The following is a 57,671-nucleotide window of genomic DNA, read 5'->3' as shown; positions in this document are numbered from 1 at the left end:
TTGGAGAAAAAGCAGGTATTATAGGAGCCTGTCTTTTAGTTAGAGACAGGCTCCTAAATCTGGATTAAAAACCGTTTCCGCTGATGCTGATGTTCTCGGCACCAATTGCGAGTTCTTTATCGCTTGCTATTAGTTGGAAATTTGATTTTGCAGGACATGCCATGGAGGTATACCTGCCACTATGGAAGGGAACTTCCCGTATTTCGCCGCCGAGATCCCGATACAGGTTGGTGGCTTTCCATTGTGAATTCAGAATCCGTGTTCCGCTTGCCTGAGCAGGTTTTCCTTCATTAGCGACCTGGTCGATTGCATTTACACGCTTAAATTCCGCATGTCCTTTCAAGCTATAGCCATCACAGTCGAAGTCCTGTTCAAAGCGCTTGCCAGCACCCTCAATCACAAACCTGAGTTTTCCCTCGGCGATGATCTTCACCGACATATAAACCTCTTCGCCCGGATACCAGTAATATTGACTGATCGCAGGCGCGTTCACGAATACAGCTTCCTGACCTGAGGCATGACCTGTTCTGCGGAGAAAAGGCCTGAATGCCTTTCTTTGGGGAGAGACTACTCCCTTTTCATCTTTAATAATTTCCCAGGAAAGACCGATGTCTGTTTCTTGTCCACCCATACTACCGCCCAGGTACACCGAAGGGTTATCCAGATACTGCTCCGGCTTTTTCGGATTGATCCTGTTCTTGTCGAATTGAAGTTCAGGTAAGACCACACGACCGCTAATCCCTCTCCAAACGTCTTCACTCGAAACGACTTTCCGGTAGTATGCACCCTCGAAACAAGGCTTACTACTTAGGGGTTTTATCTCATTCTGATAGAAGCTTGTTTGAGCATCTTTGTCTCCCGATTGAGAAGAAGATCTCAAAGATGAACATGAGGTCGAGGATATCAGAATCCCCAACACTGCGCTTACTACATAAAACCTATTAATACTATCCATCATCATATACCAGTTAAGCCTTATTTCACGTCAACAGGTACAAATATGAACGGAGTTGGCAAACAAGATGCACCCGGAGGAGAATAGCGGAGCTTAATTGTTTGTTTGCTACCGTCCTTCGCCGGCTTGAAAACTTGCACCACGACAGCTTCAGGTGCACCTGTAGTCGTCAGCTTATTGCTTGGCAGTTGTACAATCCCGTCTTTAAATATACCCTCACTTACAATCATGCTGGCAGCCATACCACTGCACCATTGATTATCCGTTCTTGAATTCCAGGTTAGAAGCGCAAGCCCTTTACCATCAGAGCTCTTCCAGTCGACCTCAATGTCGTAAATCACACCATAATTACCCGCCAGTTCAGAAATTTGTCCGCTAACGCCTTCTACTCCAGCAACCCAGGGGTCGATTTTACCGTCCGCTACGATTAACTGCGATACGCCGTCTTTTGTATCGAGAACTTCCTTATTAAGCACTCTGTAGTTGCTCACGCCGAACAGTCCGCGGCCTGCATTTTTATGGCCGGTAGGCAGTACTGTCTTGATCGTGTTATAAGCATCCGGTCCTGGTGTACCGGGAGCTGTTTGAATAACCGCGATTTCAGCTGGCTGATCAATCACAAATTCATAAATGCCATGCACAAGCTCATCAAACTTGACAATGTAATTTTCGAGGTTCTTGTCCACCGGAACAACCTGGCCGGGTGCAATGGTGATCACTTCGTTCAGTGGCGTAGCAGCAAAATATTCGGCAAGCCCCTGCTTTCCTAACTGAAAATAGTTGGTAGTAGGCTTCTGGGACACGAACTTGAGCATTCTCAGATGCAAAGGAGCAGTTCCCGTGTTCTTGATCACAGCGGTGATCTTCCTGTCGATCTTTGCGGGTTCTTTAACACCATTTACGTTATACAAATACAGTCTAACCGCACCCGGTGCTACTGATTCCTTCAATGCGATCGCTTCAGGTACACGGATATACTCAGGGTCGTCTGAAATGATGTATTGAGGACCAGGCATGACTATTTTCTTATAGTCGATCAACTTAAAATCAGTCTTCAGAAAACCAGGCAGCGCAACGGCTTCGCCCCTTCCGGCTTTTTTTAATGCTTTCAGATTTGCAGGACTCAGATCCTGAGCGACAACTCCCATACTGAAGCCGCAAAACAACATTCCCGTAAGGATATGATTTTTTAACATAATGCAATTGTATTTTAAACGATGTGAAACTTTTCAGTTTAATCGCGATTGCCCGTAAGCGCCACTTAGGCCGGGCTCTCGGTTTGTACCTCTCAGCATTCTGCAATAGAATAACTGGCAGGCCACTTATCAAATCTATAATTAATTATATAACTATTTTAACCTTTTTAAATTTTGTTAATATCATATAATGTCTGCTTATTATAGACAGGTTACAAGCGGGATTTTCGCCTCGTATGATACAGTTGCCGGGGCCGGATTTTAGTGAGGGCCTTCTTGTACTTTTCAGATTGCACGGGAGTACTGGAGCTAAGATCAACTGCTTTCAGTTACTTGGTTTCCGACTCGCAATAGAAACCCAGGGCATATAGAAGATGTGCCCGGCGCCCTGGTGACTGGAATTTTCATGAGAGCTAATACACTCCCTGCTGGCGAAGCGGTTACAGAAAACCAGAAGCCCTCCCAAGGGACAGTAATTTCCGTTGGGAGGGTGCAGATAGACTACTACTTAGCTAGTGAACCCGCTTCAGCGCCAATTCTGACCTTTTTTATTCCTTCCCTGCCATAGAAAACTGGGAAATACATCATCTCAGCCTTTGCCGGGTTCATGGTATAGCTACCATCGTACCTCGGCATCAGTTTAACCGCAAAACTATATTTGCCTTTTTTTAGCTTCCGACAGAAAACGTTCACTTTGTTCTTGCCATATTCCCGATGCTCCTCGTTACCCCACCAATTCTGTTCTTTCTCATCATAGGAACAGCCCGCGGGAATGGGAATCTCGATCATTACATAATCTGCATCTGCAGACACATCAACATCAGCAATAAGGACTACAGGCTCTCCTCCTTTTAGCTGCTTCAGCCGCTCACCGGATGCAGATTCAAAACGGGTATCTACACGGAAATGCTTACTGACCTTTGCCGGTTCATGATTCCAGTCCTGCTGGTAAGCCGTCATATAAAGAGGAAGGTCTCCAGATTTTTGAAGCTGGAGCTTTTCATCCGGCTGAAAAATTCTTGTAAACGGAAATTTGGTAATCTTTTCACCCGAAGAGCCCAGGATCAAGGCGCTCGGTCTGACTGCAGCCGATTGACCCAACAGGTCTGGGAGGATGGTTTCCAGAATCAGCGACGACTCGTAAGTGTTCCTCCAGAAACCGTCTCTCCTTTGCTCCAGAAAATAATTCCTTATACTAGAGAGCCATTCAGGATGTTTTCCCTCTTTTTTTATAATCTGATAAGCGAGCAGCGTATTCTGAATGCTGTTGTCGAACATCCTGTTATTCCTTTCTCCAAAATACATATTGCCGAACATCGTCTGGTGCTTGTTGGCCGTCAAGGAGTCGAGAGGTACAGGGAGCCCGGCCTTCTGCTTCAGATACAGCAACTTCAATTTTTCGTGAAGGTTAGCACTCGTTCTGGATTCCCTTATTTCTTTTTCATAGAAGGTGATGTTGGACATGTAATCGACTTTAGCGTCCAAATAAGCGAGCAAGAGCATCGCCTCGAGCTTTTCTATGCCGCGTAGGACGAATAACTGATGTACAAGATAATCGACTATCTCCTGGCGCTTTAAAGAAACTGAATAACCAGACTTCTCTGCCTCGATTAAGGCTTCAATCACGTGCCTGCTGATCCACAGCCCAGTAGCGCTATTCTTCCACCATCCCCATGCACCGTCAGCTCTCCTGCTATCATCAAGCTTTTTGATAAGTTGCCTGATAGTTCTATCATACTTAAACGGCTCGTTGAGATAGCCGCGAATTTTCTTCTGCACCAACAAGCCTTTCAATTTGGAGGCAAGCTGCTCGTTGCACAGGTATTCGTAATTACGAAGATGCTCCGTCTCGTCGATCAGCGCCGGAATCACAGAAGCCTCAGCCCTGAAAGTTACAGGGCCAACTCGGGGGTCAAAGGTCAGGCTGATCACCGTGTCCCCTTGCAGCACATCAAAGCGCCCTGCAGTTTCCAGTACACCTGATTTAAACACCGGGATGCTCCGCTCTTCACCATCTGAATATCCATTCGCCTTTTGAATCGTATACCGGAACTTCAGGCTATCCGTTTCGTCGGTGACGACATCAATGGTATCCAGATGGGCATTACTTACAGACAGGCTGCCGCTAAACATGCGTTTCCCATTATAGCTAAATTCACGGGTAAGCGTAGCAGTGTCACTGGTGTAGTTCATCACTTTACCGATAGCCTTGAGGCTATCACCCTGAACGGCAAAGCGCGGACTAACAAAGGTGGCACTTAGTGGCTTGAACACTTTGATATTACTTTCAAGATACCCACTCTGTGCTTTGTTGGTCATTGCAACAAAGAATGTCCGCCAGTTGGTTATATCATCCGGAAGCTTAACACTAAACCTGGCCTCCCCGTCTTTATCCGTCCTGAGTTCAGGTTGCCAGAAGGCATAATCAGAGAAATTTCTTCTGATCGAAACACTGTCGGTACTGCCTTCTGCAAGCATGGTCTTCTGTGCGTTGTTACGTCCCTTTTTGGTTGTGATGATGATCACCCCGTTTGCTCCCCGGGATCCGTAGATCGCCGTAGCAGCTTCGGCTTTCAACACGGATATCTCGGCTATTTCCTCTGGAGGAAAATCTTTCAGCGGCTTGGCTACAATGATGCCATCTACCACATATAAAGGTACCGATAAAGTGGCCGAGCTTGTTAAACCCCTAATACTAACGCCAGGAAGAGCTCCTGAAAGGTAGGAGTGCACCGTCTCTACTGCGGGATCCAAAAGAGTACGTTGTTTTGCTCCATAACCCACAACAACTTCCTCTAGAGCCATCTTATCTTCCGGCAGATAAACATTGTGATTACCACTACCTCTGATGTCGATCTGCTGCGAAGAATAGCCTATGAATCTAAACTCCAGCTTCCCTTTTGTTGGGACGTGAATACTATAGCGTCCGTTCATGTCGGTACTTACACTGAACCTGGTCCCCTTTACTGTCACGACAACACCCGCGAGTGGTTCTTTACTGTCGGCTGCATATACCGTCCCACTGATAACATCTGTATAATCACCGGGAATAGAATACCTGTTATTGAATGACTCTTTGATGGATGTTAAGATTGGTGCATCTTCATCATCCCTGGCCACAGAGCGCTTCCTGATATAATTCGCAATCTCAGTGCTGAAGGAATCCTTAGCAAGAGGTCTGCTCAGATCCATTTGCCTGAAGGTTCTGCCCCCTGCCTGAACTTCCACATTTTCGATCAAAACATAGCGATCTCCTTTTAATAAAAACAGTAGGCGATAGACGCCGGGTTCCAGATATCCTAAATCAGTTTCCCGCCCCGGATAGATATTCAGGAAGTCCGGATCGTCATTACTATACAAGATAATGTTCTTCACGAAGGGCACAGCGCTAGTGTCATCTGGCTTCCTGACTTTTATCCTGAGACTTCCGTTACCACTCTGGGACAAATAAGGATTATCGAAAATTCGCGTGGTATGACTTCTCAGGTCCAGATAGTGGGCCCACAGACTGTCCAACTCTTTGTTCGTAAGTACAATATCGGTGTAGGGCTGGGATCTGGAATCATTCAAAGTCGTTTCAAAAGCATAAGCTTGGGAGTTTGAAGTTTGTTTGATCAGCCCCGGCTTAATGGTGTATGTATAGTTGGGCTCGGCCAGGAAGCTTATGGGGGCGCTCTCTTTCGCTTGATCCTGATATTTCACTATATTATAGGAAAGCGGACCGACTAGCTTTGGCTCCGCCCTATTCCAGGCATTTGTAGGGGATGGCTCCAGAATAAACACATTATCGGGCTGACTGATTGTAGCAAGACGTGGTGAATAGCTATCCGCCACGCGGATCATATATCTATTAAGAATCGATGCTTCATAGTCGGAGAGCTTTTCAGGAGCTTTCGATATTTGAAAAGATTTATTAATAAGCGTATCGGGGTTAAAGCTAATGACAAGACGTTCCCCTCTTGTCACAACCACATCATTCACCGTCACCAGCCTATTTTTCAACCTGAACTGAATTCTAACAGGTCCGGGCTGTACAAGAAAAGCATAACGCTGCATCTGCTGAGCTTTGCTAAAATACACGGGCTTTTCGTTCAGATATAAGATCGACACAGGAACTAGTCTTCCTTTTTCCGCGATAAAGGGAGATATTTGGGTTAAGCCTTCCGGCGAAGGCTGACTTTGCCTGAATTCCCCAACGGGGTGAGTAAATCTGAAATAAGCGATACTGTCCAGGCCAAGCTCAGCCCTCCATCTCTCCCAATTAAGTGGAAGCGTTGCATTCCCCAGACCTTCTTCGACTTCCAGTGCGGGCTTCATCCTGGAGCTGGGATAAACTTTTCCTAAGTACGGAACCTGCGGACCAGCATAGCTAAACTTACTTGTAATTGCATATGCGGTCAGGTCAGCATCGGATACGACCTCCCCCTTTGCGTCTGTGACTTTGATAACTACATCCGCTTTTTCACCAGGCGACAGACTGAGCGGCTGACTGACATCCACATACAGCTGCTTCTCTGCAAAATTTGCGTCGATGCTTTCTGAAAACGTTTTATCCCCCCATACGTAGCTGTAGCGGAATGTACATCTTTGTGTAGCCCTGAACTTCCTTTTATAACTTAGTTCCACGGCTCTGCCACGGTCTACCGCTTTATTTCCCTGAAAAACCGTGTACCAGATCGGCACCCTTCGCGGGTTACTCACCTGAACAAACAGGGAATCAACTGTTCTCTTCGTCTGAACTTGTATTTCAGGCTGCACATCATTGAGCTCAAACCAGTCAAGAGTGATATCTCCTTTTACTTCGTATTGCTCTGCTAGATGATTAATTTTCAAAGAGGCAGGCAGATTCAAACTGAACGTTTCAAGGGTATCATCGTTTGCATTTAAAGCACTGATCTTGTACTTGCCGGAGGTTCTTCCTCCTTCTTTTACGGATATGTGTAAGCTGTCTTGTCTTAGCTCAAACCTCACATCATCCACTGGCCGCGCTTGAAACTCGAACCCCTGGCTTACCGTCTTATTTTCATTGCTGGCATTCAGAAACCTGGCCTCTGCGGTATAATGCATATTAACGTCGGGGAAAATAGAATCGGGTATGGAAAGCTTTGTTTCGCCAAGAGGATCTAACTTCAGATTGTGTCTCCAGAGCGTATCGGCTACAAACAGTTGGTCTTTAAAAAACTCATCCACTGAATTCGTCCGGATCAGTAATTCGACACGTCCATCCATTATGTTCAATCCATTCTCATCGGTGGCCTTGAAGTACAATGTCTGTGGTTTCGCCCGACCGTGCTCTTGCTGATCGCCCCTCATGTTAAACAATACGGTTTTTAGCTCATATTCTTCGTACTTAAATGTTTTCGATTGATAAATTTTGTCGCCGCTATACAATTCTATGATATAGCTGCGGTCCAGCTTTAGCTTCAGGCTATCATGAAGGGGAAACTTAAAACTATAAGAACCGGGATACGAAGGTCTTACCTGGCCAAGTTCCTTTTTCATATCGGGACCTAAGAGGCGAACTGACAATACATCTTTGGATGGTTCACGCCGTTTTCCCTCCAAAATAAATGCTTTGAGCATCAGCGTATCCTGTGGCTTATAAAGCGGCTTGTTAAACACTATATATCCCGCAAGCTCCCCGGTAACCTTGGCTCGTTTAACCCTGTATTTCGGTGAAGATTGGCGCCTTATTGGCCACCACCATCTTTCGCGATCTTCCTGATCATTGCTGATTTCTGTAAAGTTCACCACAGCATCCTGGGTGATTTTAACTAAGACCTTACCCTTGCCTGGATATTTCGTTCGATATACCCCGGCACGAGGATCATAAGCGATCTGCCGCCCGTCAACCAGGACTTTAGCATTTCTGATCTCCTGGCCAGATACATCCACCACAATAAACTGCAGGTCTGCACGGTGATCTAAAACTTTTAAATAAGCACTCCGGTTCTCGATCAAACTATAGTGAAGCTCATCTTTTGCGACATATACCTTCACAAAGTTTCCTGTCGGCAGAACACGCACCGGCTTCCCGTCTGTCTTGAAAGAATCTATCGGTGTTACCAATACACGTTCATCTAATTGGTACCCGTTGTATAAACGCTCAAGATTAGCCTCGTCTATGGGATAGATGTAGGTATAAAAACTTGTCTGGCGACTTCTGTCTAAAGAGTTCTGTGCAAACCCCGAAAAGCTGAACAACAGCACGAGGAGTAGACAATAGTAAGGCTTGTCCATTGGAGATAAGGTTGAGTTTAGATCTACCTTAAAACTAAAACTTTATTGCGAATTTAAAACGACAATTAATGGACATCAATACCACTACCCAAGGTAATCCTGAAAGAAGTGACATTAAGACCCTATCGGATCAGTTGGTCTATAAAAGTGAAAAACTTCGGATTCGAGTAGTCGGCTGCCCCAACATGATGAAATGCGATGTCGCCTTGCTTGTCCAGTACAACTGTAGTCGGCAGTGAGCCCGAAAAATACGATTCCGGTAGTTTACTTGTCGCCATATATAAAGGCATCTCAAACGCTCTCTTCTTCATGAATGCTGAGGAGGCTGGAAGATCTCCATCCATATCTGCCATGATGAACACCACACGAGGATTATCCTTATAACGGCTGTATAAAAGCTGGATGGTAGGCATCTCCGCTATGCAGGGAGGGCACCACGTTGCCCAGAAATTAATAAAGACCACTTTACCTTTCAGATCAGAAACATTGATCACCTTACCGTTCATGTCTGTAAATGAAGCTGAGGTTTTTTCAGCAGGACCTTCAGAACCTGCGCTCCTCTGTGGTTGATCTTGTAAATCAGGCTGAAAAAGCCCCACATGCATCAGTGCTCGAATCACCTGGCCCTTAAAATCAGGACTCACGACCATGGCGAGCATAAAAACCACAATAGCAGCTGTGATAATATTGGAAAGATTAAGCCAACTCTTTCTGGTGCCTGATTGGCTGGTTTCACTATTTAGTCGACGTGGCATCTACGATGGCTGGTATATTTGTCCTGAAGAATAATCCTTCAGGACAAATATCGAAGAAATATCCTACACATTCAGGCTCTGAGCCGGTTCAATGGGATTGTTACAAGGAGGGCTTAACGGGCAGGATATTTCCTTTATTATCGAAAAATAGTTGATCAATACAGACCTCCCGATGAAAACCGGCTGCATCTCCCATCTGAATACCATGAGGGTAATTAAACCGGTGATATACAATATGCCATTCATCCTTGCCAGGTACCTGCAGAACGGAATTATGTCCGGTTCCATAGATTCCCTGAGAAGCATCCTTTTGCAGGATCAGATTGTTTTCAGGTATCTGAATGGGACCCAGTGGAGACTTAGCGGTTCCATATCGCACACGATAGTTTTCGCTTCGCGTGTCATCTTCCGACCAAAGAAAGTAGTAAGTCCCCTTGCGGTAGATAACATATACACCTTCTCTGAAGGTCTCATCCGGCGTTAATACCTTAACTGTATTCGGCTTTACAGAAATCATATCCTGCCCCAGTTCAGCGACAGCGAGATAACCGTTACCCCAGTACAAAAAGCTTTTACCACTTTTCGGATCCTGAAAAACCGCCGGATCAATTTCCTGCCCTCCTTTTACACCCTCCGGCCGGGAGTTGATCAGGGGTTTGCCCGAATCTTTAAATGGTCCTGCAGGCGAATCAGCTACGGCGACTCCGATTTTCTGAGCTGCCGTGAAATAGTAATAGTATTTGTAGTTGCCTTTGACTTTCTTTTCCGTGATAGCAGGTGCCCATGCATTCCGATCTGCCCAGGAAACGTCTTTTTTCAGGTCTAAAATCACGCCCTCGTCTTTCCACGTTTTCAGGTCAGCTGACGAAAATGTTTTAAAATAATATCCGCCCCAGCCATCAAATCCATCACTGGTTGGATAGATATAGTATTTCTTTGTCTTGTTCGAATATAAGACATCCGGATCGGCATAGAAGCCCTCAAGCGCCGGGTTTCTTCTTTTCGATAACTCTATACCCGTGGGTATTCCCCAGCGGGCGGTAAGCGCCTGCAGTTCTTTTCCCGTTATAGGGATAATAGACCCATGCCGTGGATGAAAATCCATATTTACCTGCTTGTCGATCACAGAAAACCGATCAAGATCCACGGATTCACAGAACTGATATTTGCCTTTCCCATAAACATCATACATCAGAATGTATTTATCAGATTGATTGAGTTTAAAGACACTCGACCCTTCTACTGCATCCCGCGTTTGTTGTTTATATCGGGGCTGTTCAATCCATTTACCCGATGTCAGGGAGTCGGTAATAGCCAGCTTAATACCATTACCGTTTCCCTCGGTTTTGTAAAACAGATAATAGAGCCCGCTCTTGTTGACGATGTCGCCATCTATGCATGATTTACCGCTTTTAGGCTTGAACAATACTTTGGGGTCAGATTCAAGGTCTGTAAAATCAGCATTGGCATATGCATAGTAAATAATGTCGGGCCCATTTCCGTGCTGCATAGACCAGTACACCATATACTTCTGCGTTGCAGGATCAAAGATCGTCTGAGGTGCCCATACCCGTTTTAGATTTTCGTGACCCTTATAGCGTTGCTGTATGTTGATTACGCTGTGTTTCCAGTTAACGAGATCGTTTGACTTCAGGAGTACCATGCCGCGATTGGAGTCCCAGCCCTTCGACGAGGTCATGTCTGTCAAAACCATATAGAAAGTCTTTCCGTCTTCTGCCCGCAACAGATGCGGATCGCGCACGCCTCCCGTAGAACTGATCACTTTTGAATCCAGTACCGGCGAGTTATTATTCAGTGCCCGGTAGTTGTAACCGTCGGTGCTTACCGCGTAGCAAACGGCTTCGTCTTTGACGGCATTGCCTTTGAAATAAGTAAAGAGATAAGCAGCGAAATCCTTGTCGGTGGGGCCATATTTATAGTCCTGAGCTTGGGAGATACCTGTGATTGCTGCAATAAATACTGAAACCCTGAACGTTGTTAAAAGAAGGTATTTTATCATAAAGTAGAGTTAAAAGCACGGGATTAAGAATCATCATCCCGTGCTTAAGAATGTTATTTAAGATTGAGCTTTTGAACCTGGGTGTAGTAATATTCGCCGGATGCTTTTGCTTTTACGCCTATCCTCACGAAAACGTAGCTCAGGTTTTTAAAGCTTTCAGGTAATTGTGCTTTAAGCGAAGTGGATGTACCCACGCTTAAGGTCGACAAATTCAGATTTACAGCTAACTCATTTCTAGACTGATCTGTCAAAAGCGACTTACCTACGTACAAGCGTACAGCATCCGCTTCCGCGGACTCTACATGCCTGTTTACCGTAAAACTCGCCGATACCTCATTGCCAGATGCCTGGAACGTTTCATTTGATATCGTAAAATAGGGGGTTACCGGTACGTCTACAGTTGTGTTCCCTTTAACGTTAACAATCAAAGTATCGCCGGGTTGCTGTAACCAGGGAGAATTACCCTTGCGCACCAGCTTGTATTGTCCATCAAACAATACGGCCGAGAATGTGCCGTCTTGTTCAATATGTACAGGTATGAGAGACCGCAGCGGGTATCCATCCTGCCATAGCTCAAGCTGAGGGCCATTTGTACGGACTCCTATGGCTTTCCCCTCAAATGCAACTTTACCAGACAAGGTCGCAGTTGGCGCATCGAAATTATCATATTCACAGCTAGTCAGAAGTAAACCTGACATCATAACCATAGCTGATAGAATTTTTATCTTCATAATGTAATAGAGATTAATGGAATGGATTTCTAACAATTTTAGGATTGTTATTGATTACGGTCTGACTGATAGATGAATAGTAATTAGCTAAACGAAAGAACCGAGCTCTCCGGAACCGAGTTGGACGAACGCGCTCAAATATAAATTTTCCGTGGTCGGGGTGTCCGGGTCTTTCAACACGATAAGCGTACAAACCCTTTACCACGGCATCGTTATCGCTTTCAGAACCATTCCACACCAGATGTGCTATACGCCATCTCTTCAAGTCAAAATAGCGATGATCTTCAAAAGCAAGCTCTACACGTCGCTCGTTCCTGATGATATCCATTGTCAGGTTAGTGATGCTATTTGCCGGAAATCCTGCCCGCTCACGAAGCGTGTTGATATACGCTACTGCTTCCGGCTGCGCTAGTTCAAAGGCTGCTTCTGCAGCATTCAGGTAGATCTCACCCATTCTGAACCACGGCCACCAATTTGCAGCAGAAGTCCCGCGGGTACTCGCGGCCGGTGCATCACTCACGAACTTCCGAATGTAAAATCCGGTGTTGCTAACGTCCTGGGCATCATTCTTCGGACCGTCGAAACCGGTCCATATACCGCCTGCAGAGTAACCCTGTCCGAGCTCAGGCGCAGTAGTAAGCGTGTACGTGCCATTGTTCCACACAGCTACACCTGCCTGCATACTCACGTCCCTGTTGCGAAATGTTGTGCCCGGATAAATAACTGTGCCAAACAAACGCTTGTCTTTGTTTGCGAAAATCTCGTCAATGCGGGAATAAGGTATATAGTTTCCTGCTGCATCACGATCCTTCAACGTTCCTGTACTTCCGTCGAGATAATTAAAGCTCTCAACCAGGCTCAGGCTCGGAGAAATGGTTGAAGAAGACTCGTTATCCTCCGTCATGCTCTTAATGATGTTATCATATGCGAAACGGTGTACCTTTAAACTGACGGCATAATCTTTAGCAAAGATCACCTCTCCGCCTGTCTTCTTATTGAGCATATCGTAGAAATTGGCTCCTTTATCGGCATTCTCGTTGTAGAGACGATATGGGCCAGCCATGATCTCCTTCGAAGCAGCTAAAGATTTGCGGTAATAGTCTGTCGCCATAGATGCCGGAATTCCAACCTCGCCCCCAGGGGTTGATATCGGTGCCGCCATGAGGTTATTGTATTTAGCAATAGACGCCGCGTATAACATTGCCCTGCTTTCCAGCGCCAGCGCAGCAAATCTGTTTGCCTTGGTCGCACTTCCGTTATTCGCAACCAGATCATCTTTGATCGCTTCAAGCTCCTGATATACGAAATCATAGATCTCATGTTCTTTAGATCGGGGAACCTGTAATGGTGTAGGATCGCCACTGAAATCATACAGCAGCTGCGAAGTTACCAGCGGAACTCCACCCATTCGCTTAACCATTTCAAAATATACAAACGCGCGGATAAAACGAAGTTCAGCTACAAATAGCTTCTTGTCGGATTCTGTTAAATTGACGCTTTTAGCTGCGATATTCTCCAGCGAAAGATTAATGTCACGTATAAAGCCATAGTCCCAGTACCTGCCATAATCATCTCCATACTGGAAGTCGTTACGCCCGTTACCGTCGCGGTGTCCTGACCACATCGCATCGTCAAGCTCGGTCATCCCTCCTGTGTTAAACACGCCGTGAAACGTAGGCATGCGATCATAGTAATTCGCGAGCAAGGATGATAGCAGTTGAGGATCGTTCCACAGCTGTTCATCGGTGATCATGTTTTTGGGGTCCCGTTCAAACCACTCGTCATGATTACAGCTGGTAACACAAAGACCCATTATCAAGGCAAAAGTTATATATATCTTTTTCATCGTCAATTTCATTAAAAGGTAACATTGAAGCCTGCCATAAAGACCTTCTGCTGAGGGTAAACGACAGCAGCCCTGGCTTCTATTTCCGGATCTATCTGGTAGTTTTTCACGTTATCGAAGGAGATAAGATTGGAGCCGTTTATATAAAATCTCACGTTCTGCGCTTTGATCTTTCCTACCAGGGTCTTGGGCAGGTTATAGCCAAGTTCCAGATTGCGTACACGCAGATAGCGAACATTGGTCAACCAAAAATCACTGTTCCTACCGTTAGGACCTGAATTTCCTTTGCGTATAGCCGGATAGTATCCCGGAATCCACTCACTGTTCGGATCGTATGGATCTGCACGATGCCATCTGTCTTCAAGCAAATAAGCAGGAGAATTTCCGTCTCCATGGAAGGCATTCCGTAATTCATAATCCTGAAACCATGACTGCATACCACCTCCGGCAAAATCTGCATTCAGCTCGATTCCTTTCCAGCTAAGTGCTACACGTCCTCCAAAACTCACCATCGGAGCCCAGCCTGTCGGATATCCGATAGGACGTTCATCCAGGGAGTTGATCAGGCCATCTTCATTCACATCCTTGTAAATCAAGTCACCTGGTAACTGTGTTCTGTTATTGGCTCCGTCGTTATCGATTGGGTGATTCTTAATTTCATCTGTTGACTGAAAGCGGCCCACAACCTGATATCCCCACCATGTTCCTCCCCAACGTTCTTCCGTAGAGTTTCTGTATTCATCCCAAGAACTCCCAAAACGTGGCTTATATGTCTCGAGGCTCTTATATCTGGAGAAGGTTACGTTGCCGCTAACCACATAATTGAATTGACCAGCTTTGTTGCTGTACGTCAAGATTCCTTCAGCTCCATAATAACCATTCTTGTTAAGGTTTTCGTTAGGCAAGCCATAACCAACCTCACTGGGTAGCAGCACGTCATAGCGTGGACCAGGGTATCCTGTGCGGATGATCTTGAATGCATCTGCAGTCATCGTCAGCTTGTTGTCGAACATGGCCAGGTCTACACCTATGTTATAATTGGTATTCTTCACCCAGGAAAGGTTCGTAATAGGGATGCCGCGGGGACTGATCCCAGGTGTTAATGCGCCATTCAATACTGAAGATCCCTGTCCCCAGTTGTAACCAGGAAGATAGTCATGCATATTAATACCCTCTTCAAGACCAGTCTGCCCTATAGATGCTCGGATCTTGAAATCATCGATAACCTTCTTTAATGGCTCGAAAAACGACTCATCTGACATCCGCCAACCTAAAGAAACTCCCGGGAAAAATCCCCAGCGCTTACCCGCAGCATACAGGAAGGAACCGTCGTATCTTCCAAGCGCTTCGAAGAGATATTTACCTTTATAATTGTAATTAATGCGCCCGATATAACCCGCCCGGGCTTCAAACGCCCATGTGTCATTCAGACCATTCAATTCGGCTAAACGAATTAGTGGTATGTAGTTGTTCGCCGGATTGGCGCCCAGCTCTTGATAGTTCTTATCATAATCTGAACGCTCATAGCCTGCCATTGCAGATACTGTATGGTCGCCTAGCTGCTTCGTATAATCCAGTTGAAACTGCGCAAAGCGCGTAACGACTTCACGTTCTGTTTCATACCGCCATCCGGCATTAGAACCGCCAGTCCGTTTATAAGCTTCATTTTCGTAACGATATACATCGTACCTGTATTGAAAGCCATCAAACTTGTTGTTGGTATAATTGTAAGACACTGTTCCTTTCGCTGATAGACCAAACTTGGTTTTATAATTCGCATAAAGGTTTAAGTTGGCATTTCGATAAAGATTATCCTTATATCCAGCGATATCACGATGAAATATAGCAGGGTTATAGGCAAAATCATGGGTATGTGTTGGATAGAGCGGATTGTCATTTACATATGGCGACACCGTCGGCCTGTTTTTAAACACGGCCAGGATAGATGAGAAATACCCGTCTCCTCCTGGAAGTCCAACATCCTGACTAAGCTCATGTCTTCCGGAGATTTGTGTGCCAATAGTTAAGCCTTCCAGTACATTAGCCTCCATATTAGCTTGAATATTCGTACGCTTATAATTGAAATCTTCAATCATGGCATCCTGCTTCACGTGCCCCACAGAAAGGAAGTAGTTTGACTTCTCTGCTCCGCCTGTGATGTTCGCATTGATATAGCTCTGCGGTATATTCTTCCGGATAACCATATCGTAATAGTCGTAGCTTTTATAGCCCGGTTCCGTTCCTGCCTGCCATTTAGCTAGCTCCTCTGGAGTATAAACCGAATTGGGGTTCCCTCCTTCGTTCTGGCTGGCTTCAACCAATCCGCGCGTGTATTGAGCAGCGTTCGCCATTTCCGGAAAGCGGGTCAAATTCTGCCAGCCTTGATAGCCGTTGATATTGATCTTTGCCTTTTCGTTCTTACCACCCTTTTTAGTCGTAATCAAGACCACACCCCGTGCTGCTCGGAAACCATACACGGCTGCTGCTGCATCTTTCAAGATAGAAATGCTTTCAATATCTTCCAGATTCAGCGCATTGAATATATCAGCTCCCGATACGTTCTGCGAACCCACCCAGTCCGTACCTGTCTGCCCTCCATAAGCTACACCGTCTATGACGTATAATGGATTTCCCATGTTACGGATCTCAATCGCTGCGCCGCGTCCGGGCCGCGCATCTTTGGCCCGAACAGAGATTCCCTGAACTTTCCCTGCAAGAGCGCCTGCTGCCGTTGTTGAAGAAGAACGAACGATATCTTCTGATTTGATATCGCTTACCGCACCCGTAATGTTCCGCCTTGACTGGGTTCCATAACCCACCACAACGACATCGTCTAATGTCTGACCATCAGTCTCCATTGTGATAGTTAGCTGAGTCTTGTCGCCTATGGCAACTGTTTGGGTTTTATAACCGATATAGGTTATAATTAAATTCCCCTTTGCACCCTTCAAGTGGAAGCGACCCTCCACATCAGAACTTGTGCCCAGATTGGGTACACCGTCCACGCGAATACTCGCCCCAATTACAGGTTGATTATCCTTGTCCACTACTTTGCCCGATATATCGCGCTGAGCGTACGTGAGGGTGGGCAGCAAGCCCACCAGGAAGTAAATTAAAATAACCCTGAGGTTTGTCATAGTTTATTGGTTTTGATATTGGTTAATGTTTCACTTCATGCACGATGGGATGTTCCATATACAGAACCGGCAGGCATAGCAGGAATGTTCGGTTGATTACATCTCCGCGTAGACTAGTTTGGTTTTTAATCGGCAACAGTACCAAATTAGGTGTATCCGCTTCTTTCAGGCATACACAATTCGTTCATTTTGCATGCACTATTCGGTCAAAAACGGTCTTTCTGATGAATAAGATGAGTTTTTTGATAGTCAGATGGGAGCTGACCAAATTCATCCCTAAAGCACTGGCGAAAGTAAACGGCACTGTTTATTCCGACCATGAACGTAACCTCGGTGATGTTATATTTTCCGGAACGCAGAAGCTCTGCGGCTTTATGCATCCGTACTTTCCGAACAAGGTGGTTGATGCTCTTTCCAGTGATACCTTTCAACTTTCTATAAAGGGTAGACTGGCTCATGTGAAGTTTCTCCGCCAGAGTTGAAGCATCCAATACCTCGTCCTCGATGTGCATTTCCACCAGCTTAACAAATTCGTTTACAAATGAATTCTCCCTCCATAAATCCTCATTACTTTCCGGAGCTTGCTGTACAGGTTGAGTTTGAGAAGATATCTGTTGCAGTACGCCGGCATAAAGTACTTTCCTGCTTAAAAGCAGGTTTTCTATACGCCCGTGAAGGAGCTCGATACTCACCGGTTTTGTTATATAAGAGTCGACGCCCAATGTATATCCGCGGTGCCTGTCGAGTTCTGTGTCTTTCGCAGTCAGGAATATAATCGGGATATGGCTGGTCTCTCGTTCTGCTTTCAATTTCGCCAGCATTTCATAGCCGTCCATATCGGGCATCATGATATCGCTGAGAATAACATCAGGTATCCTGAGCTTTGCTTGCTCAAGTCCGCTTATACCATTCTCGGCCTGTATCACTTCATAATAGGCCTCCAATCCGTCACCCAGATACCGTCTCAATTCAAGATCATCCTCAACAAGGAGAAGCAAGGGTCGAGATTGTCCAGCGGCAGTTTCATCATTTTCCGGCCCAAAAACTTCCTTGTCAGCGCGTTCATCAACCACAGCTAAATTAGCCATTAACCGCACCACGAAAGATGTTCCCTTGTGTAGTTCACTACTTACAGATACAGCTCCATGGTGAATCGCTGCAAGCTCCTTAACCAGTGCGAGACCTACTCCCGTACCATGCACATGAGTAAGTGGCACTTTGTAGAACCTGTCGAATATCTTCGGAAGATGTATCGAAGGTATTCCTGTTCCTGTATCTTTTACAGTGATTACAGCCCAATGGGCAGAGGTCTCTTTTTCATATCCGAGATGAACCTCAATGCGTCCACGCTTCGTATATTTAAAAGCATTGGAAAGTAGATTATCTACGATCAGCTGGATGACTTCCGGGTCAAACGTAGTCTTCACATCTGGTATCGGGATCTCACAAGCCATCGTCACTTCCTGCTTGGTATTTAACTCCTCGTATTTTCTGACCAGCTCCTGAAGTGTCTCTCCGAGATATCCTTCTCTGAGGAACAATGATCGATGTTGCGATTCGACTTTGCGAAACTCCAGTAGCTGACTGACTAATGAATACAGGCGGCCTGCGCTTCTTTTTACCGTCTCGACAAGGTTCTTATGTTTGCTACTGAGTCGCTCATCCTGAAGGATATCATCCAGTGGTCCTAAGATGAGTGTTAATGGTGTACGGAGCTCATGGGTTATATTTGTATAGAAGTTCAGGCGTTCTGTATACAGCGCCTCGTCCTGCTCATGTTGCCTCTCAATCATCCGAAGTTCTGCTTCAGCCTTGATCTTCCTGATGTAAAAGAATACAATCAGCCGAAGGGTCATACTGATAATCAAGGCGTAAACGACCTGTGCCAAATTACTTAGATAAAAAGGCGGTGCTATATCGATAAAAAGCCTCTTGTAATCGGCAGACCACTCTCCATTCTTGAGGCGTGTCCGGATCCTTAATTCATATTCGCGATATGGAATATTTCTGAAGTCAATGTTTTTTTCATTGCCCAGATAGATCCAGTCTCTGTCATGCCCTTCTAATTTATAACTAAACTCTACCAGCTCGTTCAATGCATAATTCATCACGGCAAGTTCGACCCTGAAGCTGTTTTCATCATGTCGCAGATGAACTTTTTCTGTGGTGGATGGATATTTATCCTGTTGCATCCGGGATTCTCCTCTGTTAAAGACGGTAAACCGGCTGACTCTTACCGGCGACATATTAAGCTTCAGAGGAATATCTGCAGGTTGAAAATAGCAGACACCTTCCTGCATGCCAAAATAAATGCGCCCGAGTTGGTCGGTGGCGACGCTTGCGTTTATAAACCCTCCGACCGGAATACCGTAAGACTGATCATAGCTGAGAAATCGCTTGTCGCCGGTAAGGTAGCGCAGCAATCCGGACTTGGTGGACAACCACAGGTTGCCCTCCTGATCTTCGGCAAGTGCATCTACAATTAGCCAGGCGTCGGACCCTGGAGGCCTGACATGTTCCATCTTGCCGAGTGCTTTGTCTGCACTTTGCAAAGTGACACCTTCGTTTGTTGCAATCCAGATATTGTTCTTTTTATCACGGAAAATATGGTTGATTGTATTGCTTCTAAGCATTTCACCTGCGCCCATTTTGTAAATGAGTGTTTTGTCGTGATTAAATACATACAAACCTTGTCCATAGGTTCCCACCCACACATTGCCGTGGCAGTCCTCTACCATGCATCGCGGGGCATAGTCACCCAGCATGGGTTTATTGATAAGCAATTTTTGGAAGCTCTGGTCGGCAGGATGATAAATAAAGAGACCTTCTTGTGCGGCAATCCAGATATCGCGATCGCGATCCTCCATAATGGCCCTAACCTCCGTCATCCTCTGCGCAGGTTCAGGATGAAGCCAGCGTTTTGACTTTTCATCAAAGACTGCTAGCCCCCCTCTCTGTAATCCAAACCACTTGTTCTTTTTGCTGTCCTGAAATGCTGCTAAAAGAAAATTATCCCCAAGCCGATCATTTAGCGTAGAGAGTTGTTCCAGCTCCCCTCCCGATGTCATTTTAACGATTCCGTTTCCAGCAGTTGCAAGCCACATCGTACCATTGTTGCCTTCGAGAATACCGCTAACAGTGGCCAGTCTTCCGATACCAGGTAAAGCCAGTCTCGTCTTTGGGAATACGTGGAAGAAGGGTTTCAGATGACTGATAAATCCCACTCCTCCACCATAAATGCCGAGCCATACGTTGCCGAACCGGTCAGGTGCAATCTGCTGCACCGAAGAATTGTTCCCCCTGTCCAGATCAGACAGCGTGATAGAAGCTACACCTTGAATTCCCCCTCCGGCAGCATACCGGGGCTTCAATATAAATAGCTGAGATGATTCCGCTCCTATCCATATTTCGTCACCAACCTCTTTAATAGTATAGATGAACGGCTCTAATCCATTTTTCGCTCGTGTCCGCAGATGAATCTGCTGCAGGCTACGCCTTGCCGGATTATAGATGGCCAGACCCTTTCTGGTACCGATCCACACATTGTTGCGGCGATCACATAAAAGAGATTTCACCTCGTTATCGGGCAGCATTCCATTGGTATTACTTACCTGGATGCTTTTCAGCTGATTATGTTTTACATCGAATATCGACATACCACTGTTCACATGGCCGATATAGAGAATCTCGTTTTTTCCCTGGGCCAATGACCAGATGCCGTTCTCAGGCAATGCGGGCAGCTTTTTCTTGTTAAACCGCTCGAAGTGCTTTTTTACGGGGTCAAATCGCTGCAATCCCTGATGATAGGTCGCAACCCATAAGCGACCGTCACTTCCCCTGGTAATATCTGTTATGTCATTGGTCGCGATCGACTTTTCGTCTTTCGGGTCATGTAAATAATAGGAGAATCGATTGGTCCGGATGTCGAGCACATTCAGTCCCTTCGACCTGGTGCCAACATACAGCATCCCGCGATCGTAAAACAAGGTATTGATCTCATTGCTGTGAACAGAACGGCCCTCTTCCTTTTCCGACTGATAATAAGGTTTAAAAATGCCACTGGAGAATCTGTTCAGTCCCAATTCAGTCGCAACCCACACGAACCCGTATTCATCGTGCTCGATATCGAGCACTTGCTGATTAGACAGTCCGTCTTCCAGCGACAGGTACTTGACCTGCTTCGATTGCCCCCATAAAATAGAGATCTGAAAAAAGCAGATAAAGAAAAGTGCTGACCTCATGCAAATGCCGCTTTCGTAGAACTAATTAACGGGCTTGCTTTCCTACTATAATAAAAGCACCGTCTTTCGGCATCGACACCTTTACGGTTTTTCCCTTCGCGACGCGCACACTTTTTAGCTGAGCAGCTCTGTCCTCGCTATCCGTATGCAATGCTATATCTCCTGAAGCCAGCATGGGTAAAGACAAGGAGAGCAACTTATCCTTTTCTTCAGCATTAATGCCTGCAATGTACCAGGTATCGCCATGGCGTCTGGCGAGCACCACGTATTTTCCAGGATACCCTTCTATATACCTGGTCTCGTCCCAGGTGGTTGGTACCTGCTTCATGAAATCTATCACACTGGCAGGCATTTCCTGCAGATTATTAGGCGTTATGCCGAAATTCTGTACGGGCGTCTGGAACAGCACTGCAGTAGCTATTTGAAAGGTCTCTGTGGTTCTGCGCGTCGTCCCACCTTTGTTTTCACGGTTATGGCGCTTATTTAGAAGTACCGGACCAAAGTCCATAGAGGCAACCGCATTGCGGATAAAAGGATGCAATGAAGCATTGAAGGCTTCCTTGTCATTGGCATTCTGCGTAAAAATGAGGTTTTCAGAGGCAAGAACTGCTTCGCTGCCAACAAAGTTGGGATACATGCGCTCCCAGCCACGCGGCAAAGTGGCACCATGAAATATGACTACCAATCCGTAGGCATTCGCATCTGAAAGTATGTCTTCATAAAGCTTCAGCGTTTCCTGCTTATCACCTCCAAAAAAGTCAACCTTAATACCTTTGATGCCTGTCCACTGCATCCAGGCCATCTCTTGCTTACGGGCCGCACTCTGATTCATCCGGCTTTTCGGAGTTTGAGGGGCGTCGCTCCAATATCCGTTGGAGTTGTACCAGAGGCATAGGCCTACGTTCTTTTCTTTTCCATATTCTACAAGCTGCTCAATTTTATCACGACCAATCCGGGCATCCCACCAGTTGTCTACCAGAACGAACTCATAGCCCATTGTTGCCGACAGGTCGATAAACTTCTTCTGGTCCTCAAAGTTGATGCTATTGTCCTGCCACTCCAACCAGCTCCAGGTAGCACGTCCAAATGTGTATTCTTTTGAAGCGGGGTATTGGGGTTCAACAAGGTCGAAGGGAACGGTAGTCTCCACAATGGGCTTCAAAGTCGATCCGACCGTCAGGGTTCGCCATGGTGTAATCCCGGGTAAGGGGATCGTGGGCTGAGCGCTTCCTATTGCATTGTTCTCTCCCGGCTCGGGGAAAGCGATTTTATACAAGCCATCCCTGGAGCCTTCGCTTAGCTTGGAACCGCAGTAGGAGGCATTCACTCCGGTTTCCGAAAGCAATACCCAGCCCCTTTCGCCAACATGGAACAAGGCAGGAAAAGTGTATCCTACCCCATATTTCGAGGGAGTACCCATTGCTTGGTCGGTCGTATACTCCTCTTCATAACTTGGCTTGGTCTTCATCCAACCGATCATCGGAGTGGCCTGGGGCGTGAGAAAAGTAGTTGTTATGGCTGGAAATTTATAGCCGCTCAGCTCCTCAACTACTGTAAAATTAGCTGGCTCGCCCGTTTGATGTACGTAGTAGCGGAAAGCGACATCGTTGTCACTGACCCTGAATATGACGTCGAGTTTGTTTTTCTGGGGATTAGCGAAGGTACAAACCAGTTCATTTGCCCGATAGTTCACCTTACTGACCTTTATCTTAGGCTCTTCATAGGTTTCATCGATCACTCGTGAACGCTTATCTGTCAGTTCCAGGTTTGCAGATAGGTCGATCTCTCTTCCTTTGAGTCCCAGAGGAGAATTCTCCAGCATTTCTTTCTTATCGAGAACTACATGGTAATATAGTTTTCCCTGATTCAAGGAAAGCTTAACAACGAGCCTTCCATTGGGCCCTGCAACGCTCATTTCCTGAGCATACGTGCTGGTGTAACAATAAAACAATAAAAATCCGCAGAGAAGGTTTCTGATAGCAGTCATAAGAGTCTCAAGATTGTTCCTAATTGGTTAATAGGGCTTGGTTATGAAACAAACATAATGAATTTTATTAAACGTTAAAACCACATTTAACTACCTCCAGCGTCAAAGAACCTTTGCACGGACAACGGCAGCCGTAACCATGAGCTGCCCCAGATGCCGCATGGTATGCTCTGCAGCATGAAATAAGAGTCCGCCTACTGTGGATGGAAGCCCTGCCCTGCCTATTCCCCTGAAATCCGGCAATGTGGCATCATCAGTCCTTTCAAGTTGTTGCAGGGCAAGATCGACTTGCTTGTTGAACCGCTCCACAAGATTATCAACGGAATAGCCTGCGGCTGAGTCTTTCCCTTCTTCTTCCAACTGCTCGAATTGCCAGGGTGTCAATCGTTCAGCTCTGGCGTAAGTAAATACCCTGTCGAGCACTCCACTCAAATGCTGAAGGTGAAAACCGACCGAAGCCATTCCAAGCGGCCGCACCCAAAGTAATTCCGCCGGAAAATCCTGCATGTACACATGGAGTTCTTCCCTCGCCTGAAGCAGCGCATGCCCGACGGGCTGCATCAGTGGTGATATACCCGGCAGCGGTCCGCGCTGCCAAACTTCTAATTTCTTTGCCATAACGTGTTCGTTGTAAATATTTTAACAGACTGTTTCTGGCAATAATAACAAGAAAGCACGATTAAATAGGTAAATTGCTATAAAATCAACGTAAGCCATCACCATGAGAATCGCCCTGGCATCCCCTCCCATTCCCCGCTCACTTACAGCGGGTATGCAGGTCTTGGAAGAGCTCGTAAAAACAGCCTCTGAAGAGCGTGCTGAAATCATTTGTTTCCCTGAATCATACCTGCCTGGTTATCCGGGTATGGGCTACGCAGCAGAAGACCGCAGTCCACAATCCCTGAGCATTGCTTTGGATCGAGCCTGCGAGATCGCCAGGCAAAATGCCATAGCCTTAATCCTCCCCATGGACTGGCATAGCCCTGAAGGCCTCCAGAATCTTGCTTTTGTGATCTCATCGAACGGTGAAATTCTGGGACATCAGACCAAGAACCAGCTGGATCCCTCTGAAGACGACATCTGGATTGCGGGCACTAGAAGGCAGCTGTTTGAGATCAGTGGAATAAAGTTCGGAATCAGCATCTGTCACGAGGGTTTTCGCTATCCCGAGTCTGTGAGGTGGGCCGCACAGCATGGTGCAAAAATTGTCTTTCATCCACACTTTGCAGGAAGCGACGATAAAGGCGCGGTACTTAGCGAATGGGGAAGCATGCAAAATCCTTATTATGAAAAGGCCATGATGATGCGATCTATAGAAAACACGATCTACTTTGCCAGCATAAACTACGCATCTAAATACGCTGAGTCTGCTACGTCTGTGATCAATCCGGATGGAACCTGCCTCGCCTATCAGCCATATGGGCAAACGGGCGTCCTGATAGCTGATATTGACCCGTATCTGGCAACCGGGTTCCTGGCTGGCAGGTTTAAGAACTGGTTGTATAAAGCAGATGGAGAAGCCGTTTCGAAAGCCGCTTCTCCATCCGGCGGAGCTTAATAGAGCTGCTGCTCTTTCATCATTTGCAGGTCCTGTTGCGTAATATCGACGATGGCGTAAGACTGAACTTTTGCAATGCTCAATTCGTCTAAAACATCTACCAGGTTTTTATAATTCGACTTGTCACTAGGCTTTATAAGGACGATCAGCCCTTTCTTCTTATCGCCCGTTATCCGGATAACTTCTTCAGATTGCTTCATTAGAACATGACGAACCTCTTCACTGCCGATAACACTGGGCGACACTATAGGATTTTCCAATAGCCCCCTGTGCCACTCTATCTTATTGTTCTTTCCGAGACATAGCGTCACAGTTCGATCCTCCGAGACATCCAGGACAGCCGGGCCGTCATCAGGCATGGCGATGTCCATAGCTACCGGCTTAGCCAGCGTAGTCGTCAGCATAAAGAAAGTGATCAGCAGGAACATCAGATCTACCATCGGGGTCATATCGACGCGTGCTGAATGTCTGGAACGCTTTACTCTTCCTGAGCCGCGTTCAACGTTGTTGTTTAATTCTGCCATAGCCTGAGTTTTTACTTATTGATGTATCGTCTGTAACAATTCCATAACCTGAAAGCAGAACTTCTTAGTGGAGCCACCTTGACTTGCGTCATCAGCGTGAAGTCGATCCGAGTTGAGAAATTTACGCTCATAATTCACTAGTTTAGAATATGAGAAAGCCAATTCTGAACCTGTTACTGCTACTCTTCTCCTCGTCCGTCTTCGGGCAGCGTATGATGGAAAATCTTGACCGCGGCGTCGTCGCCGTACGCCATGCATCTGATTCGGTATTTATAAGCTGGCGCTTGCTTGCCACCGAGCCAGAGAACCTCTCCTTCAACGTGTACCGGGCAACAGGTGGAACCAAATCTGTAAGGCTGAATGCACAACCATTAACTGCTGGTACTAACTTTATAGATACTAAAGCTAACTTTAATCAAAAAAACACCTACACGGTCAAGGCGCTAAGGAATGGACGGGAATCCGATGAAAGCAAACCGTTCATCATTTCTGCAAATGCAAAGATCTGTCAGCATCTCTCAATCCCCCTGAAAACGCCTGCAGGCTACCGTCCACATGATGCATCCGCGGGAGACCTCGATGGTGATGGGGAATACGAAATCATCCTTCATCAGGCCGGCAAAGGGCAAGATAATTCCTTTAATGGAATGACAGACAGACCTGTTATACAGGCGTATAAACTTGACGGAACCTTGCTGTGGACCATTGACCTCGGCCGTAATATCCGCGAAGGCGAACACTATACCCAGTTCATCGTGATGGATCTGGACGGCGATGGCAGAGCAGAAGTCGCTATGAAAACAGCTGACGGGACCATCGATGGGAAAGGCAAGGTAATCGGCGATTCCACAAAGGACTATCGTAGCCGCAAGCCCGCCACTCTGGGTAAGGTGCTCGACGGCCCTGAGTTCTTCACGGTATTCGACGGTAAAACAGGAGCTGCACTCGCCACGACAGACTATATTCCCTCCCGATATCCTACTGATGGCTGGGGTGGTCCGGGTGGTAACGGCGGAAACGACAATACGGGAAATCGTGTGGACCGCTTTCTTGCCTGTGCAGCCTACCTGGACGGCAAGCTGCCGAGTGTGGTGATGTGTCGCGGGTACTATGGACGCACTGTCCTGGCTGCCTGGGATTATCGCAATGGTAAGCTGAGCTCGCGCTGGGTCTTCGATACCCGGGACGGAAAAAACCCCTTCTCGGGGCAGGGCAATCACAACCTCAGTGTAACTGATGTCGATGATGATGGCAAAGATGAAATTGTCTACGGTTCCATGGTAGTAGATGATAACGGGACAGGTCTGTTCACAACCGGCTTTCGCCACGGCGATGCCCTGCATGTCGGCGATCTCGATCCCGACCATCCGGGACTGGAAGTATTCGGACCCCACGAGATCGAAGACCATGCTAAAGGAGACTTTGGTTATGTCAAAGATGCCGGTCCGGGCGTTACCGTCTACAGTGCCCGTACTGGAGAAGTCTATTTCAAAGGTTCTATGGACACCGACGTTGGCGGTGGAATTGCAGAGAATATAGATCCTGATAATCCCGGCGCAGAGATGTGGTGGTCGGGTTCCGAAGGATTGTATTCAATGTCAGGCAAGAAGATCGGCCCCACGCCCACCGGCTCCTGGCTGATCTGGTGGGATGGCGATTTCACGAGAGAACTGATGAGCGGCGGCAAGATCAACAAATACAAGGGAGACACCATTTTTGCTTTACCTGATGGAGTAAGAGGCAATAACAGAAGAACCCCAAATCTGACAGCCGATCTTTTCGGAGACTGGAGGGAAGAAATCGTTATGAGTGCAGGTCCGGATGAATTGCGCGTTTATACGACGACGATTCCAACAGACCATCGGCTCTATACCCTCATGCACGATCCACAGTACAGGCTCAGTATCGCTTGGCAGAACGTAGCGTACAATCAGCCTCCGCACCTTAGCTTTTATCTGGGCGAGGATATGAAGACAAGGCCGAAACAAAACATTTACATCCGGGAGCTCACCAAACAAACTAAGCGCTCACGTCGAAAGTAAAAGCTTCAACTGAACAAACACATTACAGATAAAACCTCTAGAAAAATAAAGTCTCCTTCAGTGAGACTTTATTTTTTACCCCAAAGCTCCTTACCCAGATATAGATGCTCGCTAAGCATTCCTTCATATACCTTCATGGAATTATCACCGTTTAGAAAGATCAAATAGCCGTTCTTCGACTTCGGAAAGATGACAGCCAGGGTGCTCACTCCCGGATCTCTACCGGTGTGTAACAAAGCATACTCCCCCGTGCTGAAGTTCATCAGCTTCTCCCATCCCAAACCAAAATAGCTGCTGTTCCCTGTGCTGACCTGATTTTTGTGCATTTCATTCAGGAGACCTTCAGACAAACCAGCGCCATCCAAAACATACGTCAGGAACTTACTGTAGTCCTCCACCGTCGTTAACAGATTTGCCGCAGCATTCGCTTCATAATACCTGGCAGTAGGAATGATATTACCCCCGCTATCAAAATTTTTGGCGTACCGGTCCTCATCGACAGACTTGTCCCACCAAAAGTGTGTATCTGTCATCCCAGCGGGCTCAAAGAGGTAGTCGCGTGCAAGTTCTTCAATTTTTCTGCCGAGCTTAGCCTCGATCGCTTTCCTCAAATACTCGAAACCCTCTCCCGAGTATTGATGCCTGGTGCCCGGCTCGAACTCAAATGACAGTTTCTTTGAATCGTTCAGATACCGCCAATTTGGAAATCCCGTTTGATGACTCAGCACGATCCTTGGAGTAAGCTTCATTAAACGCTTATCTCCTTTCAGATCAGGATCTATCCAGTACTTATATAAAGGTTCGTCCAAGCCAAGAAGGCCTTTTTGAATCAGCCTTAAAGTCGTTACAGCGACAACCGGCTTGGTCAAAGAAGCGACCTTGAAGATCGTGTTAGCCGGGGCCTTCGTTTCATGATCAAGTGTTCCGTAAACCTTGGTTGTCGTTACCTTTCCACCTTCAATAATCGCCAGTCCCATTGCAGGTACATGATTAGCCTCCAGCATCTTCTCAACTGTCATCGCAGTTCCGCTGTCCTCCCTCGGATCCTGATGATCGTAGCTCAGCACATCCCTCAATTTCCATACAGCCCCGTCTAGTATCCACACCGATGTAAATCGTGCAGTATTCGTCCATACATCAGCTTTCCCCGCCTCGCGGATGTAGAAGTAGTGAATGCCCGACTGTATCGCTCCATATAGCTTACCATCATTGTAAAGTGGATACACCGTGAGACTCTGCTCATCAACCTTCCTGATCGGTTTTCTATTGCCGGCTGAACAGATATTTTTCTTCGTGTTATCCATGAAGACTGACTTATCCTGATACCCGCCTTTATCATGATAAAAGCGCAGGTCGTCCGCAACAGTCTTTTCGAGGTACTCCAGATCGCACCGGTTGAACCCCCTTTCGAAAAACACACTATCTTGCTTCTTGAGTTCAAGAAACAGCGAGGAATTACGACTCATTTGTGCAGGGCTGTTTTGATAACTGCAAAGGAGAATTACCCCTATCATGATTAGTTTCTTTGTCATGGTTTTTTACCACAAAGCTCAGATATCCGGAATATTTCACGTCAAAATGCAGCCGCCAATAACCCGACAAACGCCCGTCATGTGCTCAAAACGGCTAAATGATACTAAAAGGCAGCTTGATGTAAAGCGATTTCTTTTTGTCGATCGCCGCCGTATTAATCAGGATAATACAGATGTTCGACAACACAATCAGAATCATGACGACTAAGACGAATTTATTTCCGTTAGGAAAGATATTTTTCGAAAATGCACTCAGCATAAAGATCACTGCCGAAGAAATGGTCCACATAATTTGAACCGACACGATCTGCCTCGCTATCGGATCGAACTGCTTCCTCATAAACATAATCAGAAGCGGCATCACAATGCTGGCAAAAGGAATGAACGTAAACGGCAGGGAAGAAAGATTGATGATCTTCAAAAGGGTGTAGTTCGTATGGTCAACGGCCACCTCTTGCTCCTGAAGCAGCTCCTTAGGATCTATCTCCAAAGCATTAGCAAGTGCTTTCAAGGTGTACCCTTTCGGTGCTGTGCCGGCTTCTATCCGCTGGATAGTTCTGACCGAGACGCCCGATTTTCCAGCAAGCTCCTCCTGCGTCAGGTTTAAACGTTCCCTAAGTTTGAGTAATCTGGACATAGATGCTCTATTCTGAAATAACGGCAGTTTTCACATTCTTACGCATGTCGTTCCGGATTTTCTCGCGGTGTTGCGAGCCCCATTCCCGAAGCTCATTCAGCACATTACGCAGCGTTCCTGCATAGGGAGTCACTTCATATATCACAGTGACAGGTGTAGTAGGAAATACGTTCCGAACCACGAATCCATTCATCTCCAGATCCTTAAGTTCTTTAGTGAGAACCTTGGGGGTTATACCATCCAGCACACGCTGTAATTCACCGAAGCGCTTGGACGATTCTGTCAAGGTAAATATCAAAGGTAATTTCCATTTTCCGTTGAGCACATATAGTGCATCTCTGATATGGCTTACACTTACGGTACATTCCTCTCTGGTGATAAATGGCTCCTGAACGATCGCTTCCATATAGCAAATCTACGTACTATCCTCAAGGATACCACTATCCTTTGGGATAGTCCTATCTTTTTAATAGTACCAACAGCTAGCTTTGTCGGAGATTGAATTCTCAACGAAAAAATATGAAAACGATTCTTCATCTGATATCAAGTCCGCGCCAGGAAGGCTCATTCAGCATCAAACTGGGTAGAGCTGTTGTAGCTCAATTACAAGAAAAGCACCCCGACAGTATAGTAAAAGAAGTCAACCTGATTCAGGAAAACTTCCCGCATCTCGACGCGCCGCACCTGCAATCCTTTTACACGCCTAAGGAGGCCCTCACAAGTGCCGACCAGGAAGCTATCCGGTACTCGGATCAGGCACTCCTTCAGTTGTTCGAGGCTGACTTTATCGTCATAGGCGCGCCTCTGTATAACTTCAGCATCCATTCAGCACTAAAAGCATGGATCGACCATATCGCACGTGCCGGTATAACATTCCGTTACACAGCAAACGGTCCTGAAGGATTGGTCACAGGAAAAAAAGTCTACATCGCCATGTCAGCCGGAGGTGTCTATTCTGAAGGACCATACCAGCCATATGACTTCGTGACGCCTTATCTGAAAGCTGTTCTGGGATTCATGGGTATGACGGATATTACCGTGTTCCGGGCTGAGGGGGTTAATATACCCGAGCTAAAGGATCATGCGCTGGAAAAAGCCATTGAGAGTATAGCGGTTGAAGCCTAACAAATTGCAGGCATAGTATAGGGCCGTAGCTTTCAATGTATGCCTGCGAATCTCAATAGGCTGTTATTTTAAACGGATATCTGCAACCACAGGAAGATGATCAGACGGATAGCGCTGATCTTTTGCATCCGTCAGAACAGCATACTTCAAAACATCGAAATGCTTACTCACGAAAATATAGTCGATGCGCTCGTTCATGGGAGCAGTAAAGACGAAAGCATTAAACGTTCCCTTGGGACCGTAAGGCGGTTCTTTTGACGCCCGATACGCGTCGTTGAGTGAAGCACTCAGCGTTTTGATCTGTTCACTCTCAGGAACACTGTTAAAGTCACCGGTACAGATCACAGGCGCGCCTTTTGAAATCTCCTTTATCTTTTTCACCATCAACTTCCCGGATTCCCGACGCGCTACAAGTCCTTCATGATCGAAGTGAACATTGAATACAAAGAATGCCTCTCCGCCTGTTTTATCCCTGAACTCGGCCCAGGAGCATATTCGATTGCAACACCTCGCGTCCCATCCCTTGCCAGGAATGTCAGGATTCTCGCTTAACCAGAAATTTCCGGATTTAACAATACTAAAGCGATCCTTTCTATACAATATCGCCGAATGTTCTCCCGCATGCCTGCCATCATCTCTCCCTGCACCGAAATAAGCAAAGTTGGGCATTTCCGTCAAGGCATCCAACTGGTGCTGAAAAGCCTCCTGCACACCAACAATATCAAATTCATGATATCGGATCAGTGCTTTCACCTTCTCCTTGCGATATGGCCATGCATTCAGGCTGTCACCCGGCGTGTCAAGACGGATATTATAACTAGCCACCCGGATCTGAGTACCCTTTGTCTGAGCAAAGGAAGTCACGGTAATGAATAAAGAAAGGACGAGTACAATCGAGAATTTCATTATTTAAGATGTGTAAGTTCAAAGTGAAAAGCTGCCGTGTGGTATAAACAACGTCGCGATAATACTCCTTTCCTAAATACCTGCTGTTAAATCAGTGTTATCAATATATCACCACCTGCAATCCTGCCAGTCCGTAAACATATGGAACAACAGCCCCACCGCAACGATTCTCGTCTTCGGGAAAGCCAGCAGAACAACATACACTCCTATTGCATAATAAGAATGCAGTGGATGGAATCCGATACTACACCTCCCCGGTTCAAAAACCGGAGTAGCCAGCAAATGATCCAGATCAACCAGCATCGTCAGGATCATGATCAGCCAGGCACTTCGCCACCTCTCTCTGAAGAACAAATACGCAAGCAGGCCCGGTGCTAAAAAATGAAGGCTGTAATGAACAATTGCTTGCAAAGAAACGATAATACCTGTAATCATAATCTCTTAAACTTCCCTTACTCCATCTTTAATAATTGAAGAAAGCTCATTACATAAGATCCTGATTTCTTCCTCCGTATTGTAATAATGAACAGAAGCGCGCACCACGGTCTCCAGATTGCTCTTCTCCATATACAGCGGAGTGGCCTGTGCAGTTCCCACAGAAACATTGATTCCGACGGACGCCAGTTGGGAACGGACAGCCGGACTTTCAACCTCGTTTAACGAAAAGGTAACCAGGCCACTGAGCCGGTTTCCCGAATCCCGGATAATCACACCAGGGATCTCAGCAAGCTCTCGCCGCATGACAGCCGATAAGTATTCCACCTGCCCCCAGATCTTTTCAGATCCAATAGCCAGACAGTACTCCACTGCCGCACCGAGGCCCAGCACGAGCGCACGGCTCTTTTCATAAAGCTCAAACCGACGGGCATCCTGCCGCAATGTGAAGCCCGATAAAGAAACATTTGCTGCAGCAAACGAATCCAGGAATATAGGCTTCAGTTTATCCTGAGTCCCCTGCTTCACAAAAAGAAAACCCGTTCCCCTCGGAGCCCTCAGATATTTGCGCCCTGTAACAGACAGCATATCACACTTGATCTTCTTCACATCCAGCGGCAGCTGTCCGACGCTCTGGCAGGCATCAACCAGATAAAGGATCTGATGCTTTTCCGCGATGTCGCCAATCTCCTCAATCGGTAGAATACTACCTCCTGATGACGATATATGTGTTACTGCGATTAACTTTGTTTTTGATGTAATGGACTTCTCAAGCTGATCAAGAGAGAAGTTACCCTGCTCATCGTTCGGAATAACCTTGAGGATAATACCGCTTGTCTGCTGATTATCCACGAAGCCAATTAGATTAGTCACGTATTCCATCTCGCTGATCAGCACCTCATCCCCCTCTGAAAATTTCAGCCCTCTGAAAGCCGTTACCCATGCAGTGCTGGCATTTTCAAACAGAGCGATCTCTCCCTTGTCTGCATGGATCAGCCTGGCAATGCTCCTGTATACTTCGTTCAGCTGATCGGCATACCTGGCCTCCGCTTCATAGCCGCCAATCATCGCCTCCTCTCTCAGATAGTCTACAACGGTATCTACAACAAGGTCTGGTGGCAAAGATGCTCCCGCGTTATTAAAGTGAATGCGGCCGGCACATCCCCTGGTCTGTGAACGAAGTATGTCAACTTCTGCCTTTGATAGTGTTGCTTGCATAAGGTGTTCGATGCTGAAATCTGTCAAAGATAAATTTATTAAAACATATCTCCTCAACCTAACGCCTTTGCATCACTCAACCGATGCGGAAGCGCTGACAGATAGAAGTTTAAGTTAAGGTTAAAACAATCTCCTGCAATATTCCTTTTATTTAAAAAACTCTAAATATGAACAGGACAATAGGAATTATACTTATCGTAGTTGGAGCAGTTATGCTAATCTGGACCGGGTTCAGTTATACCAAAAAAGAAAAGATCATTGATGCAGGACCGATTCAGGTTTCCGCTGATAAAAAAGAAACCGTAAACTGGCCACCTTATCTGGGCGGCTTGCTCATCATTGGCGGAGTTGCCATTGTCGCCACAGCAAAAAAACGCTAATCACACACGTTTACTTCAGAAATCACCCGGAATAGTGTTCCGGGTGATTTTAAAAAACACTATCTTGAGGTGTTCCGCAGAACAACTGATTTGAACATCGATCCAGTGCAACCGGGAGATCCCCCGATGGCATTAATCAGGGTCCGGATCTTGTCTGCGAGAATGCAGACTATTCCAAAAGACCAAAGCGATAATGAAAAGAAGATCATTTGTAAAAAACAACTTTGCACTTGGTGCCGCTTCAGCCTTCATGGCTTCCGCAATTCCTCAGGCATTCGGGGCGTCGGGATCGCCGGACGCTAACACCCCTGGAACCATTGTGCATTCAGTTTACTTCTGGCTGAAAAAGGGCATCAGTCCATCAGAAGAAAAAGAATTCCTTAAATTCTTCGAAGCGCTCCGCAAGATCCCTGGAGTAAAGTCGCTCACCTTCGGGAAACCTGCTCCAACAACCAAGCGAGAGGTGACAGACAATTCATTTGACTACAACCTGATCGTGACATTTGCCAGGATGGAAGACATCAATATCTACGAAACGCATCCTGAACATCTGAAAGCCGCCGGCGAGTTCTCGAAATACTGGGTCCGCGTGCAAGTGCGTGATACAATGATCGGATAAGCTGTTATTTCCCCAGGTAAAAGCAGCCCATAATAAAGGGTCCCGTCGCTTTCGAATCATTGTCTCTGACGCGTTCGTTAACGTAGTATTCCACGCTTCCGTCGCGGTAAGGCTTTCCTCCCAGGCCCGATACGGCATTACACTTTGTCAGGGTCAGGGTACCGTCTGCATTGCTTACAATCAGGTGCTTCATCAATCCTTCGTAAGCCTTTTCTGCAACAGCCAGGTATTTCTTGTCGAGATACCCCTTCTTCACCGCTTTCGCGTAGCCATACATAAACATAGACGACACGGACGCTTCCTGATAATTCCCTTTATAGCTTGGCTTGTCCAATACCTGATACCACAATCCATTCGCCGACTGGTATTTTGGCAGTGTGTCGGCTAATCCCTGAATGATCTTGATAATATCAGCCCGCTGAGGATGATTTTCGGGAACAAAGTCCAGCACATCTACAAGTGCCATATACCACCATCCAATGCTCCTGCCCCAGAAATTAGGAGAATGTCCCGTGATCTTATTTGCCCAACGTTGCTTACGACCTTCGTCATAAGCATGGTAGTAAAGACCCGTTTTGAAATCGTAGGTTCTCTTTGCTGTCACCATGAACTGGTTCAGAACGTCGTTGAGCAGGTGCGGCTGATCGAAAGTCACCGCATATTGAGCTAAAAATGGATCTGCCATATAGAGGCCATCCAGCCAGATCTGATGCGGGTAGATCAATTTGTGCCAGTAAACACCTTCCAGCGTACGCGGATGATCTTCCAGTTGCTTTGCCAATAAATCCATCGCCAGCTTATATTTCTCTTTACCGGTCTCTTTATAGAGGTCAAACAGGATCTTACCCGGGTTGATGTAATCCAGATTATATGTCTCGGGTTTGTACAGGTAAATCTCTCCCTGCGCGTTGATGATGGTGTCAGCCCAGCGCTCTACGTAATCAAAGTATTTCCTGTCGCCGGTTTCTTTCCAGGCCTGCAACATAGCGGTGCAACCCACACCCTGGGCATAGCCGAAATAAAGTCGCTTCCCATGATCCAGTTGCCAGGCTTCCGGGAAGCGTTTCATTTCCGAATCCGCAAAGCGAACAGCCGTTTTCTGGGCGTAAATAATCTGAGAGCCCATGAAGGTGAGCAGGAATAGAAATACGATCTTCATAAGATTAACGATCTGTAGAACAACAATTTGGTTAAATGGTCTGCAAACGTAATGAAGAATGGTATTTCGAGGTTTTAAAAATTGACAGGAAGCTTTCAATAATTGATAAAATACCGGGAAACTACCCTGTCAGGAAAAATGCTGATCTGAGTTGAGAGGCATTAGTCCACGAGGACCTTCTCAAATGCTTTGCGCGAACTTCCCCGGAAGCTAACTTCTCCGCAGTATGTGTAACCGAGCTTCTCAAATATCCTGAGCATTCCAAGATTGTCGAAGTTGGTATCGGCCTTCACACTTCGAATGCCATGCTCCCTTGCATATTCTTCGACACGCTTCAACATTTCCTGCGCCAAACCTTGACCAAGGTACTTGTCCGAAACGGCTACGCGATGATAAAGAACAAAGTCGCCCTCTGTCAGCCACTTTCCGCGAAGGTTCGCATATTCGGGTTCGTCATTGATGAGTATGGCACAATAGCCGACAATCGTATCTCCATCTGTGAGGACGTAACCGCTGTCTTTGGCGATGTCGGCTCTCACTACTTCGGGATTGGGATAACCATCTTGCCATTGGTTGCTGCCTTCTTCTTTTCTGCGTGTGATGGCATCCTTCAGGATACCCCAGATCTGATCCAGATCTTGTTCTCTGGCTGGTCTGAATGAATATTGCATGACTCTTGTATATTCCTTGGTATTGCAAACATAAAGCAACTATGGGACAATCGCTAACCGTCTATCAGCTTTCTACGTCCGTAGAAAAGGTAGAAGAATACGCCGAAGAGCGGAAATACGAGAACGACATTGGTCCACAACCACTTTTCTCTGCGCTTCTTGTAAGATACCCGGGATATGTCGAGAACAGCCCAGATATCAAGCACGATAATCGGCATCACACAGACAAGGAAAATAAAAGAAGCCATAATCTAGTTTAGTATTCCTAAATATAGCTCTTAGCAACCGCTTATCCCATATCAGCGGCATTTATTTTAGCTCTCTGCTTTCGGCAACTGATCATCTCTTGTCTTAATCAGAGAGATAACAATACTCGCAGTAATGATGACTGCAATTACGATCAGAGACACATACGTAGGAATCTTGATCACGTCGACAAGAACCATTTTCAGGCCTACAAAGACGAGAATGACAGCTAGACCGGTAGACAGGTATATAAAGCGATGAATTACATGAGCAAGTGCAAAGTACAGTGAACGAAGTCCAAGGATTGCAAAAACGTTCGACGTGTACACGATGAATCGATCCTGTGTAACCGCCAATATTGCCGGGATACTGTCCACGGCGAAGATCAGGTCTGTTGTTTCAATCAGTATGAGGACCAGAAATAAAGGAGTGGCATATTTCCTTCCATTTTCCTTGACAAAGAACTTGTCCCCTTTCAAATCGTGAGTGATAGGCATTACCTTCCTGAAAAGCTTGATGACCGGATTTTTCTCGGGTTCAATCTGCTTGTCCTGCTCCGTGAACATCTTATATCCGGTGTAAATTAGAAACACGCCAAAAAGATAGATGGTCCAGTGGAACTTTTCGATCAGTGCTACACCCGCAAAAATGAAGATAACACGCATGACCAGGGCTCCCAGGATCCCCCAAAATAAGATCTTATGCTGATAGATAGAGGGGATCTGGAAATACTTGAATACCAGCACAAAGACAAAGATATTATCTACACTGAGCGATTTCTCAATAACGTAACCGGTAAAGAACTCTACGGCCTTGTCTTTACCGAACCAGTGGTAAATGAGTCCGTTGAAAACCAATGAAAGACAGATCCATACGCCTGACCAGGTTAATGCTTCCTTAACCGAAACAACATGAGCTTTTCGGTTGAATACGCCCAGATCCAATGCGAGCATCAGGAGGACAAAGAGATTAAAGCCTATCCAAAAGGTAGCGTTGACTTCCATATACCAGGTTTTTTATTTGTGTAGTAAAATGCCGGAGAAGACCAGGTTATCCCGTTCTCCTCCGGCGTTTGAAATGCGTTTCAAGTACCCAACAATGAGCGTTAGGCTATTGTTTCTGTTTTACGCCGGGGCGTGGTCTTTTTCAAAGAATTGAACAGCTCCGGATTCTACATTATACAATCCGCCGACAATAGCAATCTCTCCATTGTCGACCATTTCTTTCAGGACAGGGCTTTCATTGGCAACACGCTCCATAGTCAGCAGCACGTTCAGCTCCGCCACACGTTCCACGAACTCCCGGTTTGAGGAGTTACGCTCAACCTGGAAAGTTGTCTCCGCATCAATAGCAGGCTGGATCTTGGCTAATAAGCCACTCAGGTTGCCCAGCTTCACGCCATTGCAGGCGCCATTGATGGCACCACAGCGGGTATGACCAAGAACAACCACCACTTTAGCTCCCGCAACTTTGCAGGCAAATTCCATGCTTCCCAGTATATCTTCATTCAGCACGTTACCGGCGATGCGGGCACTGAAGATATCTCCAAGACCCTGATCAAAGATAAGTTCGGCAGAGGTACGTGAATCGATGCAGCTTAATACAATAGCAAATGGATGCTGTCCGTCGGAGGTTTCGTTCACCTGCTGTAAGAGGTTCCGGTTTACCTTTAAATTGCCGATAAACCTTTTGTTTCCCTCCTTCAGAAGATCCACAGCCTGCGACGGCGTGAGTGCTTCCTGCATTTCTTTGGTCAATGTTTTCATTTCTCTGTTTCGTTTGTTTGAAAGGCATCGAATGCCGTTGATGTTTGAGTTAGAGCAAAAGTAAGAATTAGATCTTTACCTGATATATGGACTACAACGGCAATGCGGCCTGAGATGATAACAATATCGCGACAGTAATAAAACGTAAAGGCCGCATACTTTTCAGCAATGCGGCCTTTAGCAGTACAAATAAGCTACAACTTATTTTTTAATCGTAAATACGGTTGCGACTCCCCTCTCTCCTTCATGGTCAAACTTGCCATTGTCTGAAGGGAAATTCACCACGCCATCTGTTTTGACCCATGCGGTGGATGATCCCCCGCCGTCATAGTTCAAGGCTGCTGTGCAACCTAGCGCGGCCATCAGCTGCGAGAGCTGAGGGATGGTCAGACCCTGCGACTGGGATGATCTTCCGTCCACTACGACCACAATCAACTTGCCATTGGCAGTCAATCCCACCGCGGTACGCGGGTGCCGCGCCGTATTAAAGTCCACCTCCTGCTGCTGCTGCTCCTTCCCGTCGAGGATCATCAGCGGACCGCCTGCCAGCACGACAGGCTCTGCAACCGATGGCCAGCCCCCCGAAGGCTTTTGGATAATAGCGGGTTTTCCCGAGGTATTGATGGTCATGGCGCCGTTCTCCCGGTAAGGCGTGAACCCATTTGCCGTCTGGTTGATCACCTCACCATCATACTTGAAGAAGGTGGTTGATCCTCCTGTCGTAGTATTGAAGAAGCTTCCATTGAATGCAACCAGGGCGTCCTTCTGCTTCGCAGCTTCGCTGGTCTTCAGAAAGCCTGATTTTACATAAGGAATCTCAATCTTCGGATTTTTAGAAAGGTCAATCTCGAATACGTTTACGTACTGGCGGGATTCAAACAGTTGCGGAAACTGAAAGTACTTCCAGCTGATTCCATCGGCAACAACCTTCGTTTTCCAGGCGGCCTGATCAACTACTCCGGCAATGTCCTGCTCCTGGACAACGGAATAGTCATACGGTAGTTGTGTTCCCTCGTCCTGCTTGGAGCAGGATGCCAACACAAACAGGAGCATCAAACTATATAAAAAATTCTTCTTTTTCATTTTCTCAGTTTTTACTTTAAATCATCAATCCATTTCAGTCTCAGAGACCTGGGTTCTTCGACTATCTTCAGCTTAGCGTCAAGCTCCAGGTATTCCTGGTTGCGGTATATGTACACCTTCTGCTTAGCTGAATCCAGCCTGAGGGCACTGACGTTACCTCTTCCCCATCCGTAAGGCCAGCCTGCGAAATAATCAGCAGGACTTGTTTCCTCGCCCGCTAAAAAGACCCTGCTTTTCTTGTGTGCGACGAGCATTCCCGCGTCGGAGAACAGCAAGAGCTTGTCGCCATAGACAGCACCTGCCTTCAGCCTGTTTAACCAAGCCGCGGGAAGATTGGGAATCAGCTCTGCGAGCGTAAAGATACGCTGCACCTTCCGGCTCTGCTTATCCACGTATAACAGCTTCTCCCCGTTGCTCACATACCATTGCTTTCCCGCGTCAATAAAGCGCAGCTCCTTGTTTGCCGCATAAGCATCCAACTCAGGAAAAAACTTGCTGCGCGTATAGTAGCTGAAGCGGCTATTCAGCCGGTCGGTCACATAGACCAGAGAGCCGGTGAGATAATAGATCGAGTCGGCTTTCTCCCACACTGCATCAGGAGTAAGCCAGGTTCCTTTCATGATGAACCTGTCATTATCAGGCTCTCCATTGAAGATCGAAACGTAGTCCAGCTTATCAGAAGCTTTGGGTTCAATGCTTCCCTCTATAAAGAACTTCGCTTCTACCCGGTCATACTTCCTCAATCTAGCGGCTACAGAAATGGCATGCCAATGGTTAGAGACCACGTATACCGTGTCGCCTGGCGCCATCACCGGACTTCCGTCTGCTTCTTTGATCTTGCGGCTGAATACATAGTTCTGAACCGTGGTTTTCGAGTTTTCCTCTTTGTAGATGACGTTCTGAGGAACGCCGTTCCTGGTCAGTGCGTCGTGCATAAAGGATGCCTCACAGATGGACGAGCCGTGGGCTGCACAGCCACCTGAAACGATGATCCGGTCGAACTTCTGCATGGAATACAGACGCATCGCCACGTCCATCCTGTCCTGCAGCACCACAGGATCTGCCGAGCCAAGAATGAGCATGATGTTTTTAGGCTGGCTGGCCAGCAAACACTGCCAGCCAACCAGGAATATGCATAGAGATATGAGCTTCTTCATACTATTTGACCAAAGCTCCCATAATGGCCTCGGTACGTACTGCGTTGTTCTTGTCACGAGCAATGATCGCTTCATCAAGAGCAGGCTTATACGTTTGTCCCACAGCTTTAAGTGAAGTTTCATTTAGACCATTCGTTAAGGCCGGGTTATTTGCACCGGTTAGGGTAAACGAGCTGCTCAACATCGTCGCAGGATTAAAAGAAAGTCCCGCTACAACGCTTCCGCCATCGCCGTATACTGCACTCGCGATCACCGAACTCTTCAGTACCGGAGTAACACCGGCATTGTCAGTAAATGCATCGACATCTGTAGAAGTGCTCACCTGCTTGTTACCTGAAATCACCGAGTTAATCACGGTAAGATTGTTGACGTTCATACGTCTGTAAACGCCCGCGCCGGGACCCGCTACCTCGTTTCCGGTGATGGTACAGCTGATGATGTCTGCCTTTGTATTATCGTAAAGCATAACTGCGCCTCCGCCATTCGCAGACGTGCTCTTATTGCCCGTAAGCAAGCAGTTCACGAGAACAGCTTTCGAATTTTCACGCACATACAATCCTGCCCCGTAAGACGTATTGCTGTTATTCTTCAGCTCCGAATTATACAGGATGATATTCGCATCGGGATAACCATGAACACCGCCGGCGGTTCCGCGGGCACTGTTGCCATTGAACTGGCAGTTGTAGGCTGTCAGAGATGCGGCGTTAATCCATACGCCACCACCGTTGTTGGCGGTGTTCTGATTATTATTGACCTGACAATTTTCCATAGTAACATTCGCACCGGAAAACGCATACAAGCCGGCTCCAAAGCCTGCTGTTCCTTTATCCGCGCTGGCTTTATTGTCAATAATCGCCAGGTTCTTCAGGTCTACTTGAGCGGGGCCGATGAGGATACCTCCTCCTTGTCCACGGCTGTAGCGGATGCTGCTGATGGTGATATTGGTGCTTCGGTCGGTAGCATTACCACCGGTGATGGTCAGCCCTTCCAGGTAAACTTTCATGCCGGCTTCATTACTCGCGGTAACAGTCACCGTATGGAAAGCTTGTTTTCCACTCTGCATTTTACCCTGAAGAATGGTTTTGTAGAGTTCTGCATTAGGTGCAGCTCCTGGCATCGCATCTTTGGAGAAACCACCGATCACGGAGACGTTTTTAGGAATCTCAAAGGTCTTGTCTGACTCTTCAGAAGACTCACCGTTTCTGATCGTTTTTGTAGGGTAATAGGTACCCTCCATCATGTAGATCGTACTTCCCGTGGTGGCCTTGTCCATCGCTGCGGCGAAGCTGGCCGGTGCATTCCAGGAGCTACCATCCCCGGTTCCGTCAGGGCTTACATAAAACACCGGCACTTTGCCGGACTCCTGGGAAACGAGTACCTGCTTAACGAGGTCGTCATTGATACGCACGCTTATTACGCCCGAACGCTCATCATCTTCATTATCAAGCACCTTGAAGCTAATCTTGCGCTTTCCTTTTGGATATACCGCAGAATCCAGCGTAATCCAGTCGACATCTGTCTCCACCATCATGTCAACATTGGACAATACATCAAACTTGTAGGATCCGGCCTTGCTTCCCGCCTCAATGAGCTCGGTACCGGCGAGTAGTTTCTCTTCCATGGAAGAGTCGTCCTTTTTACAGCTGTTTAGCGACCACAGGCATATGATGGCAAACAGACTAAAAACTATATTTTTCATCTTTTCTTTTTCTTGTGAGTTAAGCTTAGCTGATAATTTTTCCAGAGGGTGTCATAGCAATCAACCAGTTCTTTTTCGTCTTTGAACTTCGCTTCGTGCATGAATACACCCTTGTAGCCGACCTGTTGCAAGGCAGCGAATATAGCGTTCCAGTCATTCCTGCCACGATCATCACAAGGGAGATAGTGGCTCTCGGCATCACCTGCACCGTTAGAAACGTGAACCGTTTTCACTCTGGAGCCGAACGCGAGAATCAACTTCTCAGGTTCAGCGATATGACACATGTCTACTGCAATTCCCACTTTAGCAGGGAAACTGGCAAATAGCTGCCGGCACTCCTCTACTGTACGGAGCAGCGGCCTTTCCACGTCACCTTTTCTCAAGGCAGGTCCCAGCATATTCTCAACTACCATCTGGCATTTGTAAGCGCTGACAGTAGTGTACAATTCGCTGACCGACTTGGTAAGCTGCGCGGCACGCGCTTCCCGTTCATTCAGTCCGAGGTAGTACGAAGGGTGGAACAGAATAATCTTCGGATCAAGTGGCAGCAGTTCCTTCAGGATGTTGCGATGCGCAGCAACAACCCGCTGACGTTTGCTTTCATCCGTAAGCGACAGGTCGAGAATCTGACTGAAGGGCATATGTACCGACCAGACCTGGATTCCACTTTTTTTCAGCGCTTGTTTTACCTCAAGGATATGCCGGGTCCATTTCGCTGAAACCTCAAGCGTGTCGAGGTTCTTATCCAGCATGGCACCTATACCTGCAAGCTCAATATGGGTTATTCCGAGCGATCTGACATATTGCATCTTCTCTGCAGTAATTTTGCTGATATCGATCGAATAACCCAGTGGGTATCTGGCCTGGGCGGCCTCTGCCTTCGATACGAAACTGTTCGTAAGCAGGATGAATAGAAATACTTTAACAATCTGCTTCATATTATTTCCAGCCTGGGTTTTGAGTTAAGTTTTTGTTCAGGATCAGATCTTCGGAAGGTATCGGTGCGTAGTAATCTCTCTCTTCAAGGAAGATACCTCCCTGAGGAAAGGGATCCAGGTTACCCGAAGTAGCATTCTGCTGCCCGGTGATGGGATTACGCAGGGTGCGTTGATTGACATTGATGAAAGAGGTTACAGACGATGGTGCCGAAGAGGTGGAGCCTGTATGAAGAAAGACATCTGCTGCTCCATCACCGGTAAAGTCGTGCGCTCCGAGGCCGGAGAAGTAAACACCGACCATAGGTTGGGTAAGCTTCTGCCCTTCCTTCCAGCGCATCAGGTCGTCCCAGCGCTGACCTTCATTAAACAGCTCAATCCGTCGTTCGCGACGGATCTCCAGGATCACGCCTTTATTAGAACCCTTGTCTACATGAACATACTGCGCCTCCAGATACCGGTCAGGGTTTGCATTAGCCTGGGCCAGGTTCAGACCAGGCATACCCACACGTGTGCGCAGCTTGTTGACAGACAGATCCAGGTCCGCTTGGGTGATGGTGCCCAGTTCAGCTTTCGCTTCGGCATACACCAGTAAAGCCTCCGCATAGCGGAAAATGATGACATCAAATATCGAGGCCGACGATGCCCATTGCGCACGATCGGGCAGCGCCTTAATCAGGCGGTACCCTGTAGTGGTAATATTAAGTGTTACAGGTTCATTAGCCGTGGCGCCATTGGCACGGAAATCAGGACCCGCAGTGGTCTGCGTAAGCCGTGGATCACGGTTCTGCATTTCCTGATAGTACGACAAAGTTTGGTAGCCTGCCTTATCTGTTATGCGGGAGCCATCATTCATGAGGTAGCTGTTTACCGCATCCTTGGTGAGTCCGTAGGATCCGGAGGTAGCTGAAGTGAACAAATAAGCCAGATTGTGCACTTTCAGTCCGATCTGATAATCTGCGGCCAGAATGGTCTCTACATTATCCTGATTGTCGCGCGCAAACAGACCGCGGTAGGCGGCTGCAGCACCTCCGGTGGTGTACAGCGTATAGGCTCCCGAGTTAATCAGTTCAGTAGAAGCGGATACCGCCTCATTCAGGAATTTCTCGTGACCTTCTATCCCGTGATACTTGCGGAAGGTACCTTCGAAGAGTGCAACCCGTGCTTTAAGCAGCAGGGCGGTGTATTTAGTAATCAGGTTGAGCTGCTTTTCTGCCGGGATATTGGCGATCGCATAGTTGAGATCGGCAAGAACAGAGTCCATCACCAGTTTGCGTGAATCACGGCCCTTATAGATATCGGGATCTTTGGCGCTCAGCACTTTACTGTACCAGGGCACATCGCCAAAAGTCTTTACCTTATCGTAGTAAAAATATGCTCTGTAGAACCGTGCGATACCGCTGTATTTGGCTTTAGCCGCTTCATCTTTCACTTTACCGTAGTTCTCCAGAAAGTAGTTGATTTTCCTGAGGTTGCCCCAGGACCAGCCGCCACTGCCGCTAGCGACGGGAACAAGGCGATTACCCTTGACCTGATTGGCCGGATTGAGGGGCATCAGGTTGTCTGACGATGCGTCATTGGTGTACACATCCGTACTGGCAAGCATCGTATAGAAGTCATTAGTGGCGACTTCGAGATCTTTACCTGTATTGAAGAAATAAGGTGCTTCCACCTGATCTTCAGACGGTCGTTCGAGATAGTCTTTATCACAGGACGAAAGGGAAGACAGGCCGGCTACGCCACATATATAATAGAGGATGACTTTATTCATTTTCATCTTTAGAAATTGTTATAAGTTTAACATTACACCAAAAGAGTAGGTCTTTCCCATTGGATAGTCGCGCAGATCTCCACGATCATCGGCTGTACCCGGAGAGGAATAGCTCACAGCAGATCCAGCCTGTTCAGGGTCAATATACCTGGTAAGGCCACCAAAGCTCCATGTGAAGATGTTCTCTCCACTGAAGAAGACTCTGAGCTTCTCAACTTTTGCCTTGCGGGTCCAGTTTTGCGGGAAGGTGTATCCAAGGGTGAAGTTCTTTACCCTTAGGTATCCTACATTTTCAAGATAGTAATCGTTGAGTTCATAGAGCGAACGGCCTGATTGCAGAGACGAATAGCCGCGATAGATCTGCGGATACTTGCCCGCTTCATCAGGTCTCCACGCATTATCGATGAGATCCTTACGCAGGAACGACAGATATGGTCGCTGATAGGTTCCCCAATACAGGTCTCCTGTTGGATACCAGTCCTGATGAGCTACGCCTGCCATCGCGACGGCCATGTCGAGATTCTTCCATCTGGCATTGAGGTTCAGACCGAAAGGAAATCTGGGCATTGAGTTACCGATCCGCTGAAGGTCTCCGTGGTTCGCCAGGGTATTGTCCCCCTTGTCGATCTTTCCGTCTCCGTTCACGTCGACATACTTCACGTCGCCTGCTCGCAGGTGATTCCATTCGCTGTTCTGCATCACGTTCAGGATGTCATTATAAACAACAGAAAGGTTGTTTGCAGGTCTTTCAAATGAGTTCTGATAGGCCATCGCTTCTTCGTCGGTCTTGAATTGTCCGTCAATATGGAAGCCCCATATTTCGCCGAGACGTTGTCCTTCGTAGTAAGAGCTGAGGAGTCCGTTTGGATTGTTGTAACGGGTGATGATGCCTTTGAAGTTGGAGACGTTAGCAGATACGCTGAAATTTAAAGGTGAACCGGCTACACTGAACTTGTTCTGATAGCTGACGTTCAACTCGTAACCCTCGTTACGTAAAGCTGCATAATTTTCTTTAGGCTCGTTTGCACCGAATACTGCAGGCAAAGGTTCGCCCGGCAGGTACATCCCCTCTACGTTCTTGCGGTACCAGTCGACGTTGACAAATACCTTATTCTGAAACAGCCCGAGGTCTAGTCCCAGGTTAATACTCTTGGTGGTTTCCCAGGTAACCACGTTTGGCAATGGTGAAGGCATACCTGCATAGGTCAGGCGGTTACCGCCATTTAGCCAGGTGGACACACCTACGCTCATGAGTTCTTTAAATGTGTTGACATCCACGGTCTGGTTACCCAGCTTGCCGTAAGAACCTCTCAGCTTAACGGAAGGAAGAACTGAGCTGATGGGATCCCAGAAGTCTTCCCGGTCTACCTGCCATCCTAATGACACAGAAGGGAACAGTCCCCAGCGACTATCTTCAGGGAAGCGGGATGATCCGTCGTAACGGGCGTTGACTTCCAAAAGATATTTGCTTCTGAAGTCGTAGTTAAAGCGACCGAAATAACCCTGTACTGCCCAGTTTGTGGCAGAACCGGCAATGCTGGTCATCGAGGTAGCCAAAGAAAGGTTAGCCAGATCTTCGATCAGGAGGTTATCGGCTTCAGTAGCAATACGGTCACGATCAAAGCTTTCACGGTTAAGACCGGCGAGTAACTTCAGGTTGTGATCTTTTGCTACGGTCTTGCTATAGGTGGCAAACAAGTTTAAGGCATTGTATTTATCCTTCCAGCGATACTCGCTAAGTCGATTCAATCCGGCCGTGCGTAAGTCAAGCTTATTCCCAGCAAGGTAGTTGAAAGGGTTGAGACGATAGCTGCGGCTGGTGTTTTCAATCCGGTTGCTATAGTCGAAATTGATCTGAAGACCTTTAGCAGGCTTAGCAGTCACGCGGAAGGTGTTGGTGAACTCTTCGTTATTGAACTGGCGCCATGTCTTTCCGGAATACAAACCGGCATTACCACCCTGGCCTCCGGTACCTGTACCGATATCGGTAGGCACACCATTTACCATATTCGGGTAAAAAGCCATCAGGTTATACCAGGTGGTGGTGCTCCATAAGCCACCGAAGCCGTTGGCGTAGCCACCATAATCTTTATCCGCTTCATTGATGAACTGAATGTTGTTAGCAATCTCCAGCCAGGTATTCGGTGTGAAGACCAGGTTTGCTTTAAGGTTCTGGCGATCCATGCTGGCGTCCTTGTTGATATTGTTGATGCTCTGACGATCGAATACCCGCCCTGACAAATATCCTTTCAACTTATCTGTACCGCCTGAGATACTCACGTTATGGAAGTTAGAGGCCTGGTACTTACGGAACATGGTATCCCACCAATTCGTCTTATTAAAGAACTTGTAAGATCCGTCAGACTGCAGCTCCTGGAAAGGCGCAATCTCACCGTTGGCTACCATTTTGATGGTTTCCCAATCCATGGCGTTGTAGTTGGTGTATGAAGATCCGTTGTAGCCGAACAGGGCCGCGTCTACCGTTTTACCATAGATATAGGGATCTGAAATGTAGTCTGTTCGTGCCGTTGGAGTGGTCCAGCCAAAGTTATTACTATAGGATACTGTAGTAGTTCCCGCCTTGCCCGACTTGGTTGTGATCAGGATGACGCCGAAGGCGCCCCTTGCACCATAGATGGCGGCAGAAGCAGCATCTTTTAACACTGTTACCGTTTCAATATCGTTTGGATTGACGCGGGTGATATTCCCTTCGATACCGTCGATCAGTACCAGCGGACTTCCACCATTGATGGAGTTGAAGCCGCGGATGTTGATGTCGGGTGTTGCAGAGGGGTCGCCATTATTCATCTGGATATTTAAGCCTGGCATTAAGCCCTGCAAAGTTGCCGCGATATTGGCATCCGGGCGTGTGGCGATATCGGAGGCGCTTACCTGTGCGACGGCACCTGTAAGATTCGCTCTTTTTTGCACTCCATATCCTACTACGACCACCTCGTTCAGGTCGCTGATAGCTTCCTTCAGTGCAATCTGCATGACCTGTCCCGCTATCACCTCGACCGTGCGGGTTTCAAATCCGACAGCACTGATGCTGATCGTATTTTTGGCAGCCGGGCTAAGAATCTTAAAATAGCCGCGGGAATCAGTGGCTGTACCGAGATTACTGTTCAGCAATTTAACGGAGGCACCGGCAATAACGCTGCCGAACTCATCTTTCACGAAGCCTTCGATTGCCTGCTGTGCCTGTTCAGCAACAGTTTTCATCTCAGCCCGGGACTTGATCAGCACCATGTTATTTTCCAGGATATAAACCAGGCCATGAGGAGTGAGTACGGTGTTGAGTACCTCACCTATTTCCTTGTTCTGCAAGGAGACGCTGATGTTGTTAAGACCTTTTAGGTGCGCATTGTTATACAGAAAATCGTAGTGAGTTTGCTTTTGAATATCAATCAATACGTCTTGTATGCTCGCTTGTTTAGCCTGGATTGAAATCTTTTGTCCGAAGGTAGCTGCACTGGCGTGGAGCATGGTTCCGAGCAACAACAAAGAAACCAACTTCATAATTAGCAATAGTTTGTCTATCCTCGTCTTCTTTAAACAAGGGGTTATGGTAAAAAATTGATACATTTGGGTGAGTATAGGGTAATTAATACGCTGTTATTAAGGTTTTTATCCATACGACGAATCGGGAGCGGTGCAACGCTTCCGATTGCCTATTTCCTGAGGCTTACTTTCTGACGATCACCCTCCCTTCTCTAATTTCAAACCGTAGGTTAGATATTTTTTCAATGCTTTCCAGAACATCCTTGAGGCTGCGGGTGCGCACAATGGAGCCTGTAAATGACTCATTTGATGTATATTGATAATCTATCTCATCGATAGCGTACCAGTTCATGATATCACGCATAATATCTTCGATCCGCGCGTCGGTAAACCGGAAATATCCTTCTTTCCATGCGAGTATATCTCTGAGGTTAGCTTTGCTCTTATTCTGGAGGACACCAGCTTGTGCCCGCACCTGATCGCCGGGCAGAAGGTTCACCTCCTTGTGGTCTTTAGCTACATGAACGTTCCCTTTTACCAGCGCCGTCTGAGAATAGCTATTGTGCGGATAGCTTTTGACGTTGAACTGTGTACCGAGCACCTTTACGTCGTAATCGCGGGTTTTAACCCGAAAAGCGAGCGACTCATTGTGTGTGACGTCAAAATAGGCCTCTCCGCTCAGCTCGCAGTCGCGATTGCTTACGCCAAATCCGGGATTCAGCTTCAGGGTCGTACCTGAGTTCAGATCGACCTTTGATCCGTCGGGCAGCAGTAAGGCGTAACTGATTCCTTTTCCGGTAGAAAATTCATGATACGGGAGCTTTGAAGCGTGGCCGCCAGGATGTATAGCTACCTTGTAGAGGTTTTCTGAAATGCGGGAAAGCTTCACCCCTTTATAGTCATGCTCCTTTTCGCTGATGTCCGCCAGAGCGAGCTGAGTGCCATCGGCAAGACGTATAGCTCCGTGGATATCAGGTTGATCTTCTTTCACGGTCTTCTTTGTAACTGCGGTAGTGCGGGTTGGATTTACCTGACCTGATTTGCTGTAGTTGAGATAAACGAGGGAGCCTATCATGATCAGGACAGAACAAGCTACAGCAGTCCAGACATGCCGTTCCAGACGCCTGATGCGTGGGCGTTCAGCGTACCTTTCATCCTGTGAAAGTTTGGCAAAAGCTGCTTCGGGGTCAAAAGAGGGAGTATGATCCAGGTCTATTTCATCATCAACGGATTCATAGAATGCGTGTTCCTGGTTGTCTAGTGCAGACAGAAATTCTTTCAGTTCCTCCTCCGTAAGTTCGTCGTTGAAGTATTTTCTGGCTAGTTGCTTAAATCGGTCTCTATTCACTAAGTAATAAATTGTGATGCTTTATTACCCTATGTACACACGAACCGGCTGGTAGGACTATAGAAAAAGTGAAAAAATAAAAAAATAGAGGTAATCAGCCTTTTTGAAATGCTGACGCAGGTACTTAAGAGTTTGTACCAGACTATTTTTAACGGTATTGGGTGATATACCCAGCTGATCGGCGATTTCCTTGTGCGATAGGCCTTCTTCCCTGCTGAGCTGCCAGACTTCGCGCTGGCGGGCTGGCAGGAGCCCTACTGAGTGCTGTAGCAGTTGCTTCAGTTCATTGACCTGAATCTTGGTATCCTCTACCACACCCGACATGTGCTGAAGGAGTTCCTGCTGAAGCAATAGATCGTACCTGGCGCTCCGCAATTTATTAAAGCACATACGCTTGGCGATGACGTAAATGAAAGACCATAGGTTTCTGGAGGTGTCAATCGTATCGCGCAAAAGCCATAACTTGATAAAAGTTTCCTGCACGATCTCTTCAGCCAGTTCTTTATTCTTCAGAATTCCGAAAGAGAGCACAAAGATTCCAGGGCTGTATGCGTCGAACACCGTTTTAAAGGCGGTTCGATCGCCGCTCTTAAGATCCTGACGTACCTGGTTACAAATTTCCATTTAAATTACACAATTGACCAGCATATTCTGATATAGCACACAGCAAATGTAGTTACCAAGTATTAACACCATGTTAACTCTAAAAATAACGGCAAAGAAGATGACTTATTAAATTTGTTCATTGAGGCTTAAATGGATAAAAACGTACTGTGGATAAATTTCAGTCTGCATTATAACCAGTATATAGCAACTAGCGAGACCTAAATCTAATGTTTTTCGGGAATATTCACAATATGCCCTTAGATATGCCTGAGCGGAACGCTTTTTTTTCAACTTAACCGGCAGCGGCGGCTGTTATCACCGCGACATGGATAAAAGTTCCTTAACAGAAGGGTACCCATCGCAGCCAGGCCAGTCTTTTCAGGGATCTGATGAAGGTTGAACGGCAGACTTCCTGCTGTGAAGACCATCATAATGAAAAAGAAGTTATTTCTTATAATTGAGCATCGCTTTCTGACAATTTATTTGAAAGTATTTATATTTTTGAGTGCCTTATCACAAATGAAATATAAACCTGGATTACACATCTTAGCTGAATTTAGCACGGATAATGATCAGCTTCTTTACTCATCAGCTTCCTGTAGAAATCTTTTTAGCGATCTGATCGCTTCATACGGGCTGGCAAAAGTCGGAGAAGTCTATCATGACTTTGACAATGGTGGTTTTACTGCGGTTGTTTGTCTTACCGAGTCTCACCTGTCCATTCATACCTGGCCTGAGTTCAAGTTGGCAACCTTTGATATTTTCTTGTCTAACTATCAAAAAGACAACACAGACAAAGTTAAGGCTATCTATCAGGAGGTGCTGCTTTTTTTTGAAGGTACCGAAAAGCAGAAAACAGAAATAGTTCGCTAGGATGGCCACGGTTAACTTACTCTCCTTTCCTTTTATTGAAACGGTTAGCTGTCCTGAGTGCAGTAAACCCATCAAACTCTACGATCCTGAGGGTAGTGAGTTCTGCGTTTGCCCCTCATGCCATTCTTTTATTCGCTTCAGCAGTATCCACAGCAGAGGAAAGGCGCAGAAAGTTGTGCAGTCTGTAAAAGAGAGCCCACTTATCCCGCTTGGGACAGCGGGAAAGTTAAAGGATCATCCGTTTAAAGTTATTGCCTACTTGGAGCGAAAAGAGAAGGGAACTACCTATACATGGCAAGAGTATCTTCTTTATAACTATGAAAAGGGCTATGCGACTCTTTCAGTTTATAATGGTCACTGGAACATTATTGTCGACAAGATCTGGGAGTCGACGCTTGAGCAAACCGTTAGTGATTCTTCGGTAGCCACGCTGCAAGGGGTCGACTACAAGGTTTTTAATAAGTACACTCCTATAACAACAGCGCTCATTGGCGAGTTCGACTGGGATGTGCTGTCTGACAACGCCCGAACGTACGAATATATCGCTCCTCCGCTCATGATATCTCGTGAGGGTCAGGGAACGTACGCGCAATATTACTGGGGTGAATATATTGAACCCCGCGAGGTTGCAGAGGCATTCGGATTGGACATAGATACTTTTCCTGAAAAGATTGGTATTGGCGCTAATCAGCCATCGGCCCATACAAGAGATTTTGGCGTGCTTCTCATGTATAGTGTGCTCGCCGTTGTCGCTATGTTGCTCTTTCAAGTCGTAGTGGGCATGCTGAAGCCTGAGCAAGAACTTCTGAACAGTGACTTCGATATCACGTTTGATAAAGGACCCGCTCAGTTCGATTCGACAGGCGTAATCAGTTCCCAGACCGGAACACACGAATTTAAACCCTTCCTCACCCCTTCGTTTAAACTAGCCGACGGGCCTTCTCCTTTGGAGATTACCGTGGGTTCAGATGTCGACAATAACTGGCTTGAAGCAACTGTAATCCTGATAAACGACCAGACAAATGAAAGCTGGGAAGTAACGAAGGGAATCGAATACTACCACGGCTGGGAAGATGGTGAGTCATGGAGTGAAGGCTCTAATGAGATGTCCATTGTGCTATCTGCGATTCCGGAAGGCAAATACCACTTGAATATTTATCCTGTATCAGGAGATCCAAGTCAAACAGACGTGCACATACGCGTTGTGTCCAACGTGACGCTTTGGAGAAATATCTTCATGACTATACTGATTTTATGCCCATACCCTCTTTACTGTTGGTTCAGGATGAGGACTTTCGAAAAGAGACGCTGGATGAACAGTGATTATTCACCTTTTGATTCCTGATATGAGCCGACGAGTTAAAATATACATCGCTTTCCTCATCCTGATTGTTGGCTGCTTTGCTTATAAAACATGGAACGCTAATGCCTTCTGGGAGGACACAGCTGAGAGAAATACAGAATACAATACGAACAACCGTGTCCATACGGGATATGGACGAAGATTATATCATAAATGAATTTATCATGAGCTTGCACGAACTGATTAGTTACAAGTACATTGTGGCGTCGATAGTTTACTCTGTCCTCGGTATTTTGATCCTGGTCATCGCCTTCTGGATCATTGAAAGAATCACTCCTGAGAATCTCTGGAAGGAAATCATAGAGGAACACAACATGGCACTTGCCATTGTTTGCGCAGCGTTTATGATTGCTGTCGCCCTGATCATCAGCTCCGCAATTCACAGTTAGAGATGGACAAGAGACTTCCCACGCTATTGCTGCTATCCGTATTTGTTGTGGCAACCTGTGGGCTCATTTACGAATTGATTGCGGGTACACTGGCCAGCTACCTGTTGGGCGACTCCGTTACGCAGTTCTCTACGATTATTGGCGTCTATTTATTCTCCATGGGGATAGGTAGTTGGTTATCGAAGTATTTCGATAAGAATATCCTGTCGTGGTTTATACAGATTGAGATACTTGTCGGGCTGGTTGGAGGCACCAGCTCTACGCTCCTGTTTTTACTTTTTGAGAGTATCGCATCCTTTAGGATATTGCTCTACGGGCTGGTTTCCCTGACGGGGATACTGGTGGGACTCGAGATTCCGCTCCTGATGAGGATTTTAGAAAACCGCTACGAATTTAAGGATCTCGTTTCGCGGGTATTTACATTCGATTATATAGGTGCCCTGCTTGCTTCCCTGATCTTTCCGCTTTTGCTGATTCCTTACCTCGGCATTGTAAAAACCTCTTATCTCTTCGGTATTCTCAATGTCCTTGTGGCATTGATCGTGTGTGCCAACTTCAGAAAAGAAATCCGGGGAGCAAAATACCTGCAGACAGCATCGATTGTCAGCATAGCAGGACTTCTTGCAGGATTTATATATGCAGAGACTATTACCAGCTTTTCTGAGAGTCTGAGCTATAATGATACCATCATTTACTCCAAGAGCACTCCCTATCAGCGTATCATATTAACCAAGCGGGGAAAAACGCTTCGATTGTTTTTAAATGGAAATCTCCAGTTCAGCTCCGATGACGAATACCGTTATCATGAAGCCCTGGTGCACCCGGGACTGAGTGCACTGCCTGAAGCAAAGCAGGTACTCGTTATGGGTGGCGGTGATGGATTGGCGGTACGGGAGATCCTTAAGTACCCTCAGGTGAAGAGCATTACCCTGGTTGATCTGGATAAAGGGATGACATCCTTATTTCAGAATAACAGCATGCTGATCAAGCTGAATCAGAAGGCATTGTTATCGCCAAAGGTTAAGGTGATTAATGCAGATGCGTTTTCCTGGGTCAGGAGTCAGAAGGATAAATTTGACTTCATTGTAGTGGATTTCCCAGACCCGTCTAACTACTCTGTCGGAAAGCTTTATACCAATTCATTTTACAAGCTCATCAAAGAAATGCTCCAACCTGATGGAATCATTGTCGTGCAGTCAACATCTCCGTATGTGGCTCCTAATTCCTTCTGGTCGGTTAACAAGACGCTCGAGTCTGTAGGTTTGCATACGGTGCCCTATCATAACTATGTCCCTTCATTTGGGGAATGGGGATATATTATGGCCATGAATAAGGCCTATTATAAAAAACCCGAGACCTTCGTACCGGGCTTGAAGTTTATCAGTAAAGGGAGCCTTGACCAGATGTTTTACTTTCCGAAAGATATGTCGAGGCGGGAGACCGAGGTGAATAAGTTGAACAATCAGGTGCTTGTGAAGTACTTCGAAGAGGAGTGGTCGGATGTTCTTTAAGCAAAATGTATTAAGAAGCATCAACAGGCGCAGCTTCCTTTTGCGAGCAGGGTTGTTGACGACAGGTATCACACTGAATGCCTGCCTTCGAAAGATTAGTCCCGGAGACTCCGACTACAGCCATATCAAAGGAGAACTAAAAGGTCCGAATTCCACGGCGGGACATATTTTAAGAGATAAAGTTCATGTACCATCGCCATCATCTGCGCGTCGCGTGAAGACACTGATTGTGGGCGGTGGAATATCCGGATTGTCGGCAGCCCGCTGGCTGAAGAAGCATGGACACACTGACTTTGAACTTCTCGATCTGGAAAAGCATGTAGGAGGAAATGCAGGCTTCCGGCAGAACGAAGTCAGCGCCTACCCTCTCGGAGCGCATTACATTCCTATTCCCAATAATGAGGATGCGGAGCTGCTCAGCTTCCTGGAAGAACATGGAATCATTAGCCACTATGTGGATGGTCTCCCCTTTTACAATGAGTTCGATCTGTGTTTTGCTCCCGAGGAGAGGTTACTGATCAACGGGCAATGGCAGGACGGACTGGTGCCGGAATTTGGAATCGCTGATGAGGACAGAAAACAGATCAAATCTTTTTTTGAGCTGTGTGAGAGTCTCAAGACAGAAAAAGGAACAGATGGAAAGTATGCCTTTGACATTCCGGTAGCGAAAAGTTCTAAAGACATTGCCTACAGGAAGCTTGACGTTATATCCTTCAAAAGTTATTTGCAGGAGAAGGGGTTTACATCACCGTACTTGTTGTGGTATCTCGACTATTGCTGCAAAGATGACTACGGCCAAAAATCAAATGCTGTATCTGCTTGGGCAGGTTTGAACTATTTCGCTGCACGAAGAGGAAGAGCCGCAAATGCAGACAGTAGTACTGTTTTAACCTGGCCGGAAGGAAATGGACGATTGATGAGCCATCTTGCTTCAACGGTTAAGAATCATATCCGGACGGGAGAAATGGCCTACAGTATCACAGAAGAAGCAGGTGGCGGCTTTGCCGTTCATGCTGTTGATCTGAAAACGCAATCCTCACATACCATCCATGCGAAGCAGTTGATCATGGCTTGTCCGCAGTACGTAAATCAAAAGCTTCTCAGCGGATTACAGCACAGAGCGGTTGATTACGGAAAGTTCAGCTACGCGCCATGGCTCGTGGCGAATATCACCCTGAAGGTAATGCCCCACACGAAGGGTGCAGGTCTATGCTGGGATAATGTAGCCTATAACACGGCGTCTGTTGGTTATGTGAATGCAGGTCAGCAGAGTTTAAAGACGATGGAAGACAAAAAGGTTTTTACGTATTATCTGCCGCTTTGCGATCATGAACCACGCGTTTCAAGGCTTGCAGCCTATGCCAGGACCTATGAGCAGTGGCTGGACATCATTCTACCGGAGATGGAATATATGCATCCCAACATTACAGAGAATATTGAGCACGTTGAGCTATGGCTATGGGGCCATGGTATGATATGCCCTACGCCAGGCTTCATTTCCGGCAGCGACCGCATGAATGCCTCGAAGCCGCTTAACGGGCGGATCTTTTTTGCGCATTCAGATCTAAGCGGCATCTCGATTTTCGAGGAAGCATTTCATCAAGGTATAAGGGCCGCAAAAGAAATTTTATCTGCTAACAGTAGAGAAAATTAAAACTGAATCCGGATTTCCGGGTTCAAATCTTCGATTTAAATTAATTTGTGTAACATTGAGAATAGAATATGGCTTCAGGTTTTTTTGCAATTTTAGATGATATAGCTGCCTTAATGGATGATGTTGCAGTCGCAACGAAGGTAGCCACACACAAGACAGCAGGCATTTTAGGGGACGACCTGGCGGTCAATGCAGAGAAAGCAACAGGTTTTTTATCCTCCAGGGAGATTCCGGTACTTTGGGCGATCACCAAAGGGTCACTGCTCAATAAGCTCATCATCGTTCCGATCGCACTCTTATTAAATGCTTTCTTCCCGGCTGCTATTAAGTTTGTCCTGATTTTAGGCGGACTTTATCTCGCATACGAAGGCGTCGAAAAAATAATTGAATTCTTCTTCCACCGTTCAAAGAAAGGAGACGAGGTTATTGAAGAAGTTAAACAAGATGATCGCGCTGCAGAGGCCACGAAGGTCAAATCCGCCATCACAACTGACTTCATCCTGTCTGTTGAAATTGTCATCATTGCCCTTGGGAGCGTTCTGGACGAGAGTCTCACCACGCAGATTCTTACCGTATCGGTCGTTGCGGTACTGGCAACCATCGGCGTCTACGGCATTGTTGCGCTGATCGTCAGAATGGATGATGCAGGCTATAAACTGATGCGGGTATCTGAAGACAAGGGATTGTTAGCCAAGCTCGGCTTATTGCTCGTTAAAATGTTGCCGATTATCATAAGGGTACTGGCGGTTGTAGGAACCATTGCTCTACTGCTCGTTTCGGGAGGCATATTTGTCCATAACGTGGAATATTTCCATCATGTATTTCCAACCATACAAGTAACTGTCAAGGAGTTTGCGTTTGGAATAGTGGCCGGCCTCATCGTGGTGGCTGGTGTAACACTGGTAAAAAAAGTAATCTCACTTTTCAAACGTCAGCCTAACACAGCAGGATAGTCGCCTATCTATCTTCAGATTTCATATTGTCGCCATCCCTGAAATGCAGTCTTCTGAAGATGAAACCAGAGAGTATGGTTAATACGCCGACAACGAGGAATGTATAACGGAATGCATTGTGTATTTCGTTATGTATCAACCTCTCATCGCCCTGGAAGATCTTGAGAACGATAAGTCCGAATGCGACACCAAAGCCGATAGCAAGTTGTTGATTGACAGAGACCAGCGAGTTTCCGCTGCTTGTATGGTATTGGCGCAGATCAGCAATGGAAATGGTGTTCATGGAAGTGAACTGGATGGAGTTAAAGAAGCCCAGCACAGCGATAATGGGTATATACCAGTAAATAGACGTGTTGACTGCGGGAATAGCAAGACTGCATATCAGCATCCCGATAACGAAGGTATTGGTCATCAGCGTAGCACGATAGCCAAAGCGGTCGAGTATCCCGATCACCACCGACTTACCGAACATGGCCGTTAGAGCCATTGGCGCGACAATCCATCCGGAGGTTACGGCAGACTCCCCATATGCGATCTGTATCATCATGGGCAGTAACAGCGGAATGGAGCTGATTCCCAAGCGCGTGGCCAGGTTACCCAGTATGCCTACGCGGAACGTACGCACCTGGAAAAGATTCAGGGGGAATATCGGATTCTCGTCTCTAGATGCGTGCCGGTAGTAAAAGTACAGCATCAGGAATCCACCAAGCAAAATAACCAGAACGGGAGTGATATGTACGGTATTACCAAATAACTCCAGAGCAACGGAGAGTAGTAAAGAAGCCGCTGCGAAGATAAGGAAGCCTTTCAGATCAAAATCAATGATAGGTGACTTATAGTCGGGCATAAACCTGACACTTAGCGCGATTCCCAGCAGGCCTATCGGTATATTGATGAGGAAG

Annotated in this window: 44 protein-coding genes (2 of these 44 cut by a window edge); 12 read left to right on the top strand and 32 right to left on the bottom strand. The window is 46.7% G+C overall.

Going from position 1 to position 57,671, the window contains the following annotated elements; translation table 11 throughout:
- On the top strand, positions 1-68 hold the final stretch of the coding sequence (locus ACO1NU_RS03305) for an ROK family transcriptional regulator (protein ID WP_448817035.1). Its footprint begins 1,165 nt before the window's first position; the window shows 68 of its 1,233 coding nt (coding positions 1,166-1,233); its start codon lies beyond the left edge, outside the window; its stop codon occupies positions 66-68.
- Here ACO1NU_RS03305 and ACO1NU_RS03300 read toward each other — a convergent pair.
- From ACO1NU_RS03300 to ACO1NU_RS03250, 11 genes are all read right to left on the bottom strand, one after another.
- Positions 65-880 carry a hypothetical protein gene (locus tag ACO1NU_RS03300; protein ID WP_448817034.1) on the bottom strand — a complete coding sequence of 272 codons (816 nt, stop codon included), beginning with the start codon at positions 878-880 and terminating at the stop codon, positions 65-67. The genes ACO1NU_RS03305 and ACO1NU_RS03300 overlap by 4 nt on opposite strands.
- A 95-nt stretch (positions 881-975) precedes the next feature.
- Entirely contained in the window at positions 976-2,151 is a 1,176-nt protein-coding gene (locus ACO1NU_RS03295) for a copper amine oxidase (protein ID WP_448817033.1), read from the bottom strand.
- 504 nt (positions 2,152-2,655) lie between these two features.
- Positions 2,656-8,391 carry an alpha-2-macroglobulin family protein gene (locus ACO1NU_RS03290; RefSeq protein ID WP_448817032.1) on the bottom strand — a complete coding sequence of 1,912 codons (5,736 nt, stop codon included), beginning with the start codon at positions 8,389-8,391 and terminating at the stop codon, positions 2,656-2,658.
- Positions 8,392-8,513: 122 nt separating this feature from the next.
- Positions 8,514-9,146, bottom strand: a complete 633-nt coding sequence (locus tag ACO1NU_RS03285) for a TlpA family protein disulfide reductase (protein ID WP_448817031.1) — start codon at positions 9,144-9,146, stop codon at positions 8,514-8,516.
- A 100-nt stretch (positions 9,147-9,246) separates the two neighbouring features.
- Entirely contained in the window at positions 9,247-11,166 is a 1,920-nt protein-coding gene (locus ACO1NU_RS03280) for a family 43 glycosylhydrolase (protein WP_448817030.1), read from the bottom strand.
- Between the two features lie 53 nt (positions 11,167-11,219).
- On the bottom strand, positions 11,220-11,897 hold the full coding sequence (locus ACO1NU_RS03275; RefSeq protein ID WP_448817029.1) for a DUF3823 domain-containing protein: 678 nt from the start codon (positions 11,895-11,897) through the stop codon (positions 11,220-11,222).
- Between the two features lie 13 nt (positions 11,898-11,910).
- Positions 11,911-13,743 carry a RagB/SusD family nutrient uptake outer membrane protein gene (locus tag ACO1NU_RS03270; RefSeq protein ID WP_448817028.1) on the bottom strand — a complete coding sequence of 611 codons (1,833 nt, stop codon included), beginning with the start codon at positions 13,741-13,743 and terminating at the stop codon, positions 11,911-11,913.
- Positions 13,744-13,754: 11 nt separating this feature from the next.
- On the bottom strand, positions 13,755-16,880 hold the full coding sequence (locus tag ACO1NU_RS03265) for a SusC/RagA family TonB-linked outer membrane protein (RefSeq protein ID WP_448817027.1): 3,126 nt from the start codon (positions 16,878-16,880) through the stop codon (positions 13,755-13,757).
- 206 nt (positions 16,881-17,086) lie between these two features.
- Positions 17,087-21,121, bottom strand: a complete 4,035-nt coding sequence (locus ACO1NU_RS03260) for a two-component regulator propeller domain-containing protein (RefSeq protein ID WP_448817026.1) — start codon at positions 21,119-21,121, stop codon at positions 17,087-17,089.
- Positions 21,122-21,146: 25 nt separating this feature from the next.
- The gene (locus tag ACO1NU_RS03255; protein WP_448817025.1) at positions 21,147-23,108 is read right to left on the bottom strand and encodes a glycoside hydrolase family 97 catalytic domain-containing protein; all 1,962 of its coding nucleotides are present in this window, start codon (positions 23,106-23,108) and stop codon (positions 21,147-21,149) included.
- Positions 23,109-23,210: 102 nt separating this feature from the next.
- Positions 23,211-23,726 (bottom strand): DinB family protein, encoded by a 516-nt coding sequence (locus ACO1NU_RS03250; RefSeq protein ID WP_448817024.1) that lies wholly within the window; start codon positions 23,724-23,726, stop codon positions 23,211-23,213.
- Between the two features lie 103 nt (positions 23,727-23,829).
- Here ACO1NU_RS03250 and ACO1NU_RS03245 point away from each other — a divergent pair, with 103 nt between their 5' ends.
- Positions 23,830-24,666 (top strand): carbon-nitrogen hydrolase family protein, encoded by an 837-nt coding sequence (locus ACO1NU_RS03245; protein ID WP_448817023.1) that lies wholly within the window; start codon positions 23,830-23,832, stop codon positions 24,664-24,666.
- On the opposite strand, the gene ACO1NU_RS03240 is transcribed toward ACO1NU_RS03245, so the two are convergent.
- Positions 24,663-25,190: an ExbD/TolR family protein gene (locus tag ACO1NU_RS03240; protein ID WP_448817022.1), complete on the bottom strand. Its 528-nt coding sequence runs from the start codon at positions 25,188-25,190 to the stop codon at positions 24,663-24,665. The two genes, ACO1NU_RS03245 and ACO1NU_RS03240, sit on opposite strands and share 4 nt — an antisense overlap.
- Positions 25,191-25,339: 149 nt before the next feature.
- On the opposite strand from ACO1NU_RS03240, the gene ACO1NU_RS03235 reads away from it, so the two are divergent.
- Positions 25,340-27,232 carry a rhamnogalacturonan lyase gene (locus ACO1NU_RS03235; protein ID WP_448817021.1) on the top strand — a complete coding sequence of 631 codons (1,893 nt, stop codon included), beginning with the start codon at positions 25,340-25,342 and terminating at the stop codon, positions 27,230-27,232.
- Positions 27,233-27,300: 68 nt separating this feature from the next.
- On the opposite strand, the gene ACO1NU_RS03230 is transcribed toward ACO1NU_RS03235, so the two are convergent.
- The 3 genes from ACO1NU_RS03230 to ACO1NU_RS03220 all read right to left on the bottom strand — a co-directional run bounded on the left by ACO1NU_RS03230 (position 27,301) and on the right by ACO1NU_RS03220 (position 29,807).
- Positions 27,301-28,698, bottom strand: coding sequence for a serine hydrolase (locus tag ACO1NU_RS03230; RefSeq protein ID WP_448817020.1), 1,398 nt, complete (start codon positions 28,696-28,698; stop codon positions 27,301-27,303).
- A gap of 160 nt (positions 28,699-28,858) precedes the next feature.
- A complete protein-coding gene (locus ACO1NU_RS03225; protein WP_448817019.1) occupies positions 28,859-29,401 on the bottom strand; it encodes a helix-turn-helix domain-containing protein in 543 nt (180 codons plus the stop codon).
- Positions 29,402-29,408: 7 nt separating this feature from the next.
- The gene (locus ACO1NU_RS03220; protein ID WP_448817018.1) at positions 29,409-29,807 is read right to left on the bottom strand and encodes a winged helix-turn-helix transcriptional regulator; all 399 of its coding nucleotides are present in this window, start codon (positions 29,805-29,807) and stop codon (positions 29,409-29,411) included.
- A gap of 113 nt (positions 29,808-29,920) precedes the next feature.
- Here ACO1NU_RS03220 and ACO1NU_RS03215 point away from each other — a divergent pair, with 113 nt between their 5' ends.
- Positions 29,921-30,526 carry an FMN-dependent NADH-azoreductase gene (locus ACO1NU_RS03215; RefSeq protein ID WP_448817017.1) on the top strand — a complete coding sequence of 202 codons (606 nt, stop codon included), beginning with the start codon at positions 29,921-29,923 and terminating at the stop codon, positions 30,524-30,526.
- A gap of 63 nt (positions 30,527-30,589) precedes the next feature.
- On the opposite strand, the gene ACO1NU_RS03210 is transcribed toward ACO1NU_RS03215, so the two are convergent.
- The 3 genes from ACO1NU_RS03210 to ACO1NU_RS03200 form a co-directional block, all read right to left on the bottom strand.
- Positions 30,590-31,432 carry an endonuclease/exonuclease/phosphatase family protein gene (locus tag ACO1NU_RS03210; RefSeq protein WP_448817016.1) on the bottom strand — a complete coding sequence of 281 codons (843 nt, stop codon included), beginning with the start codon at positions 31,430-31,432 and terminating at the stop codon, positions 30,590-30,592.
- Positions 31,433-31,540: 108 nt separating this feature from the next.
- On the bottom strand, positions 31,541-31,867 hold the full coding sequence (locus ACO1NU_RS03205) for a DUF6122 family protein (RefSeq protein ID WP_448817015.1): 327 nt from the start codon (positions 31,865-31,867) through the stop codon (positions 31,541-31,543).
- Positions 31,868-31,873: 6 nt separating this feature from the next.
- Positions 31,874-33,085 carry an aminotransferase class V-fold PLP-dependent enzyme gene (locus tag ACO1NU_RS03200; RefSeq protein ID WP_448817014.1) on the bottom strand — a complete coding sequence of 404 codons (1,212 nt, stop codon included), beginning with the start codon at positions 33,083-33,085 and terminating at the stop codon, positions 31,874-31,876.
- 167 nt (positions 33,086-33,252) lie between these two features.
- On the opposite strand from ACO1NU_RS03200, the gene ACO1NU_RS03195 reads away from it, so the two are divergent.
- Together ACO1NU_RS03195 and ACO1NU_RS03190 are read left to right on the top strand one after the other, a co-directional pair.
- A complete protein-coding gene (locus tag ACO1NU_RS03195; protein WP_448817013.1) occupies positions 33,253-33,465 on the top strand; it encodes a hypothetical protein in 213 nt (70 codons plus the stop codon).
- Positions 33,466-33,658: 193 nt separating this feature from the next.
- Entirely contained in the window at positions 33,659-34,084 is a 426-nt protein-coding gene (locus tag ACO1NU_RS03190) for a Dabb family protein (protein WP_448817012.1), read from the top strand.
- Between the two features lie 4 nt (positions 34,085-34,088).
- On the opposite strand, the gene ACO1NU_RS03185 is transcribed toward ACO1NU_RS03190, so the two are convergent.
- The 13 genes from ACO1NU_RS03185 to ACO1NU_RS03125 form a co-directional block, all read right to left on the bottom strand.
- Positions 34,089-35,243, bottom strand: coding sequence for a glycoside hydrolase family 88/105 protein (locus ACO1NU_RS03185; RefSeq protein WP_448817011.1), 1,155 nt, complete (start codon positions 35,241-35,243; stop codon positions 34,089-34,091).
- A gap of 161 nt (positions 35,244-35,404) precedes the next feature.
- Positions 35,405-35,914, bottom strand: a complete 510-nt coding sequence (locus ACO1NU_RS03180; RefSeq protein WP_448817010.1) for an N-acetyltransferase family protein — start codon at positions 35,912-35,914, stop codon at positions 35,405-35,407.
- Between the two features lie 53 nt (positions 35,915-35,967).
- A complete protein-coding gene (locus tag ACO1NU_RS03175; RefSeq protein ID WP_448817009.1) occupies positions 35,968-36,162 on the bottom strand; it encodes a PLDc N-terminal domain-containing protein in 195 nt (64 codons plus the stop codon).
- Between the two features lie 66 nt (positions 36,163-36,228).
- Positions 36,229-37,164: a TerC family protein gene (locus ACO1NU_RS03170; protein WP_448817008.1), complete on the bottom strand. Its 936-nt coding sequence runs from the start codon at positions 37,162-37,164 to the stop codon at positions 36,229-36,231.
- 120 nt (positions 37,165-37,284) lie between these two features.
- Entirely contained in the window at positions 37,285-37,926 is a 642-nt protein-coding gene (locus tag ACO1NU_RS03165; RefSeq protein ID WP_448817007.1) for a carbonic anhydrase family protein, read from the bottom strand.
- A 201-nt stretch (positions 37,927-38,127) separates the two neighbouring features.
- Entirely contained in the window at positions 38,128-39,009 is an 882-nt protein-coding gene (locus ACO1NU_RS03160) for a phosphodiester glycosidase family protein (protein WP_448817006.1), read from the bottom strand.
- Between the two features lie 11 nt (positions 39,010-39,020).
- Entirely contained in the window at positions 39,021-40,166 is a 1,146-nt protein-coding gene (locus tag ACO1NU_RS03155; protein ID WP_448817005.1) for a YdcF family protein, read from the bottom strand.
- A gap of 1 nt (position 40,167) precedes the next feature.
- Complete coding sequence (locus ACO1NU_RS03150) at positions 40,168-41,865, bottom strand: BACON domain-containing protein (protein ID WP_448817004.1); 1,698 nt, start codon at positions 41,863-41,865, stop codon at positions 40,168-40,170.
- The gene (locus tag ACO1NU_RS03145) at positions 41,862-42,803 is read right to left on the bottom strand and encodes a sugar phosphate isomerase/epimerase family protein (RefSeq protein ID WP_448817003.1); all 942 of its coding nucleotides are present in this window, start codon (positions 42,801-42,803) and stop codon (positions 41,862-41,864) included. The genes ACO1NU_RS03150 and ACO1NU_RS03145 overlap by 4 nt, the downstream gene beginning before the upstream one ends.
- 1 nt (position 42,804) lies before the next feature.
- Entirely contained in the window at positions 42,805-44,577 is a 1,773-nt protein-coding gene (locus ACO1NU_RS03140) for a RagB/SusD family nutrient uptake outer membrane protein (protein WP_448817002.1), read from the bottom strand.
- 12 nt (positions 44,578-44,589) lie between these two features.
- Positions 44,590-48,090, bottom strand: a complete 3,501-nt coding sequence (locus tag ACO1NU_RS03135) for a TonB-dependent receptor (protein ID WP_448817001.1) — start codon at positions 48,088-48,090, stop codon at positions 44,590-44,592.
- A gap of 166 nt (positions 48,091-48,256) precedes the next feature.
- Positions 48,257-49,420: a FecR family protein gene (locus ACO1NU_RS03130; protein WP_448817000.1), complete on the bottom strand. Its 1,164-nt coding sequence runs from the start codon at positions 49,418-49,420 to the stop codon at positions 48,257-48,259.
- Positions 49,421-49,477: 57 nt separating this feature from the next.
- Entirely contained in the window at positions 49,478-50,044 is a 567-nt protein-coding gene (locus tag ACO1NU_RS03125) for an RNA polymerase sigma factor (RefSeq protein ID WP_448816999.1), read from the bottom strand.
- Between the two features lie 414 nt (positions 50,045-50,458).
- On the opposite strand from ACO1NU_RS03125, the gene ACO1NU_RS03120 reads away from it, so the two are divergent.
- The 6 genes from ACO1NU_RS03120 to ACO1NU_RS03095 all read left to right on the top strand — a co-directional run bounded on the left by ACO1NU_RS03120 (position 50,459) and on the right by ACO1NU_RS03095 (position 56,769).
- Positions 50,459-50,899: an S-adenosylmethionine decarboxylase family protein gene (locus tag ACO1NU_RS03120; protein ID WP_448816998.1), complete on the top strand. Its 441-nt coding sequence runs from the start codon at positions 50,459-50,461 to the stop codon at positions 50,897-50,899.
- A gap of 1 nt (position 50,900) precedes the next feature.
- Positions 50,901-52,244 (top strand): DUF4178 domain-containing protein, encoded by a 1,344-nt coding sequence (locus tag ACO1NU_RS03115; protein WP_448816997.1) that lies wholly within the window; start codon positions 50,901-50,903, stop codon positions 52,242-52,244.
- 182 nt (positions 52,245-52,426) lie between these two features.
- The gene (locus tag ACO1NU_RS03110) at positions 52,427-52,651 is read left to right on the top strand and encodes a DUF350 domain-containing protein (RefSeq protein ID WP_448816996.1); all 225 of its coding nucleotides are present in this window, start codon (positions 52,427-52,429) and stop codon (positions 52,649-52,651) included.
- 2 nt (positions 52,652-52,653) lie between these two features.
- Complete coding sequence (locus tag ACO1NU_RS03105) at positions 52,654-54,162, top strand: polyamine aminopropyltransferase (protein WP_448816995.1); 1,509 nt, start codon at positions 52,654-52,656, stop codon at positions 54,160-54,162.
- Positions 54,152-55,816 (top strand): FAD-dependent oxidoreductase, encoded by a 1,665-nt coding sequence (locus ACO1NU_RS03100; protein WP_448816994.1) that lies wholly within the window; start codon positions 54,152-54,154, stop codon positions 55,814-55,816. The genes ACO1NU_RS03105 and ACO1NU_RS03100 overlap by 11 nt, the downstream gene beginning before the upstream one ends.
- A gap of 68 nt (positions 55,817-55,884) precedes the next feature.
- Entirely contained in the window at positions 55,885-56,769 is an 885-nt protein-coding gene (locus ACO1NU_RS03095) for a DUF808 domain-containing protein (RefSeq protein ID WP_448816993.1), read from the top strand.
- A gap of 4 nt (positions 56,770-56,773) precedes the next feature.
- Here the strand turns inward: ACO1NU_RS03095 and ACO1NU_RS03090 are convergent, their stop codons facing one another.
- Positions 56,774-57,671, bottom strand: partial view of an MFS transporter gene (locus ACO1NU_RS03090; protein WP_448816992.1) — the 3' portion only. The gene runs 515 nt beyond the window's last position; the window shows 898 of its 1,413 coding nt (coding positions 516-1,413); the start codon falls outside the window, past its right edge; it ends in the stop codon at positions 56,774-56,776.

The organism is Arcticibacter sp., assembly GCF_053551015.1.
This window is presented reverse-complemented; position numbering and strand designations above follow the sequence as displayed.

Coding starts and splice junctions, on each gene's coding strand:
- ACO1NU_RS03170 (WP_448817008.1), bottom strand. CDS start 37,164: ATGGAAGTCAACGCTACCTTTTGGATAGGCTTTAATCTCTTTGTCCTC.
- ACO1NU_RS03275 (WP_448817029.1), bottom strand. CDS start 11,897: ATGAAGATAAAAATTCTATCAGCTATGGTTATGATGTCAGGTTTACTT.
- ACO1NU_RS03115 (WP_448816997.1), top strand. CDS start 50,901: ATGGCCACGGTTAACTTACTCTCCTTTCCTTTTATTGAAACGGTTAGC.
- ACO1NU_RS03120 (WP_448816998.1), top strand. CDS start 50,459: ATGAAAAAGAAGTTATTTCTTATAATTGAGCATCGCTTTCTGACAATT.
- ACO1NU_RS03210 (WP_448817016.1), bottom strand. CDS start 31,432: ATGAAATTCTCGATTGTACTCGTCCTTTCTTTATTCATTACCGTGACT.
- ACO1NU_RS03140 (WP_448817002.1), bottom strand. CDS start 44,577: ATGAAAATGAATAAAGTCATCCTCTATTATATATGTGGCGTAGCCGGC.
- ACO1NU_RS03215 (WP_448817017.1), top strand. CDS start 29,921: ATGAAAACGATTCTTCATCTGATATCAAGTCCGCGCCAGGAAGGCTCA.
- ACO1NU_RS03135 (WP_448817001.1), bottom strand. CDS start 48,090: ATGAAGTTGGTTTCTTTGTTGTTGCTCGGAACCATGCTCCACGCCAGT.
- ACO1NU_RS03150 (WP_448817004.1), bottom strand. CDS start 41,865: ATGAAAAATATAGTTTTTAGTCTGTTTGCCATCATATGCCTGTGGTCG.
- ACO1NU_RS03220 (WP_448817018.1), bottom strand. CDS start 29,807: ATGGAAGCGATCGTTCAGGAGCCATTTATCACCAGAGAGGAATGTACC.
- ACO1NU_RS03155 (WP_448817005.1), bottom strand. CDS start 40,166: ATGAAGAAGCTCATATCTCTATGCATATTCCTGGTTGGCTGGCAGTGT.
- ACO1NU_RS03175 (WP_448817009.1), bottom strand. CDS start 36,162: ATGGCTTCTTTTATTTTCCTTGTCTGTGTGATGCCGATTATCGTGCTT.
- ACO1NU_RS03165 (WP_448817007.1), bottom strand. CDS start 37,926: ATGAAAACATTGACCAAAGAAATGCAGGAAGCACTCACGCCGTCGCAG.
- ACO1NU_RS03185 (WP_448817011.1), bottom strand. CDS start 35,243: ATGAAGATCGTATTTCTATTCCTGCTCACCTTCATGGGCTCTCAGATT.
- ACO1NU_RS03095 (WP_448816993.1), top strand. CDS start 55,885: ATGGCTTCAGGTTTTTTTGCAATTTTAGATGATATAGCTGCCTTAATG.
- ACO1NU_RS03105 (WP_448816995.1), top strand. CDS start 52,654: ATGGACAAGAGACTTCCCACGCTATTGCTGCTATCCGTATTTGTTGTG.
- ACO1NU_RS03125 (WP_448816999.1), bottom strand. CDS start 50,044: ATGGAAATTTGTAACCAGGTACGTCAGGATCTTAAGAGCGGCGATCGA.
- ACO1NU_RS03285 (WP_448817031.1), bottom strand. CDS start 9,146: ATGCCACGTCGACTAAATAGTGAAACCAGCCAATCAGGCACCAGAAAG.
- ACO1NU_RS03180 (WP_448817010.1), bottom strand. CDS start 35,914: ATGCAATATTCATTCAGACCAGCCAGAGAACAAGATCTGGATCAGATC.
- ACO1NU_RS03295 (WP_448817033.1), bottom strand. CDS start 2,151: ATGTTAAAAAATCATATCCTTACGGGAATGTTGTTTTGCGGCTTCAGT.
- ACO1NU_RS03240 (WP_448817022.1), bottom strand. CDS start 25,190: ATGGCAGAATTAAACAACAACGTTGAACGCGGCTCAGGAAGAGTAAAG.
- ACO1NU_RS03230 (WP_448817020.1), bottom strand. CDS start 28,698: ATGAGTCGTAATTCCTCGCTGTTTCTTGAACTCAAGAAGCAAGATAGT.
- ACO1NU_RS03260 (WP_448817026.1), bottom strand. CDS start 21,121: ATGAGGTCAGCACTTTTCTTTATCTGCTTTTTTCAGATCTCTATTTTA.
- ACO1NU_RS03235 (WP_448817021.1), top strand. CDS start 25,340: ATGAGAAAGCCAATTCTGAACCTGTTACTGCTACTCTTCTCCTCGTCC.
- ACO1NU_RS03270 (WP_448817028.1), bottom strand. CDS start 13,743: ATGAAAAAGATATATATAACTTTTGCCTTGATAATGGGTCTTTGTGTT.
- ACO1NU_RS03110 (WP_448816996.1), top strand. CDS start 52,427: ATGAGCTTGCACGAACTGATTAGTTACAAGTACATTGTGGCGTCGATA.
- ACO1NU_RS03250 (WP_448817024.1), bottom strand. CDS start 23,726: ATGGCAAAGAAATTAGAAGTTTGGCAGCGCGGACCGCTGCCGGGTATA.
- ACO1NU_RS03280 (WP_448817030.1), bottom strand. CDS start 11,166: ATGATAAAATACCTTCTTTTAACAACGTTCAGGGTTTCAGTATTTATT.
- ACO1NU_RS03145 (WP_448817003.1), bottom strand. CDS start 42,803: ATGAAGCAGATTGTTAAAGTATTTCTATTCATCCTGCTTACGAACAGT.
- ACO1NU_RS03205 (WP_448817015.1), bottom strand. CDS start 31,867: ATGATTACAGGTATTATCGTTTCTTTGCAAGCAATTGTTCATTACAGC.
- ACO1NU_RS03225 (WP_448817019.1), bottom strand. CDS start 29,401: ATGTCCAGATTACTCAAACTTAGGGAACGTTTAAACCTGACGCAGGAG.
- ACO1NU_RS03255 (WP_448817025.1), bottom strand. CDS start 23,108: ATGACTGCTATCAGAAACCTTCTCTGCGGATTTTTATTGTTTTATTGT.
- ACO1NU_RS03200 (WP_448817014.1), bottom strand. CDS start 33,085: ATGCAAGCAACACTATCAAAGGCAGAAGTTGACATACTTCGTTCACAG.
- ACO1NU_RS03265 (WP_448817027.1), bottom strand. CDS start 16,880: ATGACAAACCTCAGGGTTATTTTAATTTACTTCCTGGTGGGCTTGCTG.
- ACO1NU_RS03190 (WP_448817012.1), top strand. CDS start 33,659: ATGAAAAGAAGATCATTTGTAAAAAACAACTTTGCACTTGGTGCCGCT.
- ACO1NU_RS03195 (WP_448817013.1), top strand. CDS start 33,253: ATGAACAGGACAATAGGAATTATACTTATCGTAGTTGGAGCAGTTATG.
- ACO1NU_RS03290 (WP_448817032.1), bottom strand. CDS start 8,391: ATGGACAAGCCTTACTATTGTCTACTCCTCGTGCTGTTGTTCAGCTTT.
- ACO1NU_RS03160 (WP_448817006.1), bottom strand. CDS start 39,009: ATGAAAAAGAAGAATTTTTTATATAGTTTGATGCTCCTGTTTGTGTTG.
- ACO1NU_RS03245 (WP_448817023.1), top strand. CDS start 23,830: ATGAGAATCGCCCTGGCATCCCCTCCCATTCCCCGCTCACTTACAGCG.
- ACO1NU_RS03100 (WP_448816994.1), top strand. CDS start 54,152: ATGTTCTTTAAGCAAAATGTATTAAGAAGCATCAACAGGCGCAGCTTC.